The organism is Rhodococcus sp. P3_B8 (assembly GCF_056402775.1).
Map to the genome: position 1 here is coordinate 1 of NZ_JBFUGT010000016.1, position 57,671 is coordinate 57,671.

A 57,671-nucleotide genomic window follows, 5' to 3' on the forward strand; every position below is an offset into this window, starting at 1 on the left:
GCGCAGCGCCGCGGACGCCGCCCGGTGCGCGGACTGGTGGAGGGCGCAACTCGCCCGGCAACCGACGGCCCGCCGCCGCCGGGCGGTCGTCGACGTCCGGCGTCACTACGTTCGCATCTGGCAGCAGCTGAGCGGCAGCCCCGGAACGTGACGACGCAACAGCTGTCGGATCTGCCCGCCGAAACCGTCGACGTGGTGACGCGATGGAACCCGGACGGCGTCGCCCGCCTGAAGTCCGGTGAAGCCCCGCAGCCCGGTGTCTTCGTGGCGGGGCCGCGGCGCGCCGGGAAGTCCACGCTCGTCGTTGGGCTCCGCGCACTGGACGCAACCGCGCTCGCGTTCGTGGAGGACCCGATCGACGCCCGCGTGATCCTGATGGTGCTCGATGCCGCGGCACCACTCGGACGGGAGGAGCTCTCCGTTCTCGACGTCGTCGCGCGACCGGCCCGTCCCGTGGTCTTCGCGCTCACCAAGACCGATGTCCACCGGAACTGGGCAGGTGTGAGCGAACGCAATCGGGCCCTGCTCGCCCGGCACTCGGCGCGATTCGCCGACGTGGAGATCCACCCGGTGGCGGCGGGCGACTCCGGGGCCGAGGCGCTGCTCGCGGCACTCCTGCGCGCCGCCCGCGCCCAGGCCCCCGACCGGCGCTCCGCCACCGAGACCGTGCTCGAGCAGACCCGGCGCATGATCGTGGCCACCGCCCAGTCCGTGCGGGAGACCGAACCCGGCGCCGAACTGCGCGCCGAGCGGGTTCGCGCGCTGACGCTGCGGGACGGCAGGCGCACCGAACGGGTCGCGCAGCTCCGCGGTCAGGTCCAGCTCGCGAAGGTCGAGTTGATGCACGAGGTGGCCGCCCAGTGTCGCGCGGCCGGCACGACCGCACGCGCCGAGATCGACCGCGCCGGCCGCGGGACGCTCGAGGGTTACCCCGACCGGCTCGCCGAGATGGTGCGCGAGAGAAGTGGTGCGGTCGATGCCGCGGTCACCGCGCGCCTCGACGACCTACGGTCGCGGGTCGGCGTCACCGTGGCCGCGCCCGAAAGCGACGTTCCGCTGCCGGAGCCGGTTGCGCCGGACGGTCTCGAACCGCGACACCGCGGACTCGAAGACCGGATGACGATCCTGATCGGTGCGTCCGCCGGGCTCGGTCTGGGCAGGCTGGTGGTCTCGCCGCTGTCGATGGTGCCGGCGCTCGACATCGCGACCATCCCGCTCACCCTCGCGCTGGGAGCCGTGGCGGCGTGGTGGCTGACGCGGGCGCGCGGGCACGTCGCCGAACGTGCCCACGTGCGGCAGTGGGCCGCCGAGGCGCTGGTGCACGTGCGGTCCCAGTGGGAGCAGTTCGTCCTCGGCCGGCTGCTGGCGGCCGAGGCTCAGGTGAGTGAGGCGATCATCGCCGAGAGCCGGGTGTGCGCCCGGGACGTGGACGAGCGGGTCGCGCGGATCGACGGCGAACTCCGCCGCCTGGCCGCGAGACGCAACGGGCAGTTGTCGTCCTGCGAACGCGACCTCGGGGCCGTCGATCGGGGTCTGCGGGAGGTCCGCCGGCAGCCGGGGGAACCGAATCGCCGCAGCGAACGTCTGAATACATAGATGCCTGACCGAGGTTCGCCCGCTTTTGTGTGGAATCGTGTTGAATTATCTTGATATGTCTTGATTTGTGCGGGAAACTGGTCCGAAATGCGAAGGGAGACCGCGGTGGCGACGACTGAGAGTTTTCTGGTCCCGGACGTGCCGGACCTCGATACGGACACTTTCGGTCCCGATTCCGGGGCGGTCGCGCTCACCGGTCCGACCCACGACATCGACGGAGACGGCGTCCTCGACACCCAGACCTTCGACGCGGGCGACGCCGTCGTCATCGCCTCCGACCTCGACTCGGACGGCGACGCAGACCATCTGACGATGATCCACGAGGACGGCGCGTACGCGTCTTGGGAGTTTCGCCGCGACGGCGACGGCGTCGTGCACTGGCAGCAGACCGATGGTGGGACTCTCGGTAACGGCTGAACACCTCCGAAATCCGCACTGCAGACGCGGGAAAGGCCCCTGGTAGCTCTACTGAATCGTTTCTGTGACCATTCCAACCGCACCCGATTCCCCGAGACGGGACTCGCGGCGTTAACCTCTAGGGATAGGACACCCGGCGCCCGCGTCTTCCATGTGGCATGGACGGCCTGGCTGGACCCCGCCGAGAGGGGAAATCGGACCGTCTGGCACTCGCTGCGAGGTTCTCTCAGCGGACGGCAGATGGTCCGGTTCCGGCTCACCCCAGGAGAGTTTGATGACCTCAGCGACCATTCCCGGTCTGAACGGAACTGACGGCACGCCCCCCACGGAGCACAGTGAGCTGCTCGCCTGGGTTCGAGAGGTTGCCGAACTCACTCAGCCCGACCGCGTCGTCTTCGCCGACGGCTCGGACGCCGAATGGGATCGACTGACCGAGCAGCTCGTCGAGGCCGGCACGTTCACGCGACTCAACGACGAGAAGAAGCCGAATTCGTTCGTCGGCAACTCCGACCCGTCGGACGTCGCACGCGTCGAGTCCCGCACCTACATCTGCTCGCGAGAGGAGATCGACGCCGGGCCCACCAACAACTGGATGGACCCGACCGAGATGCGGTCGCTCATGACCGACCTCTACCGCGGCAGCATGCGCGGACGCACCATGTACGTGGTGCCGTTCTGCATGGGTCCCCTCGGTGCCGACGACCCGAAGCTGGGTGTCGAGATCACCGACTCCGAGTACGTCGTCGTGTCGATGCGCATCATGACGCGCATGGGTACCGCCGCGATGGAGAAGCTCGGCACCGACAAGCCGTTCGTGAAGGCACTGCACTCGGTCGGCGCACCTCTCGAAGAGGGCCAGGCCGACGTCCCGTGGCCGTGCAACGACACCAAGTACATCACCCACTTCCCCGAGGATCGCGAGATCTGGAGCTACGGGTCCGGCTACGGCGGAAACGCGCTGCTCGGTAAGAAGTGCTACTCGCTGCGCATCGCGTCGGCGATGGCCCACGACGAGGGCTGGCTGGCCGAGCACATGCTGATCCTCAAGCTGATCTCCCCGGAGGACAAGCCGTACTACATCGCGGCCGCGTTCCCGAGCGCCTGCGGCAAGACCAACCTCGCGATGATCCAGCCGACCATCCCCGGATGGCGCGCCGAGACCCTCGGCGACGACATCGCGTGGATGCGCTTCGGTGAGGACGGCCGCCTGTACGCCGTCAACCCGGAGTACGGCTTCTTCGGCGTCGCGCCGGGCACCAACTACGGGTCGAATCCGAACGCGATGAAGACGCTCGAGGCCGGCAACTCGCTGTACACGAACGTCGCGCAGACCGACGACGGCGACGTCTGGTGGGAGGGTCTCGAAGGCGACCCGCAGCACCTCACCGACTGGAAGGGCAACGAGTGGACGCCCGAGTCGGGGGAGAAGGCCGCGCACCCCAACTCGCGCTACTGCACCCCGATGTCGCAGTGCCCGATCCTCGCGCCCGAGTGGGACGACCCGCAGGGTGTTCCGATCTCCGCGATCCTGTTCGGTGGACGCCGTAAGACCACGGTTCCGCTGGTCAGCGAGTCCTTCGACTGGCAGCACGGCACGTTCCTCGGTGCGACGCTGTCGTCCGAGCAGACCGCTGCCGCCGAGGGTGCCGTGGGCACCGTCCGCCGCGACCCGATGGCCATGATCCCGTTCATCGGCTACAACGCCGGCGACTACCTGAACCACTGGATCAACCTCGGCAAGCACGCGGATTCCGAGAAGCTGCCGAAGATCTTCTACGTCAACTGGTTCCGTCGCGGCGACGACGGCCGCTTCCTGTGGCCCGGTTTCGGCGAGAACTCCCGCGTGCTGAAGTGGATCGTCGACCGCATCGAGCACAAGGCCGGCGCCGAGTCCACCCCGATCGGATTCGTTCCGACCGCAGCCGATCTGGAGCTCGGCGGCCTGGACGTCGACGCCGACGACGTCGACGAGGCGCTGAAGGTTGACGTCGACGAGTGGAAGCAGGAGCTGCCGCTCATCGAGGAATGGTTCGAGTTCCTCGGCGAGAAGGTTCCCTCCGGCATCCGTGACGAGTTCGAGGCCCTGAAGCAGCGCCTGAGCTAGTCCCTCCCCGGTGACCGAATGTCACAGTGGTTCAGTCCGACTGAACCACTGTGACATTCGTCGTTTCAGGGGAGGATTCTGCAGTAAACGCATACCATTCGGTTTGTAAAGCCTCGATTCTCGAAGCTCGCACCCGACGAAAGGATTGCAGATGCAGACAGGGACCAGCAGGGGCATGAAACGACTCGCCGGAGGTGCCGCACTCGCTGCCGCTGCCGCCGCCACCGTAGCCGTCGCAATGCCGGCGACCGCTTCCGCAGCGCCGGAAGTCCAGCCTCCCACCGTGGTGACCGCGGTCGACGGAAACACCCTCGACATCACCGTCACCAACCCCAACGTCTTGAATCTGCTGGACGCCCAGTCCTGCGGTGCCGTGGCATTCGACGCCACCAAGCTGCCCGCCGTCCTCGCCGATCCCGCTGTTGTCCTCGAACCGGGATTCGTCGCGTGGGCCACCAACCCGATCGAGCGCGTCGTCGCGAACGCCGCAGGCAACGCGGTCAAGACGTTCACCACGCCGGAACTTCCCGACGGCGCGTACGCGGTCCTCGGCGAATGCCTGTCGCTGACCACTGTCGCCAACCCCCAGACCACGATGCCGCAGATCGTCCTCGTCGGCGGTCCTCTGGGCGGGATCCAGTTCGGCAGCTAGACCGCAGAAACGGCGACGAGCCGGCGATCTCACACGGTGATCGTCGGCTCGTCCTCTGTCGACAGGGTGAGTATCGCGCGGACCACGTGCGAGCTCCGTTCGAGCCGGGCCTCGAGGTCGCGGAGGGTATGGGCGACACGGGACTCCGCGTAGTCACCGACCAGGTCGACGCTCGCCACCAGGTACGCCTGTCGTGGTCCCAGGTACTCCATGCGCAGAAACGTCACCCGGTCGACCTCGGGCAGCGCCTCGAGCGCCTCGATGCCGGCCTGGCGCAGGGCGGGGGATGCCTCCTCGCCGATCAGGAATCGCCGGTTGCGGTCGATCAGAATCAGCGCGATGACGCCGAGCAGGATCCCGACCAGGATGGAGCCAATTGCGTCGGGGATCGCCGATCCCGTGATCTGGTGCAGCAGAACGCCCAGGAACGCGATGACCAAACCGATGAGCGCCGCGGCGTCCTCCGCGAACACGGCCCGGGTGGTCGGATCGGACGTGCGGAGTGCGTGGGCCAGGACGTCGCGGTCGATGGCGATGGCCTCGGCGCGCAACTGTCGGTACGCCTGCTGGAAGGAGATGGACTCGAGCACGAACGAGACACCGAGCACGACGTATGCGACGGCGAAGTTCGTAGCCGGCTCGGCGTGCACGAGCTCCTGGATGCCGTGCGTGACGGACACCCCCGCGCCCAGCGCGAACAGCCCGAGCGCCGCGAACATCGACCACACGTAGGCCTCGCGCCCGTACCCGAGCGGATGGATGCGGTCCGGCGTGCGCTTGGCCCGCGAATTGGCGATCAGGAGCAGGATCTCGTTGCCCGAGTCGGCCCACGAGTGGGCGGCCTCCGCCACCATCGACGCCGAGCCGGTAACCACGGCGGCGACGGTCTTGGCCAGTGCGATCAGAATGTTCGCGCCGAACGCGAGAACGACGGTGAGTGCACTCTCACCGTCGGCGTCGCGGGTGGTGTCCGGGGTCGATGCGGTCACCCGATCACGCTAACGCCTGTGCGCCTTTCTGGTAGCTGCAGCAACCAGAAAGGCGCACGGGCGGCGAAGCCGCCTACCCCGTGTAGCCGGGCGGCATGAGGACGGACTTGGTCTCGCAGAACGCTTCGAGCCCCTCCGGTCCGTTCTCGCGACCGATGCCGGAGGCCTTGTAGCCGCCGAACGGTGAGCCGGGGTCGAACGCGTACCAGTTGATGGCGTAGGTGCCGGTGCGGATCTGCTTCGCGACGGCGAGACCGTGATCGATATCGGTGGTGTACACCGAGCCGGCGAGTCCGTAGTCGGAGTCGTTGGCGATCTTGATCGCCTCGTCCTCGGAGTCGTAGGGGATCACGGACAGGACGGGTCCGAAGATCTCCTCGCGGGCGATCGTCATCGAGTTGTCGACGTCCGCGAAGATGGTCGGCTCCACGTACCAGCCCTTGTCGAGGCCTTCCGGACGGCCGCCGCCGAGCACCACGCGGGCGCCCTGTTCCTTGCCCTTGGCGATGTAGCCCTCGACGCGGTCGCGTTGCTTCTCGGAGATCAGCGGACCGAGTTGCGCGGCCGGGTCGGACGGATCGCCGACGGTCATGAATCCGGCACCCGCCACGAGGGCGTCCAACACCTCGTCGTAGCGGGAACGCGGGGCGAGGATCCTGGTCTGCGCGACGCATGCCTGCCCGGTGTTCATGAGTCCGGACATCACCAGCATCGGCATCGTGGACGCGAGGTCGGCGTCCTCGAGGATGATGGCCGCCGACTTGCCGCCCAGTTCGAGGGAGCAGCGCTTGAGGTTCTGTGCGGCGATCGCCCCGATCTTGCGGCCCACGGGACTGCTGCCGGTGAACGTGATCTTGTCGATGCCGGGATGCGACACCAGGTATTCGCCGGTCTCGGCGCCGCCGGGCAGGACGGAGATGACACCCTCGGGAACCCCCGCCTCCGCGAAGATCTCGGCGAGAAGGTGCGTGGAGAGCGGGGATTCGGGTGCCGGCTTCAGCAGGACGGTGCAGCCCGCGAGCAGCGCCGGGGACAGCTTGTTGACGGCGAGGAACAGTGGCACGTTCCAGGCGAGGACCGCGGCCACCACACCGACGGGCTCCCGCAGCACCTTCGTCTGCCCGAACGCGCCGGTGCGGGTCTGCTCCCACTCGAACTCGTTCGCGAGACCGGCGTAGAAGTTGAGGGTCGCGAGCGACGGCGTCTGCTGCATCATCCCGACCATCGCGGGCGGCTGACCCATCTCGGACGAGATCAGCGCGTTGAGGGCGTCGCCGCGCTCCTCGATGAGTTTCGCCGCCTTCGCGAGGATCTCGCCGCGCTCGGCGGGAGTGGTCTGCGGCCACGGACCTTCGTCGAATGCCCGCCGGGCCGTGGCGACGGCGTCGTCGATGTCGGCCGGCGACGCGACGGGACAGCTGCCGACGCGTTCCTCGGTTGCCGGGGAGAACACTTCGAGCACCTGATCGGTGGCCGGGGCCACCCACTTGCCGCCGATGTAGAGCTTGTCGTAGTCGGTCATGAGTCCATTCCTCGTGTCGTTCCCCCGGTCAGGAGGCGGTGTCGGTGAAACTGTCGAATCCGTACCGTGCGTGTGGGCCGATCGCCGCGACCTCGAACAGCCCTGTCCCGACGACGGTCTCGCCGCCGTCCTCGAGCCGGAAGCGGGTGAGATTGTCGACGGGGCAGAACATCCGGAGTCCCGGTTCGATCTCGGACGCGCGTTTGCGCAGTCCCTGCACCACGAGTTCGCCCTGCCACATGCCGTGACGCCAATCGGCTTCGAGGCCGTACCCCGTGCCGATACCGATGTAGTTGGGAACCAGCAGGTCGCAGGTGACGGTGACGACCTCGCCGGTCGGGCGGTGGAAACTCAGCGACGCCGACGTGACGTCGCGTGTCCCCGGTTCGAACTTCAGCTCGTGTTCGGGTCGGCCCAGCCATTCGGGTTCGCGGTCGGCGTCCGGCCAGACGCGGACGGCTTCCTCGACGATGCGCCTGCCGAGTTCGTCCTCCTGCAGGACGACGGAGACGGAGTAGTCGTCGAACTGCATCACCGAGTAGATCCAGAAGAAGTTCTGGATCCCGTCGACCGCGCGCCGTCCGGGCGGCTCGGACTCGCCGACGGGGCGCACCCCCCACGACCGGTCGCGGTTGCCGCGCCAGGTGTCGGGGGTGACGGGGCGCCTCTGCCCGTCGATCGTGAGTTCGCCTGCCCAGGTGCCGGTCTGGACGAATCGGCTCGTATCGAACGTGACGCGCTCGAGTTGCCTGCGGAAGTGGCGGGGCTCCAGCGTCGCGGGGATCGCGCCGTCGAAGGTGAGATCGAAGGAGAGGTCGTAGTCGCCGGGCTCGAGCACCACCCGCAAGCGTTGCAGACCCTCGAGGACCTCGACGCGGAACGGACCGACGGTGCTGACGGCGCGGTCGTGACCCAGCGCCGCCGACCCGCGGACGACGATGTGGTCGTCGCCGCGGCGGAGCACCGCGAACGCGTCCGTCACCCCGAGATTGGGGTACTGACCGAGACCGATGATGAGGAAGAGGTCGGACTCGGCCGAGGGATAGCAGTTGAAGTAGTAGCGGTCGTAGAAGTTGCGGTCGGACGTGGCGACGCGCCGGATGGGTTCGGCCACCTGATGGATGGGGTAGTCGTCCATCGGGGAGAGCGGATTTCCCGCGTAGTCGGCGGTCATCGGATCTTCTCCCAGTACGTGCCGTCGAGCATCGCCTCCAGCGACGCGCGGTGCATGATCATGTCGTCCGGGTCCTCCGGAGCGACGGCCTGTCCGAAGTGGATGGCGCGCTCCTGGATCCGCAGCATGATGGTGGCCTGCCGCAGTGCCGCGTAGGCGGTGTAGTACTCGAGATCGCGGGGCGTGTGGCCCGTCAGCTCCTCGTACAGGGCGGCGAGGTCGTCGAGGCGCAGGAAGTCGGGCATCCCGTCGAGTCCGGCGGCCGCGGCGATGTCCTCGAAGAACCGGTGCAGGTACGTCATCCAGCCCAGGTCGAGTTCGCGGGGCCCGAGTGCGACCATCTCCCAGTCGAGTACGGCCACGGGCCGGAAGTCCTCGAACATCATGTTGCCGATACGGGCGTCGCCCCAGCAGAACACGGCGGGGGAGGGGTCGTCCGGGAGGTTCTCCTCCATCCACGCGAAGCCGCGTTCGATCAGCGGGGACCGGGGACCGGACAGCGTCGTCCATTCGTAGTAGTCGCGTTGCTGCCGGATGTGCGCGGCGAGCGCCTCGGTGACGGTGGGACCGGAGCCGGGCAGTCGCAGGAACGCGAACCGCTCCCACGGTCGGTCGATGTCGTGCAGCTGCGCAAGCACATTCACCGCACTGTGCTGCAGCAGCGCGCGCTGCTCCTCGGTCGCCTCCGTCACCCACGACCCGAAGTTGTAGGGCATCACGTCCGGCGGGACCTGCCCGGAGACGCGGGCCATGACGAAGAACGGGGCGCCCAGCGGACCGGGATCGGATTCGGACCAGTAGACGACCGGGACCGGGACGGCGGAGTGTTCCCGGACCTGTGCCATCACCTGGAACTGTCCGTCGAGGTCGTACTCCGGGAAGACGGGCATCGTCGTGTCGGCAGGCGCGACCCGCGCGACCAGTGGGTGAACCTCTCCGGACCAGGTGGCGTCGAACAGGATGGTCTCGCTCGACATGCCGTTGGCGTCGGGGAGGTGGACGTGCGTGACCTCTGGTGCGGCGTCGGCGGGCAATTGGGCGGCGAGCCAGCGTTGCAGCGCGTCTCGCAGCACCTCCGGATCGCGGCGGGAGTCAGTGGGCCGGGCGACTTCGGACGAGTGATCGGAGTCGTCGGCGGATCGGGCAGTGCTCGCGCTCACGGTCACCTCCTCTCCTGAACGTGGTGTGACCCTGAACACTAGAACACGTTACAGAATTTCGGAACAGGTGAGGAGATCCCGCTGCGTCAGCCCTCGTCGACGGCCAGGACTCCCGCCCCGACGAGGGTTCCGGAGGCGCCGAGTTCCGCCGGGACCACCCGCAGATCCGCGACGAACGACAACCGGGCGTGGCGGGCGGCGGCCCTGCGCATCGGGTCCCACAACGCGGGTCCGGCCTGCGCGAATCCGCCACCGATCACCGCGAGATCGACGTCGAGGAGGGCTGCCGCGGACGCGATGGCCTGCCCCAGTGCGGTCCCCGCGCGGTCGAGGGCGGCCACGGCGACGTCGTTCCCGTCCGCGGCGGCCCTCGCCAATTCGACGCCCGTCGTGCCGCGCCATCCCCGGGAGCGGGCCCAGCGCACGGACGAGGGTCCGCTCGCCACCGTCTCCAGACACCCCACCCCGCCGCACGTGCACGGCTCGGTTCCGCCGGGGACCACCAGGTGACCGATGTGACCCGCGTTTCCGGTCCGGCCGGTGGCGATGYGGCCGCCGAGGACCACTCCGCCGCCGATACCGGTGGACACGACCAGGCTCAGCAGGTCGGGGGCACCGCGCCCGGCACCGTGGTGATGCTCGCCGAGAGCGGCGGCGGCACCGTCCATCGCCAGCCTCGCGGGGACGCCGGGAAAAAGTTCCTGCACCAAGCCGACCAGGCCGAATCCGCCCGACCACTCGTCGATGTTGATGGGTGACGCGGTGCCGGCGACCGTGTCGACCGGTCCCGCGCACGCGATGCCGACCGACGTGATCGTCGCCGCTCCCGCAACCTCGCGCAGCAGCGCGGCGCACGCGTCCGCGACGCCGGTCTCCGGCGTGGGGATGGTCGCCGGATGCGGCACCGTGCCGTCCGCGTCGACGATCCCGGCGGCCATCTTGGTGCCACCGATGTCGAGAGCCAGCGCGACCACGGTCAGTGCTTCCGCATCACGAGAACGAGATTGCTCACCAGGAACTCCCGCAGTCCGGGGACGCGCACCATCCACCACGCCCAGCGCGGGTGGTAGCGGGGGAAGGCCGCCAGGAAGTCCGCGTCCGGGGCGCGCCGGGCCCACCGAAGCCCGTCGGCCGCACCCACTTTGAACAGCGAGACACCGTAGCGGTTCTTGGGTTCTCGGCCGTTCTTGCGCAGGTAGCGGCGGGCGGCGTACTCACCGCCCAGTGCATGCCACGGCCCGGTCTCGTGGCCGCCGAACGGGCCCCACCACAACGTGTAGGACAGCACGATCAGGCCGCCTGGTTTCGTCACCCGGACCATCTCGTCCGCCATTGCCCACGGTTCGCTGACGTRCTCGGCGACGTTGGAGGAGAAGCAGATGTCCACCGACGACGTCCGGAACGGCAGCGCCAACCCCGACCCGCGGACCGCGCCGCCCACGGCAAGGCCCGCCGCATGCATCTCGGACGGATCCGGCTCCACCGGGACGTACCGGGCGCCGGCCCGCTGGAACACGTCCGCGAAGTAACCGGGGCCGCCGCCGACGTCCAGGACCGTCGTCCCGGTGAGATCCGAGTCGGTGAGACCGCCGTACAGGTCACCGATCAGTTCGACGGAGTCGCGGGCGAGGGCGCCGTAGAACAGGTCGGGTGCGGTCTGTTCGTGCCGGAAGTCGCTGAGCAGGCCGAACGACCGCTTCAGCGTTGCCCGTCGACCGAATCGCCGGGTCACGGGAGGCGTCGTCACGAGACTGAACCTTAGCGAGTGCAGCCGCCGGGGCCGCAATCCGTTCGCGGTGGCTGCAACATCCGGTGGAACGCGACCGATAGGGTGTTCGGGGACTACAGCGCGGAACGTCCCGCCCCGAGACCACATGTACCGCACCGACCACAGGAGTATATGAACGTGCGAGAGGTTCTGCTGCTCTGCTGGCGCGACACCGGTCACCCGCAGGGCGGCGGCAGCGAGCGGTACCTCGAGGAGGTCGGCGCCCAGCTCGCGGCGCGGGGAATCAAGGTCACCCTCCGCACCGCCGGTTACCGCGGCGCCGCCAAGAAGGAGACCGTCGACGGCATCGAGATCAGCCGGGCGGGCGGACGGTACAGCGTCTACCCCCGCGCCCTCGCCGCGATCGCCGCGGGCCGGCTCGGCTTCGGACCGCTGCGAGGTATCCGGCCCGACGCCGTCATCGACACCCAGAACGGCATCCCGTTCTTCTCCCGCGTCGTCGCCGGTGCACCCGTGACGCTGCTCGTGCATCACTGTCATCGCGAGCAGTGGCCCGTGGCGGGCCGGTTGATGGGCAAGATCGGCTGGTGGGTGGAATCACGGTTGTCGCCGCGCACCCACCGGGACGACCAGTACCTCACCGTGTCGCTGCCGTCCGCCGACGAACTCGTCGAACTCGGTGTCGAGCGCGAACGGATCGCGGTGGTACGCAACGGCGCCGACGACATTCCTGTCGGCGTGGACATCGGCGGCGCCGACACCCGGACCGTGCACCCCAGTGTGTGCGTCCTGTCCCGGCTGGTGCCGCACAAGCAGATCGAGGACGCCCTCGAGACCGTCGCGGCGTTGCGTCCCACGATCGCCGATGTGCACCTCGACGTCATCGGTGGCGGCTGGTGGGAACAGAATCTCCGCGACCGCGCGCACGAACTGGGCATCGGCGACGCCGTCACGTTCCACGGGCACGTCGACGAAACCCGTAAGCACCAGTTGCTGTCGCAGTCCTGGGTGCACGTCATGCCGTCCCGCAAGGAGGGCTGGGGTCTGGCCGTCATCGAGGCCGCACAGCACGGGGTCCCGACCGTCGGTTACCGCAGCTCCAAGGGGCTGACGGATTCGATCGTCGACGGCGTGACCGGTGTGCTGGTCGGCAGTGCGGAAGCGGCGACGGCCGACGTCGGCGAACTGACCGCGGCCGTCAACACCCTCCTGCTCGACCCCGAGACGCGCATGGTCCTCGGCGAGAAGGCACGGGTCCGCGCGGGTGAGTTCTCCTGGAAGCACACCGGTAACGGCGTCCACGAGGTGCTGGCGGGCACGGCCGCGGGCCTGCGGACGTCAGGGCTGGTGTCGCCGGCGCTGGCGCGTCCGGGCCTCGAGCACGCCCGCGCCGAGTAGACCGCCGGCCAGCAGCAGGCCCCACAGCACGTGGGCCGCGACCACCGTCGCACGCGCCCGGTCGGACGCCTCGTGCCGCGCGACGTCGCCGCCGACGCGATACAGCTCCAGATGCCCGTCCGAGAACTGTCGCTCCAGACCGGCCAGGGTGGTCGCAGATTCGCCGCGCGGCCCGGGCGTGTCGCGCTCGACCAGGACCCACCGGACGCCCAGCGGCGCGAGTTCGGCGGCGGAACCGCCGGTGAGCAGCACCCGTTCCACCTGCTGCGCCCGGGACCCCTCGCCCGTCACCGTGCCACCGGCCACCACCAGCTCGCCCGTCTGCAGCACGTCATCCGGCAGCATCCTCGGGGCGGGGTCCAGAACGGGAGCGGCACCGCTGTAGGAGAACTTGCGGAACATGCCGGTGGGCAGCACGGCGACGTCCCCGCTGTCCGACTCGTGCGCCACCTCGGCGGCCACCTGCTCCCACGACGGCGGATAGTGGACCGGGCGCAGCGCGCCCCCGACGCCCCACGCGAGGTCGGGGAGGGCGAGCAGCACGACCAGGACGGCCGAGACGGACCACGTGCCGGGGCGTCGCAGCACCGCGGCCGCGGCGGCGAGCGCATACAGCGGCGCCGCGAGCGCCACCCACTTCTGCGCGTCCCGGAGCAATCCCGCGCCGGGCACGTTCTGCACCAGCCAGCGGCCGACGTCGAGTCCCCACGCGGTCGCGCCGAGTGCGGGCAGCAGCACCGCCACCAGCGCGAGCGCTGTCAGTGCGGCCACCACGGGATGCCGTCGCCGCCGCCACAGCGCCGGGAGTCCGCACAAGACGACCCCGAGCAGCAGGACCGTTCCGACGAGGGCGAACAGTGTGGTCCGGGTGTCCGGGACGGCGGTCTCGTTCCACACGCCGCCGAGTCCGGCGAGACTGCCCAGCGTCGCCAGCCCCGGCTCGGCGCGCGCCGCGAACGCCGCGACCCCTGCGGGATCGGAGCCGTCCCCGCCGCCGCCGGCCAGTGCCGTGGCCGCCAGCCACGGCGCGCTCGCGACGACGAACAGGCCCAGCGCGCCCGTCACCCGGAGCCACGCGGCCGATCGTCCGCCGAGGAGCGCGAGGACGGCCACCGCCGTCACCGCCGCGAGCAACGCCCCGGTGGGGGTCAGACCGGCCGCGGCGAGGCAGGCCGCGAGGGCGAACCACCCCCGGCGGTGACCCCGTCGAATCGCGACCGCCGCGCACACCGTCCACGGCAGCGCCGCGTACCCGGTCAGCAGGCTCCAGTGCCCCTGCAGCAGTCGCTCGGCGACGTACGGGTTCCACACCGTCACCGTCGCGGCGACGAGCTGCGGTCCGAGCCCCGCCGTCGGCAGGACGGTGCGGACCATCCGGGCGGCACCCCAGCCCGCCGCCCACAGCGCCAGCAGCAGGATCGCCTTCACCACCAGGCCGCCGTCGACGAAAACGCTCAGCGTCGCGAGCAGAGCGTCCTGCGGCACGGCCCGCGCGGCGGCGTCCGTGAGGCCGAGCGCCGAGTCGGTGAGATACGAGCGGGGAGTGCTGACCGCGTCCCGCAACAGCAGATAGCCCGGACCGAGCAGCGGCCCGAGGATCAGCAACGCCAGAAGGAGGCTGTAGACCGGCGCGACGAACGATGCTCGGCGCCGGGCGGTCATGGGCCGTCACGATACGTGGTGCATCGACCCGGCTCGCAGGGCACGTAGTGCATCATGGGGCGCATGCCACGCCAGACCCTCACCAGCTCGGCGGTCGCCGGGGTGACGATGGTGACGGCGGGCTCGATGATCGCGAACATCGCGTCCTACCTGCTGCATCTGCCGGCGAGCCGCTGGCTCGGCCCGGCCGGCTACGGGGAGTTCGCGAGCCTGCTCGCGGCCCAACTCGTCCTCGCCGTCCCCGCTCTCGCGCTGCAGACCGTCGTCGCCCGCGAGGTGGTCCGGGGCAAGGGAGCCCACGCGGTCCGCCTGCTGGGGTACCGCTGCGCGGTGATCGTCGCGGTCGCCGCGATGCTGCTCGCCCCCCTCGTGTCGTGGGCCCTCGACACCGGCATGCTCGCCACGTTCTCGGCGCTCATCACGGCGCCCGTCCTGGTCCTGCTCGCCACCGAGCAGGGACTGCTGCAGGGCGCGGCACGGTTCGGTCCGCTCAGCGTCGTCCTCGCGGCCGCGGGTATCGCGAAGGTCGTACCCGCGGTCGTGGTTCTGGCCGTCGGCGCCGGGCCGGGCCTCGCCCTCGCCGCGAGTGCGGTCGGCACGGGGCTGGTGGCCCTGTGTGCGCGCCTGTTCGCCGATTCCGCGATCACCGGGGAGTCGAGCACCCGGATCGGCGTCGCGGCCGTGCTGAAGGCGTCGCAGGTGCAATTGGCGCTGATCGCGTTGTCGTCGATGGACCTGGTGATCGCCCGGATCGTGCTCAGCAACGACGACGCCGGCCTGTACGCGCTGGGCGCCGTCGCCACCAAGGCCGCGTTCTGGCTGCCGCAGGCCGTCGGGGTGGTGCTCTATCCGCGGATGGCGAATCCCGCGCACTCCGTCCAGGCGATCCGGTCGGCGCTCGCCGTCCTCGTCGGACTCGGCGCGGTCCTCGTCGCGGCCGTCGCGGTGGCCGCCCCCCTCGTCCCGCTTCTCGTCGGCGACGCATACCAGCCCGTCCAGTCGCTGCTGTGGCTGTTCGCGCTCCACGGTGCCTGCCTGGCCGTCCTGCAGGGCGCCCTGCTGTCCGCCATCGCGGGGGAGCGGACGCACCTCGCCGTGATCGCCTGGATCGGCTTCGCCGTCGAGATGACCGGCATGCTGACCCTCGCGTCCACGATCGGGCAGTTCATCGCCGTCGCCGTGACGGTCGCGTCGAGCACCGCACTGGTCGCCAGCGTCCTCGCCGTGCGCAGCGCGCGGCGCGATGCCCCGCGCCCGATCTGACATCCGGGCGGTCCGACGAGCCGCCTGTGACATCGGGCGACACCGCACGGGCCGCCCCCGGGAACGACGAAGGGGACCTCGGTGCACTACCGAGGTCCCCTTCGCACCGGACTACGTGGCGTCCGGCTCCTTACGTCTAGCGCTCGTCGTACCTGCGCGGATCTTGCACGGGAATCTCTTCCGTCTTGTCCGTGGTCCAGTCGTGCTGCTCGGTGGGAGCCTCCGACTTGTCCAGGTCGACGTGGCGGCCACCGTCGCTCGGCGGGTAGTCGTCGCCGGCGGTGTGCGCGGGCTGCCTGCCCTTGCCGCCGCGCAGACCCAGGACGAGTCCCGCGATCAGTGCGATGACACCGAGGATGCCGGCGATGATCGGCACGGTGCGACCGAACGTGCTGATCTTGTCCATGCCGTCCTTGGCCTGCTGGACCTGGTATTCGATGGTCTGCTCGTTGAACGGCAGTTCCACCTTCAGGACGTCGATCTCCGGCTTGTCCTTGTTGCGGGCGTAGTACTGGTGCAGCTGCTCCTGGCCCTTGACGACGACACCGGTCTCGGGCTCGACCCACAGGTCGCGCACGTTGGTGTACCAGCGGGTCATCGTGACGGGGAGGGTGCCACCGGGGACGCCCCACGCCTCGGCGGGCAGCGTCAGCTTGTTGGTGGGCGAGCTGACCACCTTCGACAAGTCGACCGGTTCGATCGTCTGGTTGTAGTGGTACACCTTCAGGCCGTTGATCTCCGTCTCCTCGACGAAGTTGATGTCCTGGGTGGCGCGCGCGTTCAGGTCGAAGTAGGGGTAGCTCTGCTTCTCCGAGTTGAACGGGAACTTGTACTGCAGTCCGTCGCGCGGAACTTCCTCGGCAGGCTGGTTGGGCTGCGTCTGGATGGTGCCCACCGGGTCGTTGGTCGGCATCGACGTCTTGCGGTCGACGGTGTTGCGGTCGACGATCGCGGACAGCAGTCCGGTGTCGCCCTGCTTGTCGGTGCGACGCAGCGTCTGCCCCGCCTGGAGAGTGACGACGTCCGCGTCCGCGGGGTCTTCGGTGGTGACGTAGCGCTGTGACACCAGTGGAACGTTCGTGTTGACTTCGGCCTTGCCTGCGAGAAGAGCCTGCGAGTTGAGCACGCTGCCGGAACCTTCGGCGATCGTGGTCACTTCGAGGTCCAAGGGCGTCTTCTCCAATTTGCCCACCGTGTAGGTGGGAATGAGAATGGCGACGGCCAAGAGGAAGGCACCGAGGCCCACCAGAATGCAAGCAAGTATCCGGCTCGGCCCTGAGCGCTCCGCCATGCTTTCTCTCCTAACCCAATTCTGTCGATTGAGATTCCCCCACCGGCAGCACGGCTGCACGGATCGCATGGAGCCCACATCGACACCACGTGAGGCAAAACACTAACAGTCTCGAATGCGCATTTGCCCCATCGGATAGTAAACGCATCGGCCGTTCGCCAGCGAAGTGACTCGAACGGAGTTTTCCGTCACAGCCCCCGGACCAGGCACACTGTTGGTGATGAGCACCTCGGCCACCACCACGAGCACGACCGCACCGCCGCGCAGTTTCATTCCCGCACTCGAGGGAATGCGCGGTCTCGCGGCGCTGGGGGTGCTCGTGACGCACGTCGCGTTCCAGACCGGTGCGACGCACGTGCCCGTTCTCGGGCGCATCTGGGGACGATTCGATCTGGCGGTGGCGGTCTTCTTCGCGCTGTCCGGATTCCTGTTGTGGCGCAGCCATGCCGGGGCGGCGCGGGGGATGGGCCCCGCCCAGGGAATCGTCCGGTACTGGATCTCGCGGGCGACGCGCATCCTGCCCGCGTACTGGGTCGCCGTGGCGGTGGTGTTGACGTTCCTGCCCACCGCGAACGCGAGTTACCGCACGTGGTGGGCGAATCTCGGTCTCGTGCAGGTGTTCGTGCCCCTTACGCTCACCGACGGTTTGACCCAGATGTGGAGTCTGTCGGTGGAGGTGGCCTTCTACCTGGTGCTTCCGCTGCTGGCGTTCGCGCTGGTCCGGTTGCGGGGTCCGGCTGCGCGGCTGCGGGTTCCGGCGATTCTCGCGTTGATCGCGGTGAGTCTGACGTGGGCATTCGTGCCGGTGTCGACGCCGGGTGGCATTCATCACGACAACTGGTTACCGGGGTACCTGCCCTGGTTCGGAGCCGGGATGTTGCTCGCCGAGCTGGCGGTGAGTCCGCCCGGGCGAATGCACCGCTGGGCGCATCATCGCGTCCGGATGTTTCTCGTCGCCGCAGTGGCATTCGCGCTCACCGCGACCGATCTGGCCGGCCCGGAGGGGCTGGTGCGTCCCGAACCGTGGCAGTACGCCGTCAAGATGGCGCTCGGCGCCGTCATCAGCTTCGCGCTGATGGCCCCGCTGGTGCTGTCCGACACGTCCACCCACCGCTACCTCGCGAGTCCGCTCGCTCTCGCAGTGGGCCGCTGGTCGTACGGCATCTTCATCTGGCACCTCGCGGTGCTGTCGATCGTCTTTCCGGTGTTCGGGCTCGTTCCGTTCACCGGCCACTTCGTCTACATCCTGTTCCTCACGACCGTGATGAGCGTCGCGGTCGCGTCGGCCAGTTACGCGTTGGTGGAGGAACCTGCTCGCCGCGCCGTCAAGCGCTGGGAGGCGCGCGCCAGGAGCACGGACCGTCCGAGCGGCAGCACCGCCAGCCCGGTGGCGACGAGCGCCAGCAGCAGCGGGAACTGAACGAGGAACGAGTGCCCCACGTACCCGCCGGGTGCGCGCCACGGGCCGGTGGAGAGCATCGCCATGCCGAGCATCGTCGACGCTCCGGCGACCCCCACCAGCACGCGCGCGGTGGTGGCGGTTCCGCGTAGGCGGACGAGGGTGACGGCCAGTAGCGTCACCACGACCGTCGTCGCCGCGCCGACGGGACCACCGATCACGGTGGCGGCAGCGAGGATTCCCAGCCACCCGACCGTCGCGCTGCCCCAGGTCCGCGGTGCCGGGCCGGGATCGCGCTCGCGTGCGCGGCGCGGCCACAGTGCGGCGGCGATCAGCGGAATCAGCAGGAGTAGACCGCCGAAGATCCCCAGGCGGTACCAGTGGTCGGTGGGGAAGTCGAGGGTCACCGTCCCCTCGGTTCCCGCGGGCAGGATCCACCCCTGCTGCCAGCCGTCCACGACGATCGGTGTCAGTTCGCTGCCGTCCGGTGCGGTGGCCACCCAGCCGACGTTGGTGCTCTCGGGGACGACGACGACGCGCTCGGCGTCCGAGCGGGGCACCGTGAGTTCCCGGTGGTTCTCCGTCCATGCGGTGGTCGACACCTGCTCGGTCGGAACGGCCTTGGCCTGCGGTCCGGCGTCGAGGCGGAGACTGTCGACGAAGAACGCCGACCCCGGGTCGACGGTCACGTCCTGGGATCCGGCTCCCAGCGGGACGGGGCCGGGGGTGTCACAGAGGGTTGCGGGAACCGGGTCACCGGAGAGCACTTGCCCGACGGTTGCCGTGACGCTCGTGCGCACCGGCTGCCCGCCGATCGTCACGACCGGCCCCTCCTCGCAGGGCACCGTCACCGGGCGGGCGCCGGCGTCGTCGGCCGGACCCGAACCGGGCAGCAGGACGCCGTCCTCGCCCAGCACCCCGACCTCGGCGAGGCCCGCCGGCTGCAGCTGGGCGAAACCCAGCGCGTTCTGATCGAGGGTGCTCTTCCAGGACACGAGGCTGAGCACTATCCGGTCGGTCACCCGGGGTTCGACCGTCACGGTCCCGTCGTCCTCGTCCTCGTCGACGTCGCGCACCTGCGGTCCGTTCCCGAGGTCGACGGCGACCCGGTCGGGGGCGGCGGGCACGGCGCCCGCGCTGGGCGTCAGTTGCAGGCCGGTGACCAGCGTGGGTTGGGGAAGGTCGATCGTGAGGGTCGGTTTCGCGCCCTTGCCGCTGGTGGTGTCCTGCTTCGCCGACCAGCTGGTACGCGGATCGTTGTCGGTGGCGGCGAACGCCGACCCACGAAGGTCGGTGATGTTGCTGGTCCCATGGGCGGACGGCGAATCCCGTTGAGTGAGAATCTCTTCCAGTGGTGCGCCATGCCGTGCCCGCAGCACGAGCTGCGGCGTGACCGCGGTGGGTTCGGGCACCGACAACGTTCTCTCGAACGTGCCGACCTCCTCGGGCGGCAGGACGAAGGCGTTACTGCACCGCACGCGGTCCGGGGACTCGGCGCACGAGTTGCGGCCGGGGAGTTCCTGGCTGAGATCCCAACCCGAGACGGACGCACCCTGAGGAGTGGAAGGCAACACGGTCCGGTACCGGATCGGCACGGTTACCGGGGCGTCACGCTGGGAGAAGTCCTCGACCGACACCTCGCTGATGCCGAACTGCGTTCCCGCGGAACCGTTCTCGGTTCGGGTCGCGGTGATCCGCACCCACGGGGTGACACCGCCGGGAACGGACACGGCGATCGGTTTGCCCGGGGCATCCACCTTCACGGCCGTGCTGCCGTTGGGGGTCGACACCTCCATCCAGCGGACGGGGGCGCCGATCGCCGCCGGGCTGGTCGTGATGTGCAGCAGAGAACTCGTGAGTGGGGTGTCGAAGTCGATCTGGAGCCACTGGCCCAGCGCCCGCTCGATGCCGTTGCTGAACCAGCCCGTCGCCGGGTCACCGTCGACGGTCGCGGCGGCGCTGCTGGCCGGGGAGGTGCCGCCGAGTTGCGTGGCGTCGGACGCCGCACTCGACACGCTCAGCGTCGCGCCCTCCCACTGCCCCTCCACCAGCGGGGTGTCCGCCACCGGATAGTCGGGGACGAGATTGAACGTGCGGCGGGCGTCGTCCGGGGTGCGCAGTGCCGAACTGTGATTGTCGACCTGGCCGTAATCGGTTTCCCGGTTCCGGGGCGTGTCCGTGACGGTGACGTCGTCGACCGGTAGTCCGGCGCGCGTCGCGTCCGCGGCCAGCAATACCGGTCCGGCTCCGGGCAGGGCGCCGTTCTCCCGCAGGCGTTGCAGCGATTCGGGCCCGCCCTGCACCCGGGGGATGCCGTCGAGGTTCGCGGTGTACGGCCCGCTCGTCGTCGGCGAACCGTCCGGCATCGACACCTCGAAGATCTCGATCGCCGGGTACCGGGGACGCAGGTCGCTGTCGATCACCAGGCCTTCGACATCGCCGGGACCGATGTCCTCGCCGAATTCCGCGACCTGCGTGAATCCGGGCGAGCCGGTAACGGCCTGGTGCGCGAGCAGTGGGCGCGTCGACCGCGACGTCTCGGGGTCGAGGTCGTTGCGGAGGACGAGGTAATGGATGCCCTGGCCGAGCAGGGTCTGCGCCATGCCATCCGACGGGCGGCCGTCCGTGATCAGCCGCTGGATCGAGTCCATGGCCCGGATGGTGCCGGGCGGGGTGAGCGGGACGGCGTCGCGGGACRCCCACGGCGTGGACGCCAGCGCCTGCATCGGCTCGTCGCGGGTGAGACCCCAGAGCTGGCTGCCGAACGGTGCGCCCGGCACCACAAGCGCACGCTCCGCGTCGGAACCGTCGGGGCTCGTGCCCCCGGCGTTGTCCTCCAGCCACGAGGCGGCCTGCTGCCAGTAGTCGGGGACCTCGGAATACGTGCCCCGCGGTGCGAGCTTGCCCGTCCACGCCAGCGACGTCGCCAGGGTGAGGGCGACCAGCACCAGGCTCGTCACCGCGACCATCGGTTCGCGCTCGGGGTGCGCGAACGCGCTGCGCCACCGCGCGACCGGCACGGACCCGGGCAGCGGCACCTTCGCCAGCAGGTGCGCCAGCCCGAGCACGAGGGGCAGTCGGACGAGCGGCTCGAGTTTGTGGACGTTCCGGAGGGGTGCCCCGGTGGAATCGAGGAACAGTCGCACCTGCTCGGCGAACGGGGAGCTTAGTTCGCCGATGTACCCGGCCGCGAGTCCGGCGACACCGACGAACAGGATCAGGGTGAGGCGACCGCGGGCCGGCATCGACCGCATGCACAGTCCGGCGAGCCCGGCGGCGGCGATCAGCCCGGTCGCCGCGACCGCGGCGGGCTGGGTGACGAGGACCGCGCCTGCGATGCGCTCGGGGGAGACGAACGGCGTCCAGCTGTCGGTGCCGCGGAGGATCTCGGCGAGGGACGTCCACTGCGTGGTCACCCCGGACGACTCGATGTAGTCGAGGAACGGTGGGCTCACCTTGCCGAGCAGTAGCAGCGGCACGATCCACCACAGCGTGGCCAGCGCCAGGAACGGGAACCACCAGGCGGTGAACACCCACCACCGACGGTTCGGCCGGTGCGCGATCCACCACAGACCTGCGACGAGACACGCGGCGACGGTCGCGACGGCGTTCACCGCACCCATCAACGCGACGGCGAGCGCCGACTGGGCCGCCAGCCGTGCATGTGAGTGCCACCGTGTGTCCCGGGACGCTTTGTCACTCACATGGGAGAGTGCGACGACCACGGGCAGAAGGACCCACGGCGCCAGCATCATCGGGAGGGTTTCCGACGAGATCGAACCGAGGGTGGTGAGGACACGGGGGGAGAACGCGAACGCGACACCGGCGATGATGCGGGACGAGCGGCTGCCGACGCCGAGCGCCTCGGCGAGACGGACGATGCCCCAGAATCCGGCGACGAGCAGCAGGGCCCACCAGATCCGCTGGGTGATCCACGGCGGGACGCTCAGGACGTCGCCGAGCGCGAAGAACGCGCCGTGCGGAAAGAAGTAACCGTAGGCCTGGTTCTGCACCTGACCCAGGGGGGCCTGGCTGCTCCACTGATGCGCGGCCCGTTCCAGGAATCCGATCGGATTCTGGGACAGGTCGTACTTGGTGTCAGCGGCGAGCCGGCCGGGGGTTTGGAGAAATGCGAGAAGAAACGCTACGACAGAGGCGCCGAACAGCCACCGCCGTGACAGAGGCTCCGCCGAGGGCGCCATGGACGACATGGCCGCCGACTCGGGGGAAGTGCGGGAACTTGTTGAGCCGGCGCTCTCAGCGGCTGCCGTACTCAACCTGGTTCAGGAGCGAGGAATCCGCGTTGCCGCTGCGGTCGATCTCGGGACGCGTGTTGTCCTGTGCGGCTGCGGTGATGCCGAGCGTCGCCACGGTGCCGAGAGCGACACCGACCACGGCGCTGACCACACCGGGCACAAGGAACTTCCCCATCAGACATCTCCCACCGTCGTGCCATCGACGCACACGGCTACTCCCGCGTACGAATTGCTCGGGTCAAGGTATCACCCACGGGCCGGCGAACTGCTGATTGGTGCTCGTGGGCCACCGTTTCTGCAGTTCACAGGCTCTGCTGCACGCCGAGCGCCCGGAGCAGCGTGCGCAGTTTGGTGGTCGTCTCGTCGAGTTCGGACTCCGGGTCGGACTCGGCGACGATGCCCCCACCCGCCGTCGCCAGTGCCTCGAGTCCGTCCGCGGCGATCTCGGCGCAGCGGATGGCCACCACCCAGTCGCCGTCGCCGTCGCCGTCGCACCACCCGACGGCGCCGCCGTAGAACCGCCGATCCTCCTCGGCGTCCCGGATGGTCGCGAGGGCGAGGTCGGTGGGGGTGCCGCACACCGCGGGCGTCGGGTGCAACCGGGTGGCCAGGCTCAAAGCGCTGGTCGACGCGTCGCGCAGCACGCCTTCGATGGGGGTCGCGAGATGCCACACCTCGTGCGTGCTCGTGAGAACCGGGGAGTCCGGGACGGTCAACTCGGTGCAAAGCGGCGCCAGGACCTCCCTGATCCAGGCAGTGACGAACGCGTGCTCGGCCAGGTTCTTCGTGGACTCCAGGAGGCCGCGACCTTCCTTCTCGTCGGCCTCCGGATCGGCGCGCCGCGGGGCTGTTCCGGCGAGGGGACGGCAGGTGACGCGTCGCCCGCGCCGACTGAGCAGCACCTCGGGGCTGGCGCCGACGAGGCTGCGTCCGCGGAAGCCCTCGCCGGCCGCGGAGAGGTCGACGGCGAACCCGTTCGCGGTGGGATTCTGGTGAATCATTCTCGCGGCCAACGCTTCTGCGGAGATAGGGGTGTCCGAACGGAGGGTGACGCTGCGTGCGGCCACCACCTTGCCGAGGATGCCCTCGCGCAGGCGGTCGACGAGGGACCGCACCCGAGCCACGTGCTCGGCGGGGTCGGGGATTTGTCGCGTGAGGCGTACGGGCGGGAGGTCGGGAACGGTGCCGGGCCGCCACGGACCGTCCGTGAACTCCCACGATTCCGGGGCGGTCAGCGCGGCAGGACGCTGGGGATCGAACGGCAGCGCTCCGACGATCAACTCGGTGTCACCGTTCGCGAGGGCCGCGACAGCGGCTGCCGCGGTGTCGTACCCGTGCCGCGCACCGGACGTACGCAACGTCCGGTCGGCGCGGGAGAGGAGGAAGCCGTCCATGGTCACCCGACAGTAGTCGGGCGTCCGGACTACTTCCCGGGAGGCACGATCAGCACCGGGCGGTGACTGTGGCGCAACACGTGGTCGGCGACGCTGCTCTGCAGCAACGACCGCAGGCCGGTGGTGCCCCGGGTGCCGGTGACGATGATGTCGACCGCGAGTTCGTCGGACGTCTCGACGATGGCCGTCCAGATCGTGCTGGTGCACTCGATGCAGCGACCCTCGGTGGCGAGTCCGGCGGCCTCGGCGAGTTGGACACCCTCTTCGTTGGTGACCTTGGCGTCGGAGAACGCGACGTCCTCGGTCTCCTCGTCGGGCACCCACTCGGGTTGCATCACACCGGACAGACCTGACATGCGGGCGGCCTGACGGACCATCGGCTCCCACACCGTCACCAGCACAGCGCGATTGGAGGCGAGGAAGCGACCTGCGCACTCCACCGCACGCTTGGCGTTGTCGGATCCGTCGTAGGCGATCAACATCAAACCACCGGGCACTACGACCTCCTGAGTACGGGCTTCCTCTGTGTCCAGATTACCAAGACGGGCGGCAGCGGTCGTCGATTCGGCGCCTGCCGCGGGGGTGCGGACGGCGAACTGGGCTACCGTCGAACCCATGCGGATCAAGTATGCACTCGCGCTCGCTGCCTGTACCGGCCTCGTCGCCGGATGTTCGTCGGGTGGTGGCGGGACGGTCGCGGAGTCGTCGTCGGCGACACCGTCGCCGTCCTCCGTCGAGCCGGCGTCGCACACCGGCACCGCAGCGCCCGCCGCCGCGCCGGCGTCGTGCGAGACGGAGTTCCTGCAGTCTTTGCCGTTGCGGCGCAAGCTCGCTCAGCTGCTGAACGTCGGAGTGACCGGCACGGCGGATGCGGCTCAGGTGGTCCGTGACGAGCAGATCGGCGGCATCTTCGTCGGGAGCTGGACCGACGAGTCCATGCTCGCGAACCGTGAGATTCCCCAGGTGGCGTCGGCGTCGTCGCTGCCCCTGATGGTGACGATCGACGAGGAGGGTGGGCGCGTGTCGCGCGTCGAGAACCTGCTCGGTGCCGATCCGTCCGCCCGGCAGACCGCAGCCACGATGACGGAGGAACAGACGTACCAGATGGCGCTAGAGCGCGGTCGCGGACTGAAGGACCTCGGTGTCACCGTGAACTTCGCCCCCGACGTGGACGTGAGCAGCCAGCCGGACGACAGCGTGATCGGCGACCGCTCCTACTCCGACGATCCCGCCGTGGTCACCCGCTACGCCGACGCGTATGCGCGCGGAATGCGGGACGCGGGAATCCTGCCCGTCATCAAGCACTTCCCCGGACACGGATCGGCGTCCGGCGACTCACACACCGGGGCCGTCACCACCCCGCCGCTCGAGCAGTTGCAGACGAAGGACCTCGTCCCGTTCCGGAACCTGGTGTCCACGGGTGTCGGCGTCATGCTCGGCCACCTCGAGGTGCCGGGTCTGACCGCACCCGGGATTCCCGCCAGCATCAGTCCCGACGCCGTGGCGCTGCTGCGCGGTGGCACCGGATACGGGGCGCCGCCGTTCACCGGGCCGATCTTCACCGACGACCTCAGCGGCATGCAGGCGATCACCGACCGCTACGACATCACCGTCGCCGTCGAGACCGCGCTGGAATCCGGTGTCGATGTCGCCCTGTGGCTCACCACCGACGACGTCCCGCGGGTGCTCGATCACCTCGAAAGCGTTGTGGCCTCGGGCAAGCTGCCGCAGCAGCGTGTCGACGAGGCGGTCCTGACCGTCGCGCGCGCCAAGGGCGTCATCGCCTGCTAGTGCGGAGTCCGCGACCGGGTGCTGGTATTCTTCTCGTCCGCCGGTCGGGCCCACTTTATTACCGTAGAGTAAGATAGCGGGTTCGACGATGATGGAGGACGAATGGCCGGCGGCACCAAGCGACTGCCGCGCGCAGTGCGCGAGCAGCAGATGCTCGACGCTGCTGTCGACGTCTTCTCCGACAGAGGTTTTCACGAAACGTCCATGGACGCGATCGCGGCCAAGGCGGAAATCTCGAAACCGATGCTGTACCTCTACTATGGTTCCAAGGACGAACTGTTCGCGGCGTGCATCCAGCGGGAGGGTCTGCGCTTCGTCGAGGCGCTCGCTCCGGCGGGCGATCCGGGGCTGAGCCCGCGCGAACAGCTGCGCCGGGCCCTCGAGGGGTTTCTCGGGTTCGTGGGCAAGCACCGCAAGTCGTGGATGGTGCTGTATCGCCAGGCGATGGGGCAGCAGGCGTTCGTGGGGTCGGTGCAGTCGAGCCGCGACCGGCTGATCGAGCTGACCGCGCACCTGCTCGAGTCCAGCACCAAGGATCCCCAGCCTGGACAGGATTTCGAACTGATCGCCATCGCCCTCGTCGGTGCGGGTGAGGCCGTGGCCGACCGCGTCGCCGGCGGCGAGATCGAGGTCGACGCCGCCGCCGATCTGCTGGAATCCCTGGCGTGGCGCGGCCTCGCGGGCAAGAAGAAGCCGGAGTGAACGGGACGTTCGTTCGATCAGATCGAACGAACGTCCCGTTCGTCCCCGTCAGCGCAGTGTCGCGGTGAGGTGCGGGTACCCCTTCTTCGGGTGCTTGATCGACAGATCCCAGCCGTCGCCGGTCTGATCGGCGTACACGTTCAGCGTGGACGGCAGCAGGATCGGCTTGCCGAAACGCACGCTGTACGTGACGGCGTCCGGGATCCGGCCCTCCACCGACCCGAGGACAGCGGCCGCACTCCACATGCCGTGCGCAATGGTCTTCGGGAATCCGAAAGCCTTGGCGCCCAACGTCGACACGTGAATCGGGTTCCGGTCACCGGACACAGCGGCGTACTTGCCGATCGTCTTCTGATCGACCCGCAGCGTCCGCAGCGGACGCGGCGGCTCCTCCTCGGCCTTCGGTTCGGGGCCGGGCTGACCGGACAGCGACGTCTTCTGCTGACGCAGGAAGGTCGACGTCTGCTTCCACACCAGTTCGCGTCCGACCCGGATCTCGCTGATCACGTCGATCAGGAGTCCCTTGCGGTGCTCACGCAGATTCTCCGCGTGCACCGACACGTCCAGGGGCTCGATCACCGAGATGGGACGGAACTGTTCGATGACGTTCTCCGCGTGCACCGAACCGATGGCGGGGAAGGGGAAACCGTCGGACACCATCAGCTTCATCACGACCGGGAACACCAGCGTGAACGGGTACGTCAGCGGCAGGTGGTCGCCGAACCGCAACCCGGTCACCCGGTCGTACGCCGCCAGGTTGTCGGGGTCGACGCGCACCCCGTTCAAGACCAGCGTCGTGTCCGGGGCACTGTGCCCGCTCGCGCCGATGACCGGCAGCGCGCTGCGCACGGCCCGGGTGTAGATGTCGAGCGTGCCCGGCTTCTCCGTGAGTTGCACGACCTTGCCGGACATCACGCCCCCAGCAGGCTCTGGCCGCAGACACGGACGATCTGTCCGGTGACGGCGTTGGACGCGGGGCTCGCGAAGTAGGCCACGGTCTCGGCGACGTCGACGGTCTCGCCGCCCTGCAGCAGGGAGCTCATCCGACGTCCGGCCTCGCGGGTGGCGAAGGGGATCGCCGCGGTCATCGCCGTCTCGATGAAGCCCGGTGCGACGGCGTTGATCGTGATCTTCTTCGTCGCGAGTACCGGCGCCGAGGCCTGCACGAGTCCGATGACACCGGCCTTGGAGGTGCCGTAGTTGGTCTGGCCCCGGTTGCCCGCGATACCGGCGATGGAGGAGACGTCGATGACGCGGCCGCCTTCCTTCAGTGCACCCTTGGCGACGAGGACATCGGTGATGCGCTGCGGTGCAAGGAGGTTGACACCGATCACCATGTTCCAGCGGCCCTCGTCCATGTTGGCGAGGGTCTTGTCGCGGGTGATGCCGGCGTTGTGGACGATGATGTCCGCGCCGCCGTGCCGTTCGAGGACGAACTCGGCGAGCTTGTCTGCCGCGTCGTCCGCGGTCACGTCCAGGGCGAGGGACGTGCCACCGACCTTGTTGGCGGTTTCCGACAGCGCCTCACCGGCGGCCGGAATGTCGGCGCAGATGACGTGCGCGCCGTCGCGGGAGAGGACCTCGGCGATGGTCGCACCGATGCCGCGGGCCGCACCGGTGACGATGGCGACCTTCCCGTCGAGCGGCTTGTCCCAGTCGGCGGGTGCGACGGAATCCTCGGCGCCGACCCGGATGACCTGGCCGCTGACGAACGCGGACTTGGCCGACAGCAGGAACCGCAGCGTGGATTCGAGACCCGACAGTCCCGCGGAGGCCTTCGGCGAGACGTAGACGAGCTGAGCCGTGGCGCCGCGCTTGACCTCCTTGCCGACGCTGCGGGTGAAGCCCTCGAGCGCGCGCTGGGCGACGTGCTCGTCGACGCCGGACGTCTCCTCGGGGGTGGTGCCGATGACGACGACGCGCGCGGACGGCGCGAGGTTGCGGACGACCGGCTGGAAGAACTCGAACAACTGCTCGAGTTCGGTGACCGAACCGATGCCTGTGGCGTCGAACACCAATGCGCCGTACGTGTCGTCACCCGATCCCGCGGCGGGGTAGTCGGACAGCAGTTCGCGCAACGGCTCGACGAGACGGCCCTTGCCGCCGATCAGGACCGGGCCGGCGAGCGGCGGTTCGCCGTGCTTGTATCGCCGCAGGTTCTCGGGTCGCGGCAGTCCTGCTTTCGCGGCGATGAATGCGCCGGGTGCGGATGAGAGGAACTGGGAATAGAGGTCGGGAGCTCCCTTGCTGGCTGCCACGGTCCTACCTTCTGTCGTCGTTTGGCGGTCAGTCACCGAGCACCGAGTGAAGTGCGGTGTCGACAAGTAACTTACTCCTGAGTAAGAATAGTAGCCAACAGGTAATCGCACCAGATCCTTGGAGACGTCAGTGACCAGCAAAGCTCGCACCAACTCGAACTCCGCAGCGGCGCCGAAGCCAGGCGGAAAGCAGCAGCGTCCCGTCGCGATCGTCGGCGGAAACCGCATTCCGTTCGCCCGCTCCGACCGGAAGTACGCGCAGGCGTCCAACCAGGACATGTTCACCGCCACCCTCGACGGCCTCGTGAGCCGCTTCAACCTCCAGGGCGAGAAGCTGGGCCTCGTCGCAGGCGGCGCCGTGCTCAAGCACAGCCGCGACTTCAACCTGATGCGCGAATGCGTCCTCGGCAGCGCCCTCAGCCCGTACACCCCGGCCTTCGACCTGCAGCAGGCCTGCGGCACCGGACTGCAGTCGATCGTCGCCGTCGGTGACGCGATCGCGGCCGGCCGCATCGATGCGGGTGTCGGCGGCGGCGTCGACACCACGTCGGACGCGCCGATCGGCGTCAACGACGAACTCCGCGAGTTCCTGCTGTCGCTGAACCGCGCGAAGAGCACCGGCGACCGCATCAAGCTCCTCGGCAACGTCCGCCCGTCCATGCTCGGCATCGAGATCCCCCGCAACGGCGAGCCCCGCACCGGGCTGTCCATGGGCGAGCACGCCGCCATCACGGCCAAGGAATTCGGCGTCCGCCGTGAGGACCAGGACGAACTCGCCGCCGCCAGCCACCAGAACATGGCCGCCGCCTACGACCGCGGATTCTTCGACGACCTGGTGACGCCGTTCCTCGGACTCACCCGCGACGACAACCTGCGGCCCGACTCCAGCGCCGAGAAGCTGGCCAAGCTGAAGCCGGTCTTCGGGGTGAAGGCGGGCGACGCCACGATGACGGCGGGTAACTCCACCCCGCTCACCGACGGCGCGTCCGCAGTCCTGCTGTCCACGGACGAATGGGCCGCCGAGCGCAAGCTTCCGGTGCTCGCGCATCTCGTCGACTCCGAGACCGCGGCCGTCGACTACATCCACGGCAAGGACGGGCTCCTGATGGCGCCGACGTACGCCATCCCGCGCCTGCTGGCCCGCAACGGCCTCACCCTGCAGGATTTCGACTACTACGAGATCCACGAGGCGTTCGCGTCCGTCGTGCTGGCGACGCTGCAGGCGTTCGAATCGGACGAGTACTGCAAGGAACGCCTGGGCCTCGACGGCGCACTGGGGTCCATCGACCGCAGCAAGCTCAACGTCAACGGGTCCTCGCTGGCGGCGGGGCACCCGTTCGCCGCGACCGGCGGCCGCATCGTCGCCTCGCTCGCCAAGATGCTGGCGGAGAAGGGCTCGGGCCGCGGCCTGATCTCGATTTGCGCCGCCGGCGGCCAGGGTGTGACGGCAATCATAGAGGCGTGATCCGACTGGCCTTTCCGGTAGCTGGGAGACCGGAAAGGCCAGCGTGCGCGCAGTGCGAGCGGGGATCCGGCAACGAGGGGTGGCCGGATCCCCGAAATCTTTTCCGACAGGTGTAACGCTGGAGATTAGCTGGCGATATCCCTGTCAGCCCCGTGTTGCTGCCTGACCCCCGACCTGGCAGCAGCGCGGGGCTCTTGCATTTCCGGCGGCCGGTACGCTGACGTGGGGGTCTCGACCGGGCCTCGCTCGGATCGGATCGCGCTTGAAATGCAACGAGCACCGACGGCAAGCTGAGGCCCGCACGAAGGACAACTCGGTGAGAGGGCCACGGTGAACGACGAAGACGGCGACAAGGGGAGCAAGGCACCCGAACGGTCGACGCCGGACCCTTCCGCGACGCCCGAGAGTGTCGAACCCGAGAATGTGGCCGACCCGGCCGCCGAGGTCCCCGCTCCCGACGATGCCCCGGAACCCGAAAACGCTCCGGCTCCCGAGGACGCTCCGGCCGTCGACGATGCCCCGGCTCTCGAGGATCAGGCGGAACAGCCGAGTGCCGACGACGCCCCGACGGCGCAGCTGAACCTCGGTGACCTCGGGGAACGCTCCGAGGAGCAGGCTCCCGACGCGCCGTTGTGGGTGGAGCCCCCGGCCAACGAGGACGTCACGCAGGTGATCCCCGCGATTCCGCCGGGACCCGTCCCCGGGCCCACGGCGGCGTACACCACACCGGCGGACGAGCCGACCGTGGTGGCTCCGGCTGCCGCGGCGCAGGTCCCGCCGCAGCCGGCACCGGAAACTTCCGCGCCCGCCGAGCCGTCCGCGGAACCGACCAAACCTGCCCGTGCTCCCTGGGTGAAGATCGCAGCGGTCACCGGTGGTGTGATCGCCCTGATCGGCATCGCGTACGCCGCGGACCTCGCGGTGTCCTCCGGGAACGTCCCGCGCGGGGTGACGGTGGCAGGCGTCGACGTGGGCGGTTCGTCCCGCGAGGAGGCCGAGGCCATTCTGCAGGCGCAGGTCGGCCCGCGCGCCGATCAGCCGCTGACGGTGACTGCCGGCGACGTGTCGACGCAACTCGTTCCGTCGGCCGCCGGGCTCGGTGTCGACTGGGAGGCCACCCTCGACCGGGCCGATTCGCAGCCGCTCAACCCGTTCACGAGGCTCACGTCGTTCTTCACCACCGACGAGATCGGTGTGGTGTCGACCCGTGACGAGGCCGCGCTGGCCTCCGCCGTCGACGGCCTCCGCAGTGAGACCGATCGCGCGTCCCGTGAGGGGACCGTCGTGTTCGAGGGCCCGACCCCGGTTCCGGTGGACCCGTCGACCGGGCAGAACCTGAACGGCGAGGGTGCCGAGGCGGCGTTGACCGAGGAATGGGCGTTCGGCCGGACCGTGGACCTGCCTGTCGACGTCGTGCCCGTGACGGTGACGAAGGAAGGCGTCCAGCGGGCGCTCGCCGAGGYGGCGGTGCCCGCTGCCTCCGCCGATCTGGTGGTGACCGGTCGTGACGGCAAGGTCGCGACCGCGGCGCGTCAGCAGATCGGTGCCATCGTCGGCTTCGAACCGGACGGCAACGGTGGGCTGAAGCCCACCTACAACATCGAGGCCGCGATCGGCATCCTGGCGCCGCAGCTCGTCTCGACGGAGATCGCACCGAAGGACGCGACGATCACGCTCGACGGCGGATCGCCCACCGTCGTCCCCGCGGTCGTCGGTGACCTGGTGCAGTGGCCCAAGACGTTGGAGACGTTGCCCGAGTTGTTGCGCGGCAACGGTTCTCACGCCACTGCCGCGGTGTACGGACCTGTCCCGCCCGCCCTCACCACGGAGGCCGCGCAGGCGCTCGGCGTGAAGGAAGTGATCGGCGAGTTCACGACCGGCGGCTTCTCTGCCGCGTCGGGTACCAACATCCGGCTCGCCGCCAGTGAGATCAACGGGGCGCTCATCAAGCCGGGCGACACGTTCTCCCTCAACGGGTACACCGGCCCGCGCGGCACGGCCCAGGGCTATGTGGAGTCGGGCATCATCAATAATGGTCGCCCGGACACCGCGGTCGGCGGCGGTGTGAGCCAGGTGGCGACGACGCTCTACAACGCCGCGTATTTCGCCGGCATGGAGGACGTCGAGCACACCGAGCACTCGTACTACATCTCGCGTTACCCCGAGGCGCGTGAGGCCACCGTCTTCGAAGGTGCCATCGACCTGCAGTTCCGCAACACCGCCAAGACGGGTGTGATGATCCAGGCCATCGGCGGCGCCTCGGATCTGACCATCCGGTTCTGGGGAACCAAGACGGTCGACGTCGAGTCGATCACCGGTAACCGGACCAAGCCGACGGAGCCCGACACGGTCACCCTGCCCGCCGGCGATCACTGCATCGCCTCCAGTGGCGCACCGGGATTCACCGCCAGCGACACCCGGGTGATCTCCGATCACGCGACCGGTCAGGAAATCTCCCGGAACACCAGGACGGTCCGCTACGACCCCGTCCCGATCGTCAAGTGCGAGGAACCCGCCGCCGCACCCAAACCCGACGAGCGCACCCCCGCCGCCTCGCCGGCCCCCTCCGCCCCGGCGGAAAGCCCGAAACCCACCCCGAAGCCGAATCCGAACAACGGCGAGTAGCCGCACCACTTCTCGGTTCGCGCACCGCTTTTCGGGCCCGAAAATAGAGCGCGAACCGAGAAAGGGTGCGACTACAGCGACCGCACCGTAAGCCGCTGGGCGGACGGGAGCGGTGCCTGCGCCACCCAGCCTCGTGGCGACCCGGCACGCGCGATCGCGCGGCGGACACGCTCCGTCACCAGCCGCGGTGACCCGAGGTCGTCCCAGATCCACCGCACCACCTGGAATCCGAGGTCGCGCAGCGCGTCCTCGCGTTGCTTCTCGGCGAAGACCGCGTCGCCGGGGGATTGCCCGGGTTTCAGCAGCCGTCCGTACTTGACGCGTCCGTCGAACTCCCCGAGCACGATGCCGTCGAAGTGGAAGTCGACGCGTCCGATTCGGCGCCCGCCGGGTTCGAACACCTCGCCTTGCTGGGACGGGGCGGGCAGCCCGGCACGCGACAACATGACCCGGCTTCGAGATTCACCGACGCTTTCGCTGTGCCCGCTCACGAAGCGGACGACCCTCCGCGCCGCATCGACACCGTGACGACGCGCAGCGCTGGGCGATTTCGGCGTCCAGGTCCTCTCGGCTGATGCCGAACCTCCGGACGGCCGCGTCACCCACCACGACGGCCTGCTCGAACGGCAGAGTTCTCGCGAGGTCGATGAGGGTCCGCGCCGGGAGGGTCAGCGAATGCCCGTCCACCACTGCCACACGCTCTCCGATGGGCGCGCAGTGCACCGTGGTCCGCCGCTTTATCCGGCCACCTCCGCGTCGGTTTCTGGTGACGTGCACGCGGTCGAGGGGCGTCTTCCACAACGGCAGCCCGTACACGACGGCCGCGGATTGGTGGCTGAGCACTGCGTCGTCCGACACGGCGTGAATTGTCGAGTCGATGAGGAAGCGATGACGTTCCTCCTCGCCGAGCGCCGAGTACATCGACGCGGAGAGATATGCGCCGCGACCGATGCGCTGCCATTCGCCGCGTGTGTACAGGCGTCGGATCTCGTCGTCGCTGTAGCCGCGGTCCAACGCCTCCTGGCGTCGCAGCATCGCCCCCGGGTCATGTTCCATGGGAACGATTCTCGCCGGAGCCGCCTGAAGAATCCGGTCCGAAGGACCCGGCTGTGGATGAACTGAGGCTTGTGGACAACTCCCGCACTCTTTCTCGGCTCGCGCACTACCTATGGGAGCCGAAAAGGGGTGCGTCGACCGGGAAAGAGTGCCGGAGTCCACATGGTCGGGACACGAAAAAGCCCGGCGGCCGGGGAGCTACCCCGGCCGCCGGGCCGTCTGAAGCCGATCAGAACGCTGCTTCGTCGAGCTCCATGATGTCGTTGTCGATGTTGGCGACGATGCTGCGGGTGGCGGTCAGTTCCGGCAGCACGTTCTTCGCGAAGAAGGACGCGATGGCGACCTTGCCCTCGTAGAACGCCTTGTCCTTGTCGGAGGCACCCTCGTCGAGGGCCTTGATGGCGATCTCGGACTGGCGGAGGAGCTGCCAGCCGATGAGCAGGTCGCCGACGGACATCAGGAAGCGGACGGAACCGAGGCCGACCTTGTACAGCTCGGACGGCTGCTCCTGCGCACCCATGAGGTACCCGGTGAGGGTGGCGGCCATGGTCTGGACGTCCTCGAGGGCGGTGGCGAGCAGGGCGCGCTCGGCCTTGAGGCGACCGTTGCCTGCCTCGCTGTCGATGAACTTCTTGACCTCGCCTGCGACGTGGGCGAGTGCCACACCGCGGTCGCGGGCGATCTTGCGGAAGAAGAAGTCCTGCGCCTGGATGGCGGTGGTGCCCTCGTACAGCGAGTCGATCTTGGCGTCGCGGATGTACTGCTCGATCGGGTAGTCCTGCAGGAAGCCGGAGCCACCGAAGGTCTGCAGGCTGTCCGTCAGGTACTGGTACGCCCGCTCGGAACCGACGCCCTTGACGATGGGGAGCAGCAGGTCGTTGACGCGGAACGCGAGGTCCTTGTCGGCGCCGGACACCAGCTTGGCGGTGGCCTCGTCCTGATGCGCCGCGGTGTACAGGTACACGGCGCGCAGGCCCTCCGCGTACGCCTTCTGCATGGCGAGGGCGCGACGGACGTCGGGGTGGTGCGTGATGGTGACGCGCGGCGCGGCTTTGTCCGTCATCTGCGTGAGGTCGGCGCCCTGGACGCGTTCCTTCGCGTAGTCGAGGGCGTTGAGGTAGCCGGTGGAGAGGGTGGCGATGGCCTTGGTGCCGACCATCATCCGGGCGTGCTCGATGACGTCGAACATCTGCGCGATGCCGTTGTGGACCTCGCCGACGAGCCAGCCCTGGGCGGGAATGCCGTGGCCGCCGAAGGTGACCTCACACGTGGCGGAGACCTTCAGGCCCATCTTGTGCTCGACGTTGGTGACGAAGACACCGTTGCGCTCGCCCAATTCGTTGGTCTCGAAGTTGAAGTGCGTCTTCGGGACGAAGAACAGCGACAGTCCCTTGGTGCCGGGGCCTGCGCCCTCGGGGCGGGCCAGGACCAGGTGGAAGATGTTCTCGAACAGGTCGTCGGAGTCGGCGGAGGTGATGAACCGCTTGACGCCCTCGATGTGCCAGGAGCCGTCGTCCTGCTTGATGGCCTTGGTGCGGCCTGCGCCGACGTCGGAGCCGGCGTCGGGTTCGGTGAGGACCATGGTGGCGCCCCAGCCGCGTTCGACGCAGGTGGCGGCCCACTTCTTCTGCTCTTCGGTGCCGTTGTGGAACAGCACGTCCGCGAACGCGGGTCCGGCCTGGTACATGTGCGCGGCCGGCTGGGCGCCGAGGATCAGCTCACCGATGGCCCACACGACGGACCGGGGCACGGGTACGCCGCCGATCTCCTCGGAGAGTCCCATGCGGTACCACTCGGCGTCCCACAGTGCGCGGAACGACTTCTTGAACGATTCCGGCAGGGTGACGGTGTGGTTTTCGGGGTCGAAGACCGGAGGGTTGCGGTCGGCGTCGGCGAAGGACTCGCCCAGCGGTCCCTCGGCGAGGCGGGCAACTTCGCTGAGCATGTTGCGGACGGTGTCGGCGTCGAGATCGCCCCACACGCCTTCACTCAGCGGCTGCTCGAGACCGAGTACCTCGAAGAGGTTGAACTCCAGGTCGCGGACGTTGCTCTTGTAATGGCCCATGTCTTCTGTCTCTCCCAGTGAGATGGTGCGGTCTATCCGTTAGTACCGCCCAAGTTATTACTCGTCGGTAACATCAGCGATATTACGCCCGATTTACCTGACTGCCAAGACTCGGGCGGTGGGCAACGACGAGCGCGTCGATCGCCGTTCCGGCGTCCGTCTCGCGGAATCGTCGTTCGGCGACGTCGACGGAGAGCTGACCGCCGAACGAGTTCACCAAATCATCTGGTGTGTATAGGATTTCAGCGTCCTGGGGACCCCCGACTCCCTGCGACAAGTTAACGGCGTCATGCCCCAAAATCATGAGGATTCCATCAGGTTTCAGCGCAGATATGGCGCGGTTCACAACCTGCAGACGCTCCTCGGGGGCGAGATGGAGGTAGATCATGAGCACGAGGTCGTACTCGCCGCCGAGGTCCGTATCGGTGACGTCGGCGACGCGGTAGTCGAGCCTTTCGCGGACCGAGCGGGGTGCCTCGGCGGCCACCCGGCGGGCCTTGTCGACGGCCACGGCCGAGTAGTCGAGCCCCGTCACCTCCCAGCCGCGGGTGGCGAGCCAGTGCGCGTTGCGGCCCTCGCCGCATGCAAGGTCGAGTGCGCGGCCGCGGGGGAGCGAGGTGACCCGCTCGACCACGACGGCGTTGGGTGGCGCGCCCCACACCAAGTCGCTCTGTGAATACCGTTCGTCCCAGGCAGCTGCATCCATGCCCCGACGCTAGTACGCGGGCTACGGCGTGAGCGTGGTCCGCATGAGAAGCACGTTGTAGTTGTTGTGCACCGTCGTGAGGAAGTAGAGGTCGCGTCCCGTCGACCACGGGTGGATGTAGGCGCCGTACGCCGTGGGCAGCYCCCGGGTGTCGACGAGCACCTCCGGTGGGCCCCACGGTCCGGTGACCGACGGGGAGCGTCGCATGACCACGGAGTTGTACTGGTCGGTGGTCAGCATGAGGTATTGGCCGAGGTACTCGTTGTACGCGACGGACAGTTCGCCGACTCCGCCCGGCATGATCGGCTTGGCGACGTCGGGGTTGCCCTTGATCCACTTGGCGCCGTCGAAGTATTCGTACGCGCCGAGGTCCATGATCTGGGGTTCCGGAACCCGCGCGATGTGGACGAGTCCGCCGCGGCCGGCGGGTGTTCCGTACTGGTAGACGAAGCCGTCGGCCTTGACGAAGGCGCTCATCTGGAAGTTGGCGTTGCCGCCGACGTTCGGGCGCTGCGTCTCGGGGGCGACGGTCCAGTTCTCGCCGTTGTCGTGTGAGTACACGAGACCGGAGTAGTTGGTGTCCCACGTTCCCGCCGGTCCCCAGTTCTTCACCGACATCATGCTCAGAACCTGGGTGTTGCCGACGGCGACGCCGGCGGTGGGGATGCGGCTGATTTCGACGAACGGGATCTTCGGGCTCGGGACGAGCTCCTTGGACTGGCCGAAGATGTCGCGGGGAGAGCTGTCGAAGTTCATCCCGTCGGCAAGGATGCCGTCCGTGCTGCGGAACAGTGTGCTGCTGCGCCAGGCCCACAGGCTGCCCGACAGCAGGTTGGGCAGTCCGAGCCCGGCGGAGTCGCCGAACGCCGTGAGGACCTGCCCCTGGCCGTTGTCCCACATGATGCCGAGGTCGGTGCCGAGGACGTTGGCATCCTGGGTGCGGTTCGGGCTGAGCATGCCGGTCTGCTGTGCGACCGCCTGGGTGCGTCCGGTGAGGTGTGGAATCCCGTTGGTGCCGTTGAGTCCGGGGATCGGATTGATGGCGTTGGGATTCGCGGCGGCTGGGCCGGCGAATGCGATCAACGTCACGGCCGCGCCGACGAGTGACGCTGCTGCAAGAGCTCTGGTTCGCTTCACGAAGGACACTCCATCTCTAGCAGCAGGCGGCACTGCGTGGCCCGAAGAGACCACTCCCCCTACCGGTGATCAACTGCTGGAAATCGCCAGAAGTCTAACAAGTCTGTTCTTACGAAAGTGTCGGTTTGACCGCAGTGTTCGTTTCATCGGCACCCCCACCGAACCGATATTACCGACGAGTAACAGGAACCGGTGCTACCCGCTGGGCGGTCGCCGACGTAACGTGTGCTGGCGACAAGTCCACACTGCGCGTAACCACGCGGGACCTGATGAGGAGATCGATCGATGGGAAAGCAGATTGCCACCGTGGCTGGAGGTCGGCAGTCCGCCCTTCTCGGGCTCGGCGTGTACCGGCCCGAACGGGTCGTCACCAACGACGAGATCTGTGAACTGATCGACTCGAACGACGAGTGGATCCAGTCGCGCTCGGGTATCCGCAACCGGCGGTTCGCGGCGGAGGACGAGAACGTCGTCACGATGTCCATCGAAGCCGGGCGTAAGGCGATCGAAGCGAGCGGGATCGATCCCGAGCAGATCGGCTGCGTCATCGTCGCGACGTCGACGTACCTCCTGCTGACCCCGCCCGCCGCGGCGGTGGTGGCCGACGCCCTTGGCACCAACGGGCCCGGAGCGTTCGATCTCGGCGGTGGCTGCGCGGGCTTCTGCACCGCGCTGACCGTGGCGTCGGATCTGGTTCGCGGAGGGTCCGTCGACTACGCCCTCGTCGTGGGCGTCGAGAAGATGAGCATCACCACCGACCCCACCGACCGCTCGACGCGGTTCATCTTCGGTGACGGCGCCGGCGCCGTGGTCGTGGGCAAGAGCGACGTCGCCGGCATCGGTCCGGTGGAGTGGGGTTCGGACGGCGCCCAGGCCGACGCCATCGTGCAGGACCTGGATTGGTACGAATACATCACGACGCCGGGTGCCACGCGCCCGTACATCAAGATGGCCGGTACCGCGGTGTTCCGCTGGGCCGCCTTCGAGATGGGCAAGGTGGCCCTGCGGGCGATCGAGAAGGCCGGCATGTCGGTCGACGATCTCGACGCGTTCGTCCCGCACCAGGCCAACTCGCGGATCACCGAGGTGATCGCCCGCAGCATGAAGCTCCCCGAGAACGTGCCCGTGTCCGACGACATCGCCGAGAGCGGCAACACGTCGGCCGCGTCGGTGCCGCTCGCCATGGAGGAGATGCTGCAGTCCGGCGCAACCAAGCCCGGCGACACCGCCCTGCTGCTCGCCTTCGGCGCCGGGCTGTCCTACGCGGCCCAGGTCGTGACGATGCCGGTACTCGCGAAGAACTGACCCGGGCCCGTCGGGGTCAGGAAAGCAGGGGTCGATGAGTGTCACCCGGCAGTCGGTCGCCGTCGCGGTGCTGATGTCCGGCGCCGTGGCCCTCGCGGGCTGCGGCGGCGGGAGCACCGGCGGCGGCAGCACCTCGACGGTGTCCGGCTCCGCGGTGGAACTGAACTCGGGCGGTGACTGCGCGGGCCGCGACGTGATCGTCGACAGGGACGGTGCCGTGGTCGTCCTCGACGGCGAGTGCGGCACCGTCACCATCGAGGCCAACGGCGTCTCGGCGAACGTCGCGACGTCGAACGCGGTCGTCGTGAACGGTCAGGACACCAACGTCGTCGGCGGGCAGACCGGAACGCTCACCATCTCGGGACGCAGCAACAGTGCCATCATCGACGTCGTCGAGTCGATCGACGTGCAGGGCAACGCCGTCACCGTGCTCGGCAAGCAGGCGGGGCGGATCTCGGTCGGCGGCAGCGGGAACTCCGTGACCGTGGACGACTCCGGTGCGATGACGGTGAGTGGCAACGACAACTTCGTGCGCGCCGTGTCCCTCGACTCCCTCGAACTCACCGGGTCCAACAACTCCGTCGACTGGGATTCCGGTGCGCCGGCCCCGTCGGTCGATACGGGCTCCGAGAACCGGCTCACCCCGCCCGGCGCGTGATCACCGGGCTCCGCAGCCGGTGAGCACCGCGGCCATCGCATCGCGCTCGGGCGGCGTCACCCAGAGCCGGTACGCCACTTTCACTTCCACCTGCCGCGCCACGTAGGTGCAGCGGTACGCCGCCAGCGGGGGCAGCCATGTCGACGCGTCGGCGTCGCTCTTGCGCTGATTGGTGGGTCCGTCCACCGCCTGCAGATTGCGGGGATCGTTCGCGAGGTCCGCCCGGGTCTGCGCGTCGAGGAGCTGAGCGCCCTTCTGCCACGCGTCCGAGAGTGCCACCACGTGATCGATTTGCACGGCGTCCGACGTCTTCGTGCCCCGGGTGAACGCAATGATGGTGCCCGTGTAGAGATCCCGCAACGTGCCCGACTGCACCACGCAGTTGCGGGTGCGGTCCCGTGACGTGACGTCGACGAGGTCGCGTCGCAGGATGTCGTTGCGGGTGTCGCAGCCGTTGCGTCCGAGTTCGACCGACACGTTGTCGGTCCAGCTGGCGCCGAACAGTTCCCGGTCGTAGCCCGTCTTGGGTGCCCGGCCCTTCACCTCGAGGGTGGACAGTTGCGTGAACGCCGTCTGTATCTGTTGTGCGTCAGTGACTTCCGAGGGTGCGACCGGTCCGGTTCCGGCGGCAAGGGTGTCGTCGGGGTCCGGAGTGAGCATCGTGACGAGCACGACGACGAACAGCCCGGCGAGGATCCAGGCCCACTTCGTGCGGATGGTCGTGATGATGGAGCCGGTATTCGGTACCGCAGAGCGGGGCATGAATCTCTCCTGAAATCAACGCTGTTCGTCATTTCTATCAGGAGTGGTCGCGCGGACCGGTGAGCGACCCGGGTTTACGTGGTGGCGCCGTGCAGCAGAGGAATCAGCAACTCGTCGTCGCTGAGTGCGCCGTGCTGCCCGGGCAGGGCGGACAGCCTCGACTCCGCCTTGCGGCGGACCACCGCGACCCCGCCCTGGGCGATGGCGACGACGTCCCCGATACGGCCCTGCACCTCGGACCGCACGGCCGGGCCGAACAGTCCCGCCGTGACGGCCTCGTCCCTCGTGCCGATCCACATTCGGTGTCCCAGTTCACTCCTCCACCGGTCGGCGACGTCGTGCCCGGCTCCGGCGCGGGTGTGGACGTGCCTGCACCGCGGTTCGCCGGCGAGCGCCACCACGTCGTCCGACAGGGCGGGAGTGGCGTCGAAGTCGATCTTGTCCGCGTCGTCGACGATGACCATGCCGTGGTCGGCGGTGACGTACAGGTGGGTGTCGGGTTGTGCCGCCGCGAGTCCCGCGGCGAGCCTCTCGACGAGCCGGTCGACGAGGGCGACCTGGTGCAACCAGGATTCGGATCCCGGTCCGTAAATGTGCCCGAGCGTGTCGATTTCGCTGAGGTAGCAGTAGGTGAGGGTCCGGTCGCCTGCCCGGGCCGCGGTGACGACGTGCGCGATCAGGTCACCGTATGCGTGTATTCCTGCGAACGTGCCGCCGCGGAGGACGGCGCGGGTGAGCCCGGACCCGTCGAACTTCGCGGGAACCACCGTCGTACACGTGATACCGGCTGCCGCGGCGCGTTCGAACACGGTCGGAGCGGGCTGGACGACCTCGGGCACCAGCCGGGTGAGTTCGTCGCCCTTGTGGCCCGCGCGCCACGACAACCAGTTGAGCGTGCCGCGAACCTCACGAACGTATGACTGGTAGCCGGTGATGCCGTGACTACCGGACGGCAACCCCGTGCCGAACGACGCGATGCTGGTGGCGGTCGTGGTGGGGAAGCCGGCCCGGATCGGCCGTCCCGTCAGGCTGTCGAGAAACGGGGCGTGTTCGCGGTGGCGACGCAGCGATGTCCAGCCGAGGCCGTCGATCAAGAACACCACGGTGTGCCTGCTGTCCGGCAGGTGCAGCCGGTTGGGTTCGCCGGCAACGCCGAGTGCGGCGAGGACGGACGGCATCAGGGCGGACAGCGTCGGCTGCGAATACACGTCGAGCGGGGGCGCCGTAACGGTCATGACTTCCACTATGGTGTATCGGCTCAGGCTGCACTTGGGATATCGGCTCAGCCCGCAATGTGGAGAGTCGGCTCAGCCGACACGGTGGTACAGGTCCACGGGCTGGCCGTCGGAGGGAAACGGCAGCGAGGTGTAGTTGAGCGGGGCGACGTAGCCGGGGCTCACCTGCCAGTCGAATCGCCGCAGCAGGTGGTGCATGACCGTCTTGATCTCGGCGCCCGCGAAGTGCATCCCCAGGCATTTGTGCACGCCGCCGCCGAACGGCTCCCACGCGAACCGGTGAACCTTGTCCTCGCGGCGTTCGGGTGCGAACCGTTCGGGGTCGAACCTCTCCGGATCGGGCCAGTACTCGGGCATGTGATGGGTGAAGTGCACGACCACCGACATGTACGTGCCCCGGGGGATGTAGTGGCCGAGCACCTCGGTGTCCTCGACCGCGCGGCGGGCGACCACCGGGACCGGCGGAACGAGGCGCAGGCATTCCTTCATGACGAGGTCGAGGTCGGTCAGTTCGTCGAGTTGACCGTAGGTCGGGGTGGACGTGCCCAGTGACGCCGACTGCCGTCTGCACCGCTCCTGCCAGTCGGGGTGCTGACCGAGGTACTGCATCATCGTCGACAGCGTGATGGTGGACGTGTCGTGCGCCGCCATCAGCAGGAAGATCATGTGGTTGACGACGTCGTCGTCGCTGAACCGTTGCCCCTCTTCGGATTCGATGTGGCACAGCGCGGAGAACAGGTCGTCGCCGGCGCCCGCTCGCCGCGCGGGCAGATAGCGGCGGAAGAACTCCTCGAGTCGTGCGCGCCCGTCGATGCCGCGCTTCCACCGCGTTCCGGGCAGGGGATACCGCACCACCGACGTGGCGGCCTGCACGCTGTCGATGAACGCCTTGTTGATCTCGGCCATCTCCCGGGGCGTCGACCCCTCGGCGCCGCCCATGAAGATGCTCGTGGCGAGATCGAGTGTCAGCTCCTTCAGCGCGGGGTACGCGGCGAAGCCCGGGGTGGGCTGCCAGCCGTCGAGCCCCTTCTCGACGGCCGGATGGAGTGCCTCGGTATAGCGCGACAGCCGGTCGCGGGTGAAGGCCTGCTGCATGATTCGCCGGTGGGCGAGGTGTTCGTCGCCGTCGAGCAGCATCAGCCCGCGGTGGAAGAACGGCCCGATCAGCACGCTCCACCCGTCGCTGTTGACGAAGGCCCGGTCCTTGTTCTGCAGCACCGTCTGGCAGCCGTCCGGTCCGAGCACGGTGACCCACCGCTTGCCGGCCATGCTCAGCCACGACACGGGGCCGTAGCGATCCCAGCGACTCTGCAGCAGTCCCATCGGGTCGCGGAAGTAGTCCAGTGAGTGTCCGATGACGGGAAATCCGGCATTGCCCGAGATGGGTTGCAGGGCGCTTTGTGGTGGGGGAGCAGCGAGAACTTTGGGCATCGGCCCTCCTCGTGGCGTATGTGACAGGACTCTCTGTCAGATGTGTGTAGTGTGCGTCACACCGGCGGGTCTGTCAACATCGAGTCATGAGTTCACCGGCGCGCCAGTACCGCGGTCGAAGTTCGGAGGAACGCGCCGCGGAGCGCCGCGCGCGACTACTCGAGGCGGGACTACAGGTGTTCGGCACCGTCGGCGGCGAGAAGGCGACCATGACCGCGATCTGYGCCGAGGCGAAACTGACGGAACGCTATTTCTACGAGAGCTTCCGCGACCGGGACGACCTGCTGGTGCAGGTGATCGAGGGCATTGCCGCGGAGATCGCGGAGGCGACGCGGGTCACCCTCCAGACCGTGACCGGCGACCCCGAGGTGCGGGCGCGGGCGGCGATCGCGACGTTCGTCGACATCCTGACGGCGGACCCGAGGAAAGGGCGGGTGTCGATCATCGAATCGGCGGGCGCCGAACCGCTGCGGACGCGACGGCGTGAGTTGTTGCGGGCGTTCGCCCTGCTGGTCGCGGAGGAATCGAAGGAACTCTACGGCGACCGGGCGTGGTCGTCGCCGCAGGACGAGATCACCGCGCTGCTGTTCGTGGGCGGGCTCGCGGAGCTCATGACGGCGTGGCTGAACGGCGAGATCGAGGTGTCTCCCGAGCAGATCGTCGATGCCGCGACCTACCAGTTCACATCCACCGCACACCGCTGATCGGGTCCCGGGCGGAAACGTGACGGGTGTCACGTGCGAAGCTGTGGGCATGGTGGATATCGCACGCCCGCAGTTGGAGGGCACGGTCGCGGTAGGCGAGGGGCGTCGGCTCGGCTTCGCGGAGTTCGGTTCGGCACAGGGCAGGGCGGTGTTCTGGCTGCACGGCACACCCGGTGCGCGGCGTCAGGTGCCGATGGAGGCCCGGGCGTTCGCCGAACGCGAGCACGTGCGGCTGATCGGGATCGACCGGCCGGGGGTCGGGTCGTCGACGCCGCACCGCTACGGCGCCGTGATCGACTTCGCCGAAGACCTGCGGACGGTCGCCGACACGCTGGGCGTCGACCAGATGGCCGTGGTCGGCCTGTCCGGTGGCGGGCCCTACACACTGGCCGCGGCGTACGCGATGCCCGACCGCGTGGTCGCGACCGGCATCCTCGGGGGTGTCGCGCCGACGAAGGGTCCCGACGCGATCCGCAGCGGGCTGATGGATCTCGCCGTCCTGGCGGCTCCGGTGCTGTCGGCGGGCGGTGTCCCCGTCGGGTTGGCGGCGAGTTCCGTGATCAGGCTGGCGAGACCGTTCGCGTCGCCGATTATCGACCTGTATGGGCGGCTGTCGCCGGAGGGGGACCGCCGTCTGCTCGCGCGGCCGGAGTTCAAGGCGATGTTCCTCGACGATCTGCTCAACGGCGGCCGTAAGCAGCTCAGTGCACCGTTCGCCGACCTGGTCCTGTTCGCGCGGGACTGGGGATTCCGGGTGAATGCGGTGAAGACCCCGGTGCGGTGGTGGCACGGCGACTGCGACCACATCATTCCGCTCCGGCACGGGCAGCACATGGTGTCGCTTCTTCCCGACGCCGAGTTCCACACGATGCACGGGGAAAGCCATCTCGGGGGCCTGGGCATGTCGGAGGAGATTCTCCGCTCGCTCCTCGACATCTGGGACGCCAAGGAGGCGCAGGCGCCGTTCGGCCCGGTGTGACGGTGGCGCGTTCTGCGCGCCACCGTCACCGGATCAGGACTGCAGCGTCGTGATCTGGAAGGTGGCGCCGAGCGGGTCGGCGACGGACGCGAGCCGCCCGAACGGGGTGTCCTCCGGTTCGCGCCGGACGCTGCCGCCCAGTTCGGTCACCTTCGCGACCGCCGCATCCGTGTCCTCGACGCCGATGTAGAACTGCCAGAACGAGGGGACGCCTTCGGGCAGGAACGAGTCGGCGTCCATGACTCCGGCCACGGTGTGGTCGCCGAGGTTCGCCTGCGAGTACCGGAATTCGTCTGTGTCGCCGAGGGTCCGGAAGGTCCAGCCGAAAACGTCCGCGTAGAACGGGAGCGCCGCCGCGTAGTTCCGCGACAGCGTTTCGTGCCAGACGGGCGCGCCGGGCTCGTCCACGAGACCGAATCCGTCGTGCTGATCGGCCTGCCACACGCCGATCACGGCGCCGGCCGGATCACCGAGGATGGCCATCGTGCCCTGGTCGCCCACGACCATTGCGGGCATCATCACCTGGCCGCCCGCCTCGGCGGCCTTCGCCGCGGTGGCCTCCGCGTCCTCGGACGCGATGTACGTGGTCCACACGTTGCCGTACGGGTTGCCCTGCTGTTGCGGGCCAAGGCCCGCAATGGGTTTGCCGTTCATGCTGAAGATGGAGTAACCGCCGTACTGCGGATCCTCGTTGGTGTCCGACCTCCACCCGAACAGTCCGGTGTAGAACGGAATGACCTGTCGTGGGTCGGAACTGGTGAGATCGATCCAGCAGGGAGCGCCGGTGAGGGACGGGCGGTCGGACATCTCGGTCTCCTGGGATGTCTGGGGTTCGGTGTGGTGCCGGTCACAAACCTACGCGTCCCGGCGACCTGCCGTCGGTTCGTGCCGGCCTGTGGAAGACTCGGCGCATGTCTGCGAGCGAGAACCAGGACAGTCCGGGCCGGGCCCGCCAGAATCTGATCTACCGCGACGGCGTCCTCGGCCGCACACCCTCCGTTCCCACCGACTTCGACACGCTGGAGCGACGTGCGAAGAGGAAGATGAGCGCGAAGGGGTGGGCGTACGTCCACGGCGGCGCGGGGCTGGGTCGCACGATGCAGGCCAACCGCGATGCGTTCGACAAGTGGCAGATCGTTCCCCGGGTGTTGCGCGACGTCTCGAAGCGCGACATCGGGGTCGAGTTGTTCGGGCGCAGGATTCCGGCCCCGGTGCTGCTCGCCCCGGTGGGCGCGGCCGAACTGGCCAGGCCGGAGGCGGATGTGGCGATCGCGGCCGCGGCCGCCGAACTGGGTGTGCCGTACATCTTCTCCAACCAGGGCTGCGCACCGATGGAGGAGAGTGCGGCGGCGATGGGCGACGCACCCCGGTGGTTCCAGCTGTACTGGAGCACCGACGACGATCTCGTCGACAGCCTGCTCCAGCGTGCCGAGAACATTCGTGCGGACGCCGTCGTCGTCACCCTCGACACGACCATGCTCGGCTGGCGCCCGGAAGACCTCAACCTCGGCTCGCTGCCCTTCGCTCAGGGGCAGGGGATCGCGCAGTACACGTCCGATCCGGTGTTCCGCCGGATCGTGCACGAGCGGATCAAGGCCGCCGCAGGCAAGGCGGACGTCGAGGTGACGCTCGGCGCGATCCGGTCGCTGGTGTCGATGACCCGGCGCTTCCCGGGCCGCTTTCTCGACAACCTGCGGTCGCCGGAACCGCGGGCCGCCGTGGAGACGTTCCTCGACATCTACTCCCGGCCGTCGCTGAGCTGGGCCGATATCGAGACCCTTCGCAGCAGGACGTCGCTGCCGATCCTCCTCAAGGGCGTGCTGCACCCGGACGACGCCAGGCGCGCGCTCGACGCCGGGGTGGACGGCATCGTGGTGTCGAATCACGGTGGGCGGCAGGTGGACGGCAGCGTGTCGTCGCTGGACGCGCTCGTGGACATCGCGCCCGTCGTCGACGGCAGGCTGACGCTGCTCCTCGACAGCGGAATCCGCACGGGAGCAGACGTCTTCAAGGCCCTGGCCCTCGGTGCGGACGCGGTGACGCTCGGCAGGCCCCACCTGTACGGACTGGCCCTCGCAGGTCAGGCCGGTGCGCGGGACGCCACCGCCAACGTGATCGCCGAGTTCGACCTCACGATGGGTCTCAGTGGCCTGACGTCGGTGGCCGAGATCGACCGGGACGCCCTGCGCAGGGCGTAGACACGTCAGAGCTCGGCGATCGTGATGATCCCGTCCTGAAGGGCCCGTACCAGCAGCGCCGTCTTGGTGGACGCATCACGTCCGACCAGCGCGTACTTCTCGCGGATGCGGGTCAGGTGCGTGTTGACCGTTCCGAGCGCGATGTGGAGGTCGGCGGCGACGGCGAGCTTGGAGTCGCCGCGCAACCAGTGGCGGAGAACCTCGATTTCGCGCGCCGACAACGCCGGCTTCGAATACGTGCGGGCGACTGCCGGCTCGTCCGTATGTGGGGGGTGCCCGAGTGCGTCGGGTGCAGTGGTCATGCCGATCTCATCTTTCTGACATGTACGAATGCGCTACAGGTACCCGACGTCCCTGCAGGCAGTTCAGGTTAACTGGTGGCGGAGGTGCTTGTCGCGTCAGGCCCGGATCAGCTCTCACAGCCGACGCCGTCGCCGTCGCGATCGAGGTGGGTGCCGTAGCCCGGCTCGCCGATGTGGACCGGCGCGGCACCGGCCGCCTTGGCCGCCGAACAGTTCTTGTAGTAGACGTCGCTCGGCGGTGCCGTGTCGACGAACGGGACCGGTGCGGGTGCCGGAGCGGGGGCGGGCGCAGGTGCTGCTTCCGGGACCGTGCTGGTAGTCGGAGCGGGCGCGACCGCAGGCGTCGCCTCCCCGCAGTCCTGGAGAACCCGGGCGATCGCATCGTGCTCGGCCTGGGTCACCCACAGCCCGTACGCGGCCTTCACCTCCACCTGATCGGCCACGTAGGTGCACCGATAGCTCTTGTTCGGGGGCAGCCAGGTTGCGGCGTCTCCGTCCGACTTCTGCTGGTTGGTGGGGCCGTCGACGGCTTTCAGGTTCCGCGGATCGTTCGCGAAGTTCGTCCTGGTCGCGGTGTCGAGTTGCTGCGCCCCCTTCTGCCAGGCGTCGGACAGCGCGACGACGTGATCGATCTGCACGGCATTCGACGTGCCCTCACCGCGAACGAAGGAGATGGTGTTGCCCGTGTACGGGTCGAGCAGCGTTCCGGTCTGTACCGCGCAGTCGCGGCTGCCCGGCTTGAACACGATCTGTTCGAGGTCGCGCCCGAGGATGTCGTTCCGCGTGTCGCACCCGTTGTGACCGCCGTCGACCGTGACGTCGTCGGTCCACGCCCGGCCGAAGAGATCCCGGTCGTAGCCGGTCTTCGGTGCGCGTCCCTTGACCTCGAGGCCGGCGAGTTGCTGCAACGCGGCGGTCGCGTCGGCGCCGCCGGCCGCGGCGGGTTCGACGGGTGAGAGGGCGAGCGCAGACGAAACCGGCACCGGTGGCGACGAACTCCACGCGGCACGCGCCGTCGTCGAATCGGCGACCGTGGGCGTCACGGACGCGGATACCGCTGTGGCCTGGGCCGATTGGTCGTCCTGTCCGGGGCTGAGGAACGAGACCGCGGCCACGACTACGACGATCCCGCCGGTGATCCAGGGCCACTTCTTACGAGTGGCAGGTGATGAGGGCGGGGGAAGCGTCATGCCGGTCCTTCAATGAACGTGGGGGGTCGGATGTTCATCGCGCGGAAGGGCTCTTCCGTTACTCGGCATCGCGGGAACTGTTAGCATGCCCGGGACCGGAATTCGTGCGGGTGGAGGGCGGTACTCGGTCGTGACACGACAGATCTTTCGGGGGAAATTGCGAACAGCGGCCGTGACGGCTGTGACCGTGGTCTCTCTCTGCCTCGGCGGCACCGTCGCGGCGGCCGCCGATCCGATCGTCGACACCGGTCAGGCGGCAGGTTCCGCGGTGGCGCCGAACGGGTCGACGCTCGATCACGTCACCGTGATCGATTCGAGACACCTGACGTTGCACGTCTTCTCGGCGTCGATGCAGCGGGTCGTTCCGGTGTACGTGCAGCGCCCCGCCGACACCAGCGTGCCGAGGCCGACGCTGTACTTCCTCGACGGTCAGGTCCGTCGGGAGAAGACCGATGTCGAAGAGTTCCTGGACGACCAGAACGTGAACGTCGTGAGCCCGTCCGGCGGCGAGAACGCGTATTGGACGGACTGGAAGAGCCCCGACCCGGTGATGGGGGTGAACAAGTGGAAGACCTTTATGACTCAGGAACTTCCGCCGGTCGTCGACGCGGCCCTCGGCACCAACGGAGTCAACGCGCTCGCCGGCATGTCACGGGTGGGTACTGCCGCTCTGCAGTTGGCGATTGCCGCTCCCGGCCTGTTCCGCGGTGTGGCCGCCTACAGCGGTTGCGCTCTGATCAGTGATCCGCTCGGTCAGCTCTTCATCAAGATCACCATGGACAACTACGGCTACGGCAACCCGGCCAACATGTACGGGAAGGCGGACGATCCGGCGTGGGCGGCGAACGATCCCTACGTTCACGCCGCCGAACTGCGCGGAACGGAACTGTTCCTCTCCAACGGCAACGGTCTGCCGGGGCGCCACGAGACCCTGGACGGCCCCGGGATCGACGGGAACGTCGCGACGCTCGCGCGTCAGATCTACGCGGGTGGTCCCATCGAAGCGGTGACCAACTACTGCACCCATCGATTTACGGATCGCCTGGGGGAACTGGGAATACCTGCAACCGCAAGTTTCCGTAACTCGGGCACACACTCGTGGGGATACTGGCAGGACGACCTGCACGATTCCTGGCCGGTGCTCGCTCGGGCGCTGGGAGTGTGAGGTTCCTCCGGTGTTTCCCGGCGGCGAGGTCACCGACGACCTCGAGATCACGCGGTCGCTCGTCGTTCCGGCCGCCGAGTTGCAGTGGCGGTTCTCCCGCGCCGGCGGTCCCGGCGGTCAGGGCGTCAACACCACGGACTCGCGGGTGGAGTTGCGAGTGAACCTGTGGACGTTGTCGACGCTGTCGCCGTCCCAGCTCGAACGCATGCAGGTTCAGCTGGGACACAGGCTCATTGACGGGGTGGTCACCGTGACGGCGTCCGAAACCCGTTCGCAGCTGCGCAATCGGCGCGCTGCCCGGGCCCGGATGGCGGCGTTGTTGCGCGCGGCGGTCCTCGCCGAAACCCGCACTCGGCGTCCGACCAAGGCGACCAAGGGTTCGCACCGACGAAGACTCGACGCCAAGAAGCAACGCGGCCAGACCAAGAACCTGCGGAGGAAGCCGGACATGTAGGGGGTTGCGTACAGTCTGCGTGTTCTGAATGTTTGATGTCGTTTCGTGTTGTTTAGTGCAGTGATGTTGCGGGGTTGGGCGACCGGTGTGCAGTATCGGACCCCGTTGGTGTAGTTCCACGCGGCGGCACTGCCGGTCCAGGCTCACTGTTTGCTCTCGGAGACGATTGTGGTGGGGGTTCCGGCGGTCGGGACCCGGCGGTGGGTGCGTTGGTGCGTGTTGCCGGGTGTCGTCCTGTCAGTAGGCCGATCTGGAACGCCAGGCGGGGGTGTGGTGTGACCGAATATGGAACGCGGGGTCTGGGTGTGTCGAGGACGGTCACCGAGATCGGTTCCGACCACTTCATTTCGCAGGCAAGTGGCTGATCCGATTGTGTCGTCGGCATCGGGACCGACTCGCCAGGTTCGGGTTCGGCCTCATCGAGGCTGTGTTGTCGGTGCCCTGTCGTACCGTGCTTGTGTTGACCGACGACGGGTGGTGATGATCTGGTGCGCGATATGACCGAGGTGAAGGCCTCGCTGTGTGCCCGCCGATGCGGGCGGCGTGGTTCACGCCGGAGTGCCGCAGCTGCGGTGACCGCTGCGGCGGATCTGTCGTGACGCCCACAGCTGTGCTCGCCGATCCCGGTGACCACGTCACGGCTCCGGGCGCGGCGCTCGACCAGGTTGCGGACTCTTCTCGGACGGTGATCCGTGCCTACGTTTTTGTCCTCGAGCCGACCCCGGAGCAGGCGTCGGTGTTGCGGTCGCACTGTGGGGCGCAGCGCTTCGCCTACAACTGGGCACTGTCGCAGGTCAAGGCGAACCTCGACCAACGGACTGCGGAACGGTCTTACGAGATCCCGGACGCGGAGTTGACGCCGCCGGTGTCCTGGTCGGCGTACGGCCTGCGCAAATACTGGAACACCGTGAAAGACGACGTCGCCGTCAACACCGACACCGGGCAGGTGTGGTGGCCGGAGAACTCGAAAGAGGCCTACAGTTCCGGACTCGCGAACTGCGCGGCCGCCCTATCGAACTGGTCCGACGCCCGATCCGGAAAACGCAAAGGTCCGATGGGATTCCCCCGCTTCAAGGGCAAACGGGCGGTGCTGTCGTGCCGGTTCACCACCGGCAGTTTCGGGTTGGTCACCGACAGCGGGGATCGACGCCACATCCAACTACCACGGATCGGCGTGGTCCGGTCTGCCGAATCGACCCGCAAATTGGCACGAAAGACGATCGCCGGGACGGCGCGGATTCGGTCGGCGACCCTCTCGTTTCGTCGGGGCCGGTGGCAGGTGTCGTTCTCGGTCGAAATCGCTCTCCCCGCGCGGGCACTGCCATCCGCCACCACCGGTACCTCCGCCGCGGTCGGCGATTGCGGTGTGGTGGTCGGAGTCGATGTGGGGGTCAAACACCTCGCAGTCCTCTCGAACGGGGAGATGATCGAGAATCCGACGCACGCACGCAGGCATGCGAAACAACTTCGTAGCCTCGGGCGCCGTGCGTCCCGCCGTGTCGGCCCGGATCGTCGCACCGGTCAACAACCCTCCCGGCGCTGGCTGCGCACCCAGGAACAGATCCGGGCGGTGCGCATCCGCATCGCGAACAGTCGCCGCGATCACCTGCACAAACTCACCACCCGACTGGTGCGGGACTTCGATACCGTCGTCGTCGAAGACCTCAACGTCGCGGGAATGACCCGTTCCGGTGGCGCCTACAAACGGGGGTTGAACCGGGCTCTGCAGGATGCGGCGTTCGCCGAGATCCGGCGACAACTGACCTATAAGTGCGAGTGGGCTGGCACCGGTCTGCAGGTGGCGGACCGTTGGTATCCGTCGAGTAAGACCTGCTCGAACTGTCAGGTAGTGAAAGCCAAACTACCCCTGAAGGTTCGGGTGTTCACCTGCGATGCGTGCGGATTCCGCGCTGATCGTGATCACAATGCTGCTCTCAACCTCGCTGCCCTCGCAGCGGTTGACGGTGGTGCGTCTTCGGCGAGTTGCGGACGAGACGTAAAAGACGCCCGACAGAAACCAACCATAAGACCCGCCGCTCGGTGGGCTGACGGTATTGCTGCGGGAACACCACTGAGTGGTGAACGTGACCGGGGTAACCCGGACACTCATGCAGAATGCACTAAACAACACTCAGCATGAACGGAACCTCCCGGATGTGTTGACCCCCCCTCGTGTGCCGGAAGATGAGTACGGAAGCGCCGTGACGGATGACCGGAGACGGCGAGGTCGGGGGATCGAGGGTCATATGAGTGTGCTTGACGAGGAATTGCATTCGGCAGCGACGGCCGCAGCGGCGGGGGATCGCGAGGCTGTCGAGCGAGTGATGACGACGCTGTGGCCGCAGGTAGTGCGCTATTGCCGTACCCGCGTGGGGAATTCCACGCAGGTCACGCGGCCGGCGGACGAGGTGGCGCACGAAGCGCTGCTCGCGGTCGCGTGCGAACTTCCGGCTCTCGCTCGCAGTGACCATCCTGTCCGCGAGGTGTATCGCGTCGTGAGCCGGACCGTCGCGGACGCCCACGGCAGCGCGGTCGGAAGTCCGGACAGTCCGGCGGAAGTGGCCGTGCTGCTACGCCATCTCGACGCCACCGCCCGGGAGATCGTCCTGCTGCGGGTCATCGACGGGCTGTCCGTGCACGACACCGCGGGCCTGCTCGGGCTCCCGGTGGGCCGGGTCCTCGTCGTGCAGCACGAGACGCTGCGGACCCTGCGGGCGAAGGTGGCCTGATCGGCGTCAGCGCCGGCTTGACAGGACGCAGAACTCGTTGCCCTCGGGGTCGGCGAGCACCACCCAACTCTGCTCGCCCTGACCGACATCCGCGTGCCGGGCGCCGAGCCCGAGAAGCCGCGCGACCTCGGCCTGCTGATCGTCGGGCTGGAAGTCGAGATGCAGGCGGTTCGGTATCTGCTTCCGGTCCGGAACCGCCACGAACAGGATCTCCGGGTGGCTGTCGGCCCGGGGCCGGATGTGGACGTCGCCGTCGGAGTCGGTCACGGCTCCCCAGCCCAGGGCCTCGGCCCACCAGCGTCCCAGGGCTGTCGGATCGAGAGCGTTGACCACCACGGCTTCCCATTGCAGTCCCATGCGTCAACGGTACGGGGAGCGGCGGACGCCCGTCTCCGATTTCACTGCAGCGTCGGATCGATCGGTTCGACGCCGAAGCGTTCGGAGTACTGCTCGTTGAGTTCGCGCCAGCCGTAGTTCATCGCCTCGGCGCCGACGATCGGTCCGATCGGATTGCCGCCGAGTAGGGCCTCGGCGACGTCCAGACACATGTGCCACCCGGCGGCCGTCATCGCCGCGGTTCGCTGGTCGTCGACCGTGTGGCGCAGGGTCAGTCGGGTGCCCGCGTCGGTTTCCTCGATCGTCCAGAGCAGGACGTCGTCACCCCAGGCGTGTTCGAGGACGCGCGGTGAGTCGGCCCGGGTCACGGTGCCGTCGAGTTCGGTGCGGTTCTGCCCGTCGACCATGATCAGGGTCGCGGGACCGACTGTTCCGAGGTTCCGGTCCGCGGTGTACGGCGCCCACTGCGGAAGTTCGCCGGGGTCCGTGAGCACGGTCCACAGCGCCGCCGGCGAGTGGGTGAAGTCGCGAACGAAGGTCAGAGCCCATCGGGTGCCGTCGGGTCGTGCTTCGACGTGCCGCAGTGGGCCGGGGCGGTAGTCGCGGCGTGCGTCTGATTCGGTCATGACGGGGTCTCCTTCGATTCGAGGTGCCGCTCGAGCGCATCGAGGTGATTCGCCCACAGCCGGCGGTAGGGCTGCAGCCACGCGTCGAACTCGTCGAACGGTTCGCGGTGCAGGCTGTAGATGCGTTGCTGGGCCGCGGTGCGGCAGGTGACGAATCCGGCCTGCCGCAACACCCGCAGGTGTTTGGACACGGTCGGCTGGGGCAGGGCGAGTTGGTCGACGAGTTCGCCGACGCTGGCGTGGCCGGCCCGCAGCCGTTCGAGGATTCTGCGGCGCTGTGGTTCGGCGACCACGGTGAACACGTCCGGTGCCATGACCCCGAGTATGCGCCTACGTGTATATACGCGTCAAGGAATATGAATGTCCGGTTGTGGCATGAATGCGATCGCCAGAAGGGATCGGACGAACTCTCGCAGAGCCCGCTCGTCGGACGTGTCCACGATCCCCTCCGTGATGATGAGCGAGCCGATGATGCGGAACGCCCACTCGGAGATGGCGGTGGGGCTCACTCCCGACAGTTGCTCGGGAGCGAAAAGGCGCTCGAAGTGGGGGGTCAGAAGTTGCGCCCCGAGTTCGATCATCGGCTTCGCCTTGATCGTGAACCAGGGGAGCACCACGTCGGGGTCGTCGCGCAATCCCTTCTGTAGCAACCGGTGTCCGCGTGCGTACTGGACGGCGAACACGACGGCGTCGACGAATCGCACCTGGAGTTGGCTCTGCCGTCCCCGCAGCACCGGGTCGAGCACGACGAAGAACCGCGAGATCTCCCGTTGGAAGAGGGCCTCGAGGATGGCGGACTGATCGCCGACGTGTTTGTAGAGCGTGGGCCGGGACAGTCCCGCTCGCTCGGCGATGACCGCGTGAAGCCGGGTGCTGTAACCGAGTTCGATCAGGCATTCCTCGGCCGCGTCGAGGATCCGTTCCCGGAGTTCGCCGGGGGTCGGTGTCGTCGGCTGCGTCCTCACGGCCCTGATTGTGCTGTTCGGGTGTGGTGGGCGCAAACAGAAGCCACAAATGTGAACTCGGGTCACAGATAACCATTGACCTGCGTCACACCCGGGGTTTACGTTTTACCTATAAACGGCAACGAGATGGAATCGCGCTCGACGAAGGGATCAGCGATGTCTCAGCGTTCACACACGATCGGTCGGGAGGAAGTCGCCGGCCGGCTCCTCGCAGGCTCCGTCAAGCGTTCGTACGCCCCCGTGGTCGATATCGACTGGGACGCGCCCCTCGAGGACGGCAAGTACTTCCTGCCGCCGCAGGTCCTGTCCCTGTGGGGAACCGAGATGTGGGACCGGATGAGCGAGGCGCAGCGCATCGAGCTGTCCCGGCAGGAATCGGCGAACATCCTCAGTGTCGGAATCTGGTTCGAGAACATCCTCAACCAGGCGCTCCTGCGTGCGCTGCTGCACAACGATCCGAGCTCGCTGCACACCCGATACACGCTCACCGAGATGGGCGACGAGTGCAGGCACATGACGATGTTCGGGCGCGCCATCGAGCAGATGGGCGCCAAGCCCTTCCAGCTCCGGTGGTATCAGGCAGTCGTGGTCAACGTGCTGCCCAAGACATTTCGCGGAACCATGCTCTGGGTGGCCGCGCTGATCGGTGAGGAGATCTTCGACGCCACGCAGCGGCGCGTCCTCGAGGACCCGCAGCTGCAGCCGATGATTTCCCGGCTGATGCGGATCCACGTCACCGAGGAGTCCCGGCACATCCGATTCGCGCGCGAGGGGGTGCGTCGCCGCGTCGCGGAAGGCCACCGGATCGACCGGCTGTGGGTCGGAACGGTGCAGGGGATCGGCGGCCCGCTGTTCCAGCGGCTGTTCACCAACCCGGCCATGTACGAGCGGGCCGGGCTGGATCCGATGGAGGCACGTCGACAGGCGCTGGCAAATCCTCACTTTCGCGAAAATCAACGACGGGGGTTCGAGTCGCTGGCCGCGTTCCTCGAGGAGAACGGGCTGATGCGAGCGACGTCCCGCGCGCTGTGGCGGCGCGGGGGATTCCTGTGACAACCGGAATCACCGAGCCGGACGTCCTCGTCGTCGGCACCGGATTCGCCGGACTGTGCATGGCGATCAAGCTGAAGGAGGCGGGCGAGGAGAACTTCGTCGTTCTCGAGAAGGCTGATCGGGTGGGCGGAACGTGGCGGGAGAACACGTATCCCGGATGTGGTTGCGACGTGATGTCGCTGATGTATTCGTTCTCCTTCGCGCCCAACCGGAAATGGACCCGGATGTACGCGCGGCAGCCCGAGATTCTCGACTACATCGAACGGGTGGTCCGCGACTACGATCTGGCACCACACATCCGGTTCGGCTCCGAGGTGATCTCCTACGAGTTCGACGACACCACCGACCGGTGGCGGGTGGAGACCCGGTCGGGTTCCGTCTATCACCCCCGCATCGTGGTCGCAGGTCCGGGACCGCTGCACAAACCCAGCGTCCCGGATTTTCCCGGCAGGAAGTCGTTCTCGGGTGTGGCATTCCATTCCGCCGAGTGGGATCACTCTGTCGCGGTGGCCGGCAAGCGGGTGGCGGTGATCGGCACCGGAGCGAGTGCCGTGCAGTTCGTCCCGGAGATCGCGAGGACGGCCGCGCACGTCGACGTCTTCCAGCGGACGCCGCACTGGATCCTGCCGAAGCTGGACCGTCCGATCACCGCCGGGGAGAAGGCGGTGTTCAAGGCTGTTCCCGGAGTCCAGAAGGCTTACCGCGGTGCGATCTACTGGAGTCACGAATCGCTGATCGCCGGGTTCCTGCACCCGCGACTGATGACGGTGCTGGAGTCGGCCGCCCGGGGTCTGCTGCGCAGGCAGGTGCGTGATCCCGAACTGCGTGCCACACTGACCCCCGACTACATCATCGGCTGCAAGCGGATTCTGGTGTCCAGCAATTTCTACCCGGCCCTGCAACGCGGGAACGTCGATCTGGTCACTTCGGGTATCTCGGAGGTCACCGAACGCGGGATCCGCACCGAAGACGGAACGATGCACGAGGCGGACGTCATCGTCTACGGCACGGGATTCGCGGTCGGCGACCGATTCGAGAACGAGCACATCGTGGGACGCCGCGGCCTGACGATCCAGCGGGCCTGGCGCGACGGCATGGAGGCGTACCTGGGCGTCACGGTCGCGGGGTTCCCGAACTTCTTTCTCATGATGGGGCCGAATTCCGGTGGCGGCAACCAGTCGATCGTCTTCGTCATCGAGGCCCAGGCGCACTACATCACCCGATGCCTGGCGCTGATGCAGAAGCGCGACGCGACCCGGATCGAGGTGCGCGCGGGCGCGCAGCGCGAATTCAACCGGGTGGTCCACCGCACACTCGCGGGCTCGGTGTGGAATTCGGGTGGTTGCGACAGCTGGTACCTCGATTCCACCGGCCACAATCGGGCGGCGTGGCCCGGGTCGAGCGCATCCTACTGGCGGCACACGCGCACCCCCGACGACCGGCACTTCGAGCTGAGTTCGCTCGCCGAGCGCGAGGACGACACCGAGTACCGCGGGCCCGGCGTGCTCACGTCCGGCGACCTGACCGTGGCCGTCGAGGTCTTCCTGAACGGTCACATCGAACCACTGGACGGCCTCTACCACTGGTACGGCCGCGTCGTCGGCGCCGACGAGGCGAAACGCCGCAACCGCGCCCCGTTGTTCCTCACGATCGGGGACGGTCCCGAAGTGCCCGCGGCGCTCGCGGAGCGCGACCCGTGGGGCCACTTCCGGATCTCCGGGGTGGGCACGCCGCCGTTCCCGCTGTCGCCGGTCGAAGTCGAGGTTCC

At 68.3% G+C, this 57,671-nt stretch carries 50 protein-coding genes and 1 pseudogene (1 of these 51 running past the window's edge); 22 read left to right on the top strand and 29 right to left on the bottom strand.

The window, feature by feature from the left end:
• The first annotated feature begins 147 nt into the window (after positions 1–147).
• The 4 genes from AC1D1G_RS09180 to AC1D1G_RS09195 all read left to right on the top strand — a co-directional run bounded on the left by AC1D1G_RS09180 (position 148) and on the right by AC1D1G_RS09195 (position 4,769).
• Positions 148–1,596, top strand: coding sequence for a hypothetical protein (locus AC1D1G_RS09180; protein WP_477951789.1), 1,449 nt, complete (start codon positions 148–150; stop codon positions 1,594–1,596).
• 105 nt (positions 1,597–1,701) lie between these two features.
• Positions 1,702–2,013, top strand: coding sequence for a DUF6802 family protein (locus tag AC1D1G_RS09185; protein WP_280780629.1), 312 nt, complete (start codon positions 1,702–1,704; stop codon positions 2,011–2,013).
• Positions 2,014–2,287: 274 nt separating this feature from the next.
• On the top strand, positions 2,288–4,117 hold the full coding sequence (locus AC1D1G_RS09190) for a phosphoenolpyruvate carboxykinase (GTP) (protein ID WP_009478209.1): 1,830 nt from the start codon (positions 2,288–2,290) through the stop codon (positions 4,115–4,117).
• 151 nt (positions 4,118–4,268) lie between these two features.
• Positions 4,269–4,769: a hypothetical protein gene (locus AC1D1G_RS09195; protein WP_283351619.1), complete on the top strand. Its 501-nt coding sequence runs from the start codon at positions 4,269–4,271 to the stop codon at positions 4,767–4,769.
• 29 nt (positions 4,770–4,798) lie between these two features.
• Here the strand turns inward: AC1D1G_RS09195 and AC1D1G_RS09200 are convergent, their stop codons facing one another.
• The 6 genes from AC1D1G_RS09200 to AC1D1G_RS09225 form a co-directional block, all read right to left on the bottom strand.
• Positions 4,799–5,758: a cation diffusion facilitator family transporter gene (locus AC1D1G_RS09200; protein ID WP_280780631.1), complete on the bottom strand. Its 960-nt coding sequence runs from the start codon at positions 5,756–5,758 to the stop codon at positions 4,799–4,801.
• A gap of 73 nt (positions 5,759–5,831) precedes the next feature.
• Positions 5,832–7,280, bottom strand: coding sequence for an aldehyde dehydrogenase (locus AC1D1G_RS09205; RefSeq protein WP_283351620.1), 1,449 nt, complete (start codon positions 7,278–7,280; stop codon positions 5,832–5,834).
• A gap of 28 nt (positions 7,281–7,308) precedes the next feature.
• On the bottom strand, positions 7,309–8,454 hold the full coding sequence (locus AC1D1G_RS09210) for an Rv3169 family protein (protein ID WP_283351621.1): 1,146 nt from the start codon (positions 8,452–8,454) through the stop codon (positions 7,309–7,311).
• Positions 8,451–9,620 carry a phosphotransferase family protein gene (locus tag AC1D1G_RS09215; protein WP_283351622.1) on the bottom strand — a complete coding sequence of 390 codons (1,170 nt, stop codon included), beginning with the start codon at positions 9,618–9,620 and terminating at the stop codon, positions 8,451–8,453. Before AC1D1G_RS09215 ends, AC1D1G_RS09210 begins: the two co-directional genes overlap by 4 nt.
• Positions 9,621–9,700: 80 nt before the next feature.
• The gene (locus AC1D1G_RS09220) at positions 9,701–10,588 is read right to left on the bottom strand and encodes an ROK family protein (protein ID WP_477951790.1); all 888 of its coding nucleotides are present in this window, start codon (positions 10,586–10,588) and stop codon (positions 9,701–9,703) included.
• Positions 10,589–10,590: 2 nt separating this feature from the next.
• A complete protein-coding gene (locus AC1D1G_RS09225; RefSeq protein ID WP_477951831.1) occupies positions 10,591–11,346 on the bottom strand; it encodes a class I SAM-dependent methyltransferase in 756 nt (251 codons plus the stop codon).
• Positions 11,347–11,520: 174 nt separating this feature from the next.
• Here AC1D1G_RS09225 and AC1D1G_RS09230 point away from each other — a divergent pair, with 174 nt between their 5' ends.
• Complete coding sequence (locus tag AC1D1G_RS09230) at positions 11,521–12,741, top strand: glycosyltransferase family 4 protein (RefSeq protein WP_280780861.1); 1,221 nt, start codon at positions 11,521–11,523, stop codon at positions 12,739–12,741.
• On the opposite strand, the gene AC1D1G_RS09235 is transcribed toward AC1D1G_RS09230, so the two are convergent.
• Positions 12,682–14,403 (bottom strand): MmpA family trehalose lipid delivery protein, encoded by a 1,722-nt coding sequence (locus AC1D1G_RS09235; RefSeq protein WP_477951791.1) that lies wholly within the window; start codon positions 14,401–14,403, stop codon positions 12,682–12,684. The genes AC1D1G_RS09230 and AC1D1G_RS09235 overlap by 60 nt on opposite strands.
• A 63-nt stretch (positions 14,404–14,466) precedes the next feature.
• Between AC1D1G_RS09235 and AC1D1G_RS09240 the strand changes: the two genes are divergently transcribed.
• Positions 14,467–15,666, top strand: a complete 1,200-nt coding sequence (locus tag AC1D1G_RS09240; protein WP_477951792.1) for a polysaccharide biosynthesis protein — start codon at positions 14,467–14,469, stop codon at positions 15,664–15,666.
• Between the two features lie 136 nt (positions 15,667–15,802).
• Here the strand turns inward: AC1D1G_RS09240 and pgfA are convergent, their stop codons facing one another.
• Complete coding sequence (gene pgfA / locus AC1D1G_RS09245) at positions 15,803–16,957, bottom strand: cell envelope lipid trafficking protein PgfA (RefSeq protein ID WP_283330882.1); 1,155 nt, start codon at positions 16,955–16,957, stop codon at positions 15,803–15,805.
• 220 nt (positions 16,958–17,177) lie between these two features.
• On the opposite strand from pgfA, the pseudogene AC1D1G_RS09250 reads away from it, so the two are divergent.
• A pseudogene (locus AC1D1G_RS09250) lies at positions 17,178–18,224 on the top strand (acyltransferase family protein); the annotation flags it as partial.
• 23 nt (positions 18,225–18,247) lie between these two features.
• Here AC1D1G_RS09250 and AC1D1G_RS09255 read toward each other — a convergent pair.
• From AC1D1G_RS09255 to AC1D1G_RS09270, 4 genes are all read right to left on the bottom strand, one after another.
• The gene (locus AC1D1G_RS09255) at positions 18,248–22,567 is read right to left on the bottom strand and encodes a DUF3367 domain-containing protein (protein WP_477951793.1); all 4,320 of its coding nucleotides are present in this window, start codon (positions 22,565–22,567) and stop codon (positions 18,248–18,250) included.
• A 46-nt stretch (positions 22,568–22,613) separates the two neighbouring features.
• A complete protein-coding gene (locus AC1D1G_RS09260; protein WP_005258546.1) occupies positions 22,614–22,787 on the bottom strand; it encodes a DUF2613 domain-containing protein in 174 nt (57 codons plus the stop codon).
• Positions 22,788–22,914: 127 nt separating this feature from the next.
• Positions 22,915–24,006 (bottom strand): isochorismate synthase, encoded by a 1,092-nt coding sequence (locus AC1D1G_RS09265; protein ID WP_283330884.1) that lies wholly within the window; start codon positions 24,004–24,006, stop codon positions 22,915–22,917.
• Between the two features lie 29 nt (positions 24,007–24,035).
• Entirely contained in the window at positions 24,036–24,503 is a 468-nt protein-coding gene (locus AC1D1G_RS09270; RefSeq protein ID WP_005243718.1) for a universal stress protein, read from the bottom strand.
• 118 nt (positions 24,504–24,621) lie between these two features.
• On the opposite strand from AC1D1G_RS09270, the gene AC1D1G_RS09275 reads away from it, so the two are divergent.
• The gene (locus tag AC1D1G_RS09275) at positions 24,622–25,797 is read left to right on the top strand and encodes a glycoside hydrolase family 3 N-terminal domain-containing protein (RefSeq protein WP_283330885.1); all 1,176 of its coding nucleotides are present in this window, start codon (positions 24,622–24,624) and stop codon (positions 25,795–25,797) included.
• 102 nt (positions 25,798–25,899) lie between these two features.
• The gene (locus tag AC1D1G_RS09280; RefSeq protein ID WP_280780642.1) at positions 25,900–26,499 is read left to right on the top strand and encodes a TetR/AcrR family transcriptional regulator; all 600 of its coding nucleotides are present in this window, start codon (positions 25,900–25,902) and stop codon (positions 26,497–26,499) included.
• 48 nt (positions 26,500–26,547) lie between these two features.
• Here the strand turns inward: AC1D1G_RS09280 and AC1D1G_RS09285 are convergent, their stop codons facing one another.
• Both AC1D1G_RS09285 and AC1D1G_RS09290 read right to left on the bottom strand, forming a co-directional pair.
• Positions 26,548–27,411, bottom strand: coding sequence for a MaoC/PaaZ C-terminal domain-containing protein (locus AC1D1G_RS09285; protein ID WP_009478227.1), 864 nt, complete (start codon positions 27,409–27,411; stop codon positions 26,548–26,550).
• The gene (locus AC1D1G_RS09290) at positions 27,411–28,757 is read right to left on the bottom strand and encodes a 3-oxoacyl-ACP reductase (RefSeq protein WP_283330887.1); all 1,347 of its coding nucleotides are present in this window, start codon (positions 28,755–28,757) and stop codon (positions 27,411–27,413) included. The genes AC1D1G_RS09285 and AC1D1G_RS09290 overlap by 1 nt, the downstream gene beginning before the upstream one ends.
• Before the next feature lie 130 nt (positions 28,758–28,887).
• Between AC1D1G_RS09290 and AC1D1G_RS09295 the strand changes: the two genes are divergently transcribed.
• Together AC1D1G_RS09295 and AC1D1G_RS09300 are read left to right on the top strand one after the other, a co-directional pair.
• On the top strand, positions 28,888–30,222 hold the full coding sequence (locus AC1D1G_RS09295) for an acetyl-CoA C-acetyltransferase (RefSeq protein WP_061700443.1): 1,335 nt from the start codon (positions 28,888–28,890) through the stop codon (positions 30,220–30,222).
• Positions 30,223–30,552: 330 nt separating this feature from the next.
• Positions 30,553–32,847 carry a VanW family protein gene (locus tag AC1D1G_RS09300; protein WP_477951795.1) on the top strand — a complete coding sequence of 765 codons (2,295 nt, stop codon included), beginning with the start codon at positions 30,553–30,555 and terminating at the stop codon, positions 32,845–32,847.
• 71 nt (positions 32,848–32,918) lie between these two features.
• Here the strand turns inward: AC1D1G_RS09300 and AC1D1G_RS09305 are convergent, their stop codons facing one another.
• The 5 genes from AC1D1G_RS09305 to AC1D1G_RS09325 all read right to left on the bottom strand — a co-directional run bounded on the left by AC1D1G_RS09305 (position 32,919) and on the right by AC1D1G_RS09325 (position 37,811).
• The gene (locus tag AC1D1G_RS09305; protein ID WP_477951796.1) at positions 32,919–33,293 is read right to left on the bottom strand and encodes a hypothetical protein; all 375 of its coding nucleotides are present in this window, start codon (positions 33,291–33,293) and stop codon (positions 32,919–32,921) included.
• A gap of 16 nt (positions 33,294–33,309) precedes the next feature.
• Positions 33,310–33,903 (bottom strand): hypothetical protein, encoded by a 594-nt coding sequence (locus AC1D1G_RS09310; protein WP_477951797.1) that lies wholly within the window; start codon positions 33,901–33,903, stop codon positions 33,310–33,312.
• 229 nt (positions 33,904–34,132) lie between these two features.
• Positions 34,133–35,968: an acyl-CoA dehydrogenase gene (locus AC1D1G_RS09315; protein ID WP_005243698.1), complete on the bottom strand. Its 1,836-nt coding sequence runs from the start codon at positions 35,966–35,968 to the stop codon at positions 34,133–34,135.
• Between the two features lie 82 nt (positions 35,969–36,050).
• Positions 36,051–36,674, bottom strand: coding sequence for a class I SAM-dependent methyltransferase (locus AC1D1G_RS09320; RefSeq protein WP_280780649.1), 624 nt, complete (start codon positions 36,672–36,674; stop codon positions 36,051–36,053).
• A 21-nt stretch (positions 36,675–36,695) separates the two neighbouring features.
• Positions 36,696–37,811, bottom strand: a complete 1,116-nt coding sequence (locus tag AC1D1G_RS09325) for a DUF4185 domain-containing protein (RefSeq protein ID WP_477951799.1) — start codon at positions 37,809–37,811, stop codon at positions 36,696–36,698.
• A 285-nt stretch (positions 37,812–38,096) separates the two neighbouring features.
• Here AC1D1G_RS09325 and AC1D1G_RS09330 point away from each other — a divergent pair, with 285 nt between their 5' ends.
• A complete protein-coding gene (locus tag AC1D1G_RS09330; protein WP_105417277.1) occupies positions 38,097–39,116 on the top strand; it encodes a beta-ketoacyl-ACP synthase III in 1,020 nt (339 codons plus the stop codon).
• Between the two features lie 34 nt (positions 39,117–39,150).
• Positions 39,151–39,774, top strand: coding sequence for a DUF3060 domain-containing protein (locus tag AC1D1G_RS09335; RefSeq protein WP_283351633.1), 624 nt, complete (start codon positions 39,151–39,153; stop codon positions 39,772–39,774).
• On the opposite strand, the gene AC1D1G_RS09340 is transcribed toward AC1D1G_RS09335, so the two are convergent.
• From AC1D1G_RS09340 to AC1D1G_RS09350, 3 genes are all read right to left on the bottom strand, one after another.
• Complete coding sequence (locus tag AC1D1G_RS09340) at positions 39,775–40,536, bottom strand: HNH endonuclease family protein (RefSeq protein WP_477951800.1); 762 nt, start codon at positions 40,534–40,536, stop codon at positions 39,775–39,777.
• A gap of 74 nt (positions 40,537–40,610) precedes the next feature.
• On the bottom strand, positions 40,611–41,771 hold the full coding sequence (locus AC1D1G_RS09345) for an alkaline phosphatase family protein (RefSeq protein WP_280780653.1): 1,161 nt from the start codon (positions 41,769–41,771) through the stop codon (positions 40,611–40,613).
• Positions 41,772–41,843: 72 nt separating this feature from the next.
• Positions 41,844–43,202 carry a cytochrome P450 gene (locus tag AC1D1G_RS09350; RefSeq protein ID WP_477951802.1) on the bottom strand — a complete coding sequence of 453 codons (1,359 nt, stop codon included), beginning with the start codon at positions 43,200–43,202 and terminating at the stop codon, positions 41,844–41,846.
• Positions 43,203–43,288: 86 nt separating this feature from the next.
• On the opposite strand from AC1D1G_RS09350, the gene AC1D1G_RS09355 reads away from it, so the two are divergent.
• Together AC1D1G_RS09355 and AC1D1G_RS09360 are read left to right on the top strand one after the other, a co-directional pair.
• The gene (locus AC1D1G_RS09355; RefSeq protein ID WP_477951803.1) at positions 43,289–43,906 is read left to right on the top strand and encodes a TetR/AcrR family transcriptional regulator; all 618 of its coding nucleotides are present in this window, start codon (positions 43,289–43,291) and stop codon (positions 43,904–43,906) included.
• A gap of 49 nt (positions 43,907–43,955) precedes the next feature.
• On the top strand, positions 43,956–44,885 hold the full coding sequence (locus tag AC1D1G_RS09360; protein WP_011597417.1) for an alpha/beta fold hydrolase: 930 nt from the start codon (positions 43,956–43,958) through the stop codon (positions 44,883–44,885).
• Between the two features lie 33 nt (positions 44,886–44,918).
• On the opposite strand, the gene AC1D1G_RS09365 is transcribed toward AC1D1G_RS09360, so the two are convergent.
• Complete coding sequence (locus AC1D1G_RS09365; protein ID WP_477951804.1) at positions 44,919–45,692, bottom strand: VOC family protein; 774 nt, start codon at positions 45,690–45,692, stop codon at positions 44,919–44,921.
• 104 nt (positions 45,693–45,796) lie between these two features.
• On the opposite strand from AC1D1G_RS09365, the gene AC1D1G_RS09370 reads away from it, so the two are divergent.
• Positions 45,797–47,083, top strand: coding sequence for a lactate 2-monooxygenase (locus AC1D1G_RS09370; protein ID WP_105417291.1), 1,287 nt, complete (start codon positions 45,797–45,799; stop codon positions 47,081–47,083).
• A 5-nt stretch (positions 47,084–47,088) separates the two neighbouring features.
• Here the strand turns inward: AC1D1G_RS09370 and AC1D1G_RS09375 are convergent, their stop codons facing one another.
• Together AC1D1G_RS09375 and AC1D1G_RS09380 are read right to left on the bottom strand one after the other, a co-directional pair.
• Complete coding sequence (locus AC1D1G_RS09375) at positions 47,089–47,385, bottom strand: response regulator transcription factor (RefSeq protein WP_280780657.1); 297 nt, start codon at positions 47,383–47,385, stop codon at positions 47,089–47,091.
• 107 nt (positions 47,386–47,492) lie between these two features.
• Positions 47,493–48,575: a GmrSD restriction endonuclease domain-containing protein gene (locus AC1D1G_RS09380; protein ID WP_477951807.1), complete on the bottom strand. Its 1,083-nt coding sequence runs from the start codon at positions 48,573–48,575 to the stop codon at positions 47,493–47,495.
• Positions 48,576–48,747: 172 nt separating this feature from the next.
• Between AC1D1G_RS09380 and AC1D1G_RS09385 the strand changes: the two genes are divergently transcribed.
• From AC1D1G_RS09385 to AC1D1G_RS09400, 4 genes are all read left to right on the top strand, one after another.
• On the top strand, positions 48,748–49,740 hold the full coding sequence (locus AC1D1G_RS09385; protein ID WP_477951808.1) for an alpha/beta hydrolase: 993 nt from the start codon (positions 48,748–48,750) through the stop codon (positions 49,738–49,740).
• 10 nt (positions 49,741–49,750) lie between these two features.
• Positions 49,751–50,194 (top strand): alternative ribosome rescue aminoacyl-tRNA hydrolase ArfB, encoded by a 444-nt coding sequence (arfB, locus tag AC1D1G_RS09390; protein ID WP_280780862.1) that lies wholly within the window; start codon positions 49,751–49,753, stop codon positions 50,192–50,194.
• A gap of 595 nt (positions 50,195–50,789) precedes the next feature.
• Positions 50,790–52,334 (top strand): IS607 family element RNA-guided endonuclease TnpB, encoded by a 1,545-nt coding sequence (gene tnpB, locus AC1D1G_RS09395; RefSeq protein WP_166680668.1) that lies wholly within the window; start codon positions 50,790–50,792, stop codon positions 52,332–52,334.
• A 106-nt stretch (positions 52,335–52,440) separates the two neighbouring features.
• Complete coding sequence (locus tag AC1D1G_RS09400) at positions 52,441–52,923, top strand: sigma factor-like helix-turn-helix DNA-binding protein (RefSeq protein WP_477951810.1); 483 nt, start codon at positions 52,441–52,443, stop codon at positions 52,921–52,923.
• Positions 52,924–52,929: 6 nt separating this feature from the next.
• Here AC1D1G_RS09400 and AC1D1G_RS09405 read toward each other — a convergent pair whose 3' ends face one another.
• The 4 genes from AC1D1G_RS09405 to AC1D1G_RS09420 are packed head-to-tail and all read right to left on the bottom strand — an operon-like array spanning position 52,930 to position 54,850.
• Complete coding sequence (locus tag AC1D1G_RS09405) at positions 52,930–53,280, bottom strand: VOC family protein (protein WP_280780662.1); 351 nt, start codon at positions 53,278–53,280, stop codon at positions 52,930–52,932.
• A gap of 41 nt (positions 53,281–53,321) precedes the next feature.
• On the bottom strand, positions 53,322–53,885 hold the full coding sequence (locus AC1D1G_RS09410; RefSeq protein WP_477951811.1) for an SRPBCC family protein: 564 nt from the start codon (positions 53,883–53,885) through the stop codon (positions 53,322–53,324).
• Positions 53,882–54,199: an ArsR/SmtB family transcription factor gene (locus AC1D1G_RS09415; RefSeq protein ID WP_009478258.1), complete on the bottom strand. Its 318-nt coding sequence runs from the start codon at positions 54,197–54,199 to the stop codon at positions 53,882–53,884. The genes AC1D1G_RS09410 and AC1D1G_RS09415 overlap by 4 nt, the downstream gene beginning before the upstream one ends.
• 33 nt (positions 54,200–54,232) lie before the next feature.
• Positions 54,233–54,850, bottom strand: coding sequence for a TetR/AcrR family transcriptional regulator (locus AC1D1G_RS09420; RefSeq protein ID WP_280780664.1), 618 nt, complete (start codon positions 54,848–54,850; stop codon positions 54,233–54,235).
• Between the two features lie 126 nt (positions 54,851–54,976).
• Here AC1D1G_RS09420 and AC1D1G_RS09425 point away from each other — a divergent pair, with 126 nt between their 5' ends.
• Together AC1D1G_RS09425 and AC1D1G_RS09430 are read left to right on the top strand one after the other, a co-directional pair.
• Positions 54,977–55,903, top strand: a complete 927-nt coding sequence (locus AC1D1G_RS09425) for an AurF N-oxygenase family protein (RefSeq protein WP_477951813.1) — start codon at positions 54,977–54,979, stop codon at positions 55,901–55,903.
• Positions 55,900–57,671 carry the 5' portion of a DUF4873 domain-containing protein gene (locus AC1D1G_RS09430; protein WP_477951814.1) on the top strand. The gene runs 34 nt beyond the window's last position, so the window shows 1,772 of its 1,806 coding nt (coding positions 1–1,772); the start codon lies at positions 55,900–55,902; its stop codon lies beyond the right edge, outside the window. The genes AC1D1G_RS09425 and AC1D1G_RS09430 overlap by 4 nt, the downstream gene beginning before the upstream one ends.

Excerpts from the sequence above, each read along its gene's own strand:
- AC1D1G_RS09190 (WP_009478209.1), top strand. The coding sequence starts at position 2,288 with ATGACCTCAGCGACCATTCCCGGTCTGAACGGAACTGACGGCACGCCC.
- AC1D1G_RS09195 (WP_283351619.1), top strand. The coding sequence starts at position 4,269 with ATGCAGACAGGGACCAGCAGGGGCATGAAACGACTCGCCGGAGGTGCC.
- AC1D1G_RS09205 (WP_283351620.1), bottom strand. The coding sequence starts at position 7,280 with ATGACCGACTACGACAAGCTCTACATCGGCGGCAAGTGGGTGGCCCCG.
- AC1D1G_RS09210 (WP_283351621.1), bottom strand. The coding sequence starts at position 8,454 with ATGACCGCCGACTACGCGGGAAATCCGCTCTCCCCGATGGACGACTAC.
- AC1D1G_RS09235 (WP_477951791.1), bottom strand. The coding sequence starts at position 14,403 with ATGACCGCCCGGCGCCGAGCATCGTTCGTCGCGCCGGTCTACAGCCTC.
- AC1D1G_RS09240 (WP_477951792.1), top strand. The coding sequence starts at position 14,467 with ATGCCACGCCAGACCCTCACCAGCTCGGCGGTCGCCGGGGTGACGATG.
- pgfA (WP_283330882.1), bottom strand. The coding sequence starts at position 16,957 with ATGGCGGAGCGCTCAGGGCCGAGCCGGATACTTGCTTGCATTCTGGTG.
- AC1D1G_RS09260 (WP_005258546.1), bottom strand. The coding sequence starts at position 22,787 with ATGGGGAAGTTCCTTGTGCCCGGTGTGGTCAGCGCCGTGGTCGGTGTC.
- AC1D1G_RS09265 (WP_283330884.1), bottom strand. The coding sequence starts at position 24,006 with ATGGACGGCTTCCTCCTCTCCCGCGCCGACCGGACGTTGCGTACGTCC.
- AC1D1G_RS09275 (WP_283330885.1), top strand. The coding sequence starts at position 24,622 with ATGCGGATCAAGTATGCACTCGCGCTCGCTGCCTGTACCGGCCTCGTC.
- AC1D1G_RS09280 (WP_280780642.1), top strand. The coding sequence starts at position 25,900 with ATGGCCGGCGGCACCAAGCGACTGCCGCGCGCAGTGCGCGAGCAGCAG.
- AC1D1G_RS09285 (WP_009478227.1), bottom strand. The coding sequence starts at position 27,411 with ATGTCCGGCAAGGTCGTGCAACTCACGGAGAAGCCGGGCACGCTCGAC.
- AC1D1G_RS09305 (WP_477951796.1), bottom strand. The coding sequence starts at position 33,293 with ATGTTGTCGCGTGCCGGGCTGCCCGCCCCGTCCCAGCAAGGCGAGGTG.
- AC1D1G_RS09310 (WP_477951797.1), bottom strand. The coding sequence starts at position 33,903 with ATGGAACATGACCCGGGGGCGATGCTGCGACGCCAGGAGGCGTTGGAC.
- AC1D1G_RS09315 (WP_005243698.1), bottom strand. The coding sequence starts at position 35,968 with ATGGGCCATTACAAGAGCAACGTCCGCGACCTGGAGTTCAACCTCTTC.
- AC1D1G_RS09320 (WP_280780649.1), bottom strand. The coding sequence starts at position 36,674 with ATGGATGCAGCTGCCTGGGACGAACGGTATTCACAGAGCGACTTGGTG.
- AC1D1G_RS09330 (WP_105417277.1), top strand. The coding sequence starts at position 38,097 with ATGGGAAAGCAGATTGCCACCGTGGCTGGAGGTCGGCAGTCCGCCCTT.
- AC1D1G_RS09335 (WP_283351633.1), top strand. The coding sequence starts at position 39,151 with ATGAGTGTCACCCGGCAGTCGGTCGCCGTCGCGGTGCTGATGTCCGGC.
- AC1D1G_RS09340 (WP_477951800.1), bottom strand. The coding sequence starts at position 40,536 with ATGCCCCGCTCTGCGGTACCGAATACCGGCTCCATCATCACGACCATC.
- AC1D1G_RS09345 (WP_280780653.1), bottom strand. The coding sequence starts at position 41,771 with ATGACCGTTACGGCGCCCCCGCTCGACGTGTATTCGCAGCCGACGCTG.
- AC1D1G_RS09350 (WP_477951802.1), bottom strand. The coding sequence starts at position 43,202 with ATGCCCAAAGTTCTCGCTGCTCCCCCACCACAAAGCGCCCTGCAACCC.
- AC1D1G_RS09360 (WP_011597417.1), top strand. The coding sequence starts at position 43,956 with ATGGTGGATATCGCACGCCCGCAGTTGGAGGGCACGGTCGCGGTAGGC.
- AC1D1G_RS09365 (WP_477951804.1), bottom strand. The coding sequence starts at position 45,692 with ATGTCCGACCGCCCGTCCCTCACCGGCGCTCCCTGCTGGATCGATCTC.
- AC1D1G_RS09370 (WP_105417291.1), top strand. The coding sequence starts at position 45,797 with ATGTCTGCGAGCGAGAACCAGGACAGTCCGGGCCGGGCCCGCCAGAAT.
- AC1D1G_RS09375 (WP_280780657.1), bottom strand. The coding sequence starts at position 47,385 with ATGACCACTGCACCCGACGCACTCGGGCACCCCCCACATACGGACGAG.
- AC1D1G_RS09380 (WP_477951807.1), bottom strand. The coding sequence starts at position 48,575 with ATGACGCTTCCCCCGCCCTCATCACCTGCCACTCGTAAGAAGTGGCCC.
- AC1D1G_RS09400 (WP_477951810.1), top strand. The coding sequence starts at position 52,441 with ATGAGTGTGCTTGACGAGGAATTGCATTCGGCAGCGACGGCCGCAGCG.
- AC1D1G_RS09405 (WP_280780662.1), bottom strand. The coding sequence starts at position 53,280 with ATGGGACTGCAATGGGAAGCCGTGGTGGTCAACGCTCTCGATCCGACA.
- AC1D1G_RS09410 (WP_477951811.1), bottom strand. The coding sequence starts at position 53,885 with ATGACCGAATCAGACGCACGCCGCGACTACCGCCCCGGCCCACTGCGG.
- AC1D1G_RS09415 (WP_009478258.1), bottom strand. The coding sequence starts at position 54,199 with ATGGCACCGGACGTGTTCACCGTGGTCGCCGAACCACAGCGCCGCAGA.
- AC1D1G_RS09425 (WP_477951813.1), top strand. The coding sequence starts at position 54,977 with ATGGAATCGCGCTCGACGAAGGGATCAGCGATGTCTCAGCGTTCACAC.